Source organism: Pseudomonas sp. WS 5410, from assembly GCF_012985645.1.
GTDB classification, from domain to species: domain Bacteria; phylum Pseudomonadota; class Gammaproteobacteria; order Pseudomonadales; family Pseudomonadaceae; genus Aquipseudomonas; species Aquipseudomonas shahriarae.
In genome coordinates this window covers 1-53556 of the sequence record NZ_JAAQWS010000016.1, presented here as the reverse complement: position 1 = coordinate 53556, position 53556 = coordinate 1, and the positions used below count along the sequence as shown (strand labels likewise).

The following is a 53556-nucleotide window of genomic DNA, read 5'->3' as shown; positions in this document are numbered from 1 at the left end:
TGATCGGGCACATCCAGAGCCCGGTGTGGGTCGCGGTGGCGATGGCGCTGATCATCATTGCCACGCTGTCGACCAACACGGCGGCCAATATTGTCTCGCCCACCAACGACTTCCAGAACATCGCGCCCAAGCTGATCAACCGCACCACCGCCGTGATACTCACCGGCCTGGTGGGGCTGGCGTTGATGGCCCACGAACTGCTGAAAAAGCTCGGCCTGATCGTGTCCGATGTCAGCCTGGAAACCGTGTATTCCAATTGGTTGCTGGGTTATTCGAGCCTGTTGGGGCCGATTGCCGGGATCATGGTGGTGGACTATTTCCTGATCCGTCGCCAGCAACTTGACCTGGCGGGGCTGTACCGCGATGACGTGTACCCGGCCTGGAACGTGGCGGGTTTTATCGCTTTCGGTGTGCCGGTGGTGCTGACCTTGCTGTCGTTGGGCAGCGATGCCTTCAGCTGGTTCTACAGCTACGGCTGGTTTACCGGATCGGCATTGGGCGGGGTGTTGTATTACGGGCTGTGCAGCAAGCGCAAAACCAGTCCTATCGCCGCTAAATTTCCGTCGTAAATGCGGTCAATGTGGGAGCTGGCTTGCCTGCGATAGCGGTGGTAACTGACCCGCCGCCATCCCAGGCAAGCCAGCCCCCACGGATATCGCGCCGACTCAAACAATAATATTGCCTGAGGAGATCCCCATGAACGCTGCCATCGACGTTCTGCAACCCACCCATCAGCACATCAACCGCGACCGCCTGTGGCAGTCGTTGATGGACCTCGCCAAGCTTGGCGCTACCCCCAAAGGCGGTGTGTGTCGCCTGGCCCTGACCGACCTTGATCGTCAGGCCCGGGATCTGTTTGTGCAGTGGTGCGAGGCGGCGGGGTGCACTGTGACCGTCGATGGGGTGGGCAATATCTTTGCTCGCCGCCCGGGGCGCAACCCGGCGCTGGCGCCGGTGATGACCGGCAGCCATATCGACACCCAACCCACTGGCGGCAAGTTCGATGGCTGCTTCGGTGTACTGGCGGGTGTGGAGGTGTTGCGCACGCTCAATGACCTGAAGATCGAAACCGAGGCGCCGCTGGAGGTGGTGGTGTGGACCAACGAAGAAGGCTCGCGCTTCCCACCGTGCATGATGGGCTCCGGGGTGTTCGCCGAGAAATTCACCCTGGCAGACACCCTGGCCAAGACCGACGCCGAGGGCGTCACGGTGGGCGATGCACTGAATGCGATTGGCTATGCGGGCACCCGGCCGGTCAGCGGGCATAAGGTGGGGGCCTATTTCGAAGCCCATATCGAACAGGGGCCGATCCTGGAAGACGAACGCAAAACCATCGGCGTGGTGCTGGGGGCGCTTGGCCAGAAATGGTTCGACCTGACCCTGCGCGGCGTTGAGGCTCATGCCGGGCCGACGCCGATGCATCTGCGCAAGGACGCTCTGGTCGGCGCTTCGGCAGTGGTGGCTGCGGTCAACGCCGCAGCCCTCGGCCATCAGCCCCATGCCTGTGGCACCGTGGGTTGCCTGCAAGCCTACCCGGGCTCGCGCAATGTGATCCCCGGCGAAGTGCGCATGACCCTCGACTTCCGCCACCTGGAACCGGGGAGCCTGGATTCGATGATTGCCCAGGTGCGCCAGGTGATCGACGACACCTGCGCCAAGCACGGCCTGACCTTCGAAATGGTGCCCACCGCCGATTTCCCACCGCTGTATTTCGATAAGGGCTGTGTCGATGCAGTGCGTGAGGCGGCCAATGGCCTGGGGTTGTCGAACATGGATATCGTCAGTGGCGCCGGGCACGACGCGATCTTCGTCGCTGAACTGGGGCCGGCGGGGATGATATTTGTGCCGTGTGAAGGCGGGATCAGCCATAACGAGATCGAAAATGCGGCACCGGATGACCTGGCGGCGGGGTGCGCGGTGTTACTGCGGGCGATGCTGGCAGCGTCAGTTGCGGTCGCTCGCAAACAGCTGGCCTAGATCTGTAGGGGCCGGCTGCCTGCCGGCTCCTGGCTGGGCTCAGGCGTGATGCGCGACTGGCTTGTGGCTCTTGGCGTGTGCAGCGGGTTTGGGTTGTGGATGATGGTGCCGGCGGGTCACGCGCAAGACCCCCCACAACATGGCGCCGGCGACGGCCAGCCAGCTAAGCACCAGCATGAAAATCGTGGTTGTCAGGCTCATAAGTGCCTCCTTTTGCCCTGTGCAGGGCACTCACTGTCTTTGCAATGGACAGTCTAGCTGCCTCCCGGTTGCGTGCTATTGACCAATGGTCGTGTACATCCAACTTGTTTGCTCTATGCCGGGCTTTTTACTGTGGCCCAAGGCTATACCCGCGTCCCCGGGCGCCCTATGATCAACGCCCCAGCCCGCTGATGATCAAGAGAGTGAAGAAGTTGCGTTTACGGTCGAACCTCAAAACATCCTTGTTGGTGGCTGCCTGCGTCCTCGGCTTGGCCGCGTGTGCGGGGCATCCCACTCCCTCGAACCTCCGCGGTTTGCCCGAGCGCGTAGAGCTCAACGGGGTGCCGGCGTTTCGCGGTGACACCTATCAGGGTGGTCCGGCCGCTTTGGCTAGCATGCTGTCGCAACAAGGCATTGTGATTACACCGGGGTTGCTGGATAAGCCATTGCACTTGCCGGGCGGTGAAGCCGACCTTGAGCGCAATATGCAGGTACTGGCGCGTGAGTACGGGATGCTGGTGTATCCGCTGGACCCCAAGCTGACCGCGCTGTTGGCGCAGGTGGCGGCGGGCTACCCGGTGATGGTGCGGATTACCGAGGGCTCGACGCTATGGGCCGAGCCGCGTTATGCGGTGCTGGTGGGGTTTAATCAGCAAAACAGTACGGTGGTGTTGCGAGTTGCCAGGGACCGGAGGCGCCCAGTGGCGTTCAGCGACTTCGAGTCCGCCTGGAAAAGCGCCGGCCAGTGGGCGGTGCTGGTCCAGCGGCCAAGCCAGTTGCCGGCCAACCTGGATGCGGGTAGGTGGCAGCAGGCCGCCAACGCCACGGCCCAGGCCGGCCAGGAACAGGCGGCCGCCCAGGCACTCAAGGTGATGGCCGAAAGGCCGAAGCAGCCATAATGCAAACGGCGCCCGAGGGCGCCGTTTTTTGTGCCTGTCAACCGTGCCTCAGTGGGACTGGGCGACCCCGGTCTGGCGGGCCTTGAGGTTCTTGTCGGCCTTGTATTGCAGGGCTACGTCCGGCACCGAGCCGCTCTTGCCGGTTTCAATCCACTTGCGAATGCGGCTGGCATCGGCAAAGTGTGTGAACTTGCCGAAGGCATCGAGGATCACCAGCGACACCGGGCGATTGCCCATGCTGGTCACCAGCACCAGGCAGTGGCCGGCCTGGTTGGTGAAGCCGGTCTTGGTCAGCTTGATATCCCAGTTGGCACGGTTGACCAGGTGATCGGTGTTGGAAAAGCCCAGGGTGTAGTTGGGCTTGCGGAACGACACGGTCTTTTCCTTAGTGGTGCTCAATTGCGTGAGCATCGGGTACTTGCGCGCGGCCTGCACCAGCTTGCTCAAGTCGCGGGCGGTAGACACGTTATGGATCGACAGACCGGTCGGCTCGACATAGCGCGTGCTGTTCATGCCCAGGGCCTTGGCCTTGGCGTTCATCGCGGCAATAAACGCGGCATAGCCGCCCGGATAGTGATGGGCCAGGCTGGCGGCGGCGCGGTTTTCCGAGGACATCAGGGTAATCAGCAACATCTCCTTGCGCGGCATCTCGCTGTTGAGCTTGACCCGCGAGAACACCCCTTTCATTTCCGGGGTGTCGCTGATGTTGATGGAGATGTACTCGTCCATATTCTGCTTGGCGTCCAGCACCACCATGCCGGTCATCAATTTGGTGACGGAAGCAATCGGCACCACTACGTCGGGGTTGCTGGCGTAGATCACCTTGTTGGTTTGCAGGTCCACCAACATCGCGCTGCCCGAAGCGATGTGCAGTTGCGAGGTGTCCCGTGGGGCCAGGGTGGTTTCGCTGGCGTTGGCGACGGTGCCGGCGAATGCGAAGAACAGGCTGACAAGAGAAAGACGAATATTCACGCGGATGAACTCGCTAAAAGGTAGAAAAATACCGGGTGTGACCGGCTATATGAAAAATGACGTTACATATTATTAGTATGGATCAGAAACTGATAGAGAGCCTTTACATAAAGGCTATAAGCCGATGATTGGTTAGGGTTGTACCAATTTTGTACCAATCATGGATTGTTCAAGCTTTCCAACTTCTGACCAGTCGGTAGTTGACGACAACCATTTGGCATAGGTTGTCAGAAGCACTTGGACACTGTGTCCAAGCTGGTCCGCGATGAATGCCGGGTTCATGCCGGCCATTAGGCACATAGTGGCATATGTGTGGCGGCAGTTGTACTGAGGCCGTGGGGCTATTTCCAGGGCTTCCAGAGCCTTGACGAACTGGTCACCTGACCGGTTTGCCCATCGGATAAACTCCGAGCCTCCCGATGGTGGAAACACGTACGGCGACTCCTTGCTCACTCTTCGCCGCTGCGTCGCCCTGGATTCCGCAATCTGCCGGGCCTGCTCAAGTGCCTTCAGGGCACGACTGTTGAGCATCACCGTTCTTGCGTACTTGGTCTTAGTGCGCTCTTCTACCTCCCCATCAACAACGATTCGGCAAACGTGCGCTACGCGCTTTTGTTGGTCGACCTCTTCCCAGCGCAGCGCCGCTAACTCCCCAGTCCTCATCCCACTGTAAAAGGCGAATTCAAAGTAGGCTGCATAGATCCGTGCCGCTGGCTTTTGAAAGTTCGCATACATCCATTCAATGATTGCGTCCGCTTCCTCGCTTGAAAACGGCTCTACCTGTTTCCGCACCTTCTTGGGCAGTTTTATGGGCGTGGCCGGGTTCCGATCTATCAACTCGTCCTGGACAGCAGCTTTTAGCAGGGATGTTACGCGGGAGATTGCCTCACGCTTGACTGACGGGGACTCCCACACCGTCCGGCTGATTACTTTGCGCAGGACCATTGGCGTGATTGCGTTGATAGGGAGCTGGCCCAGCCAAGGCATCCAGTAGGCGTTGATCGTTGCCAAGTAGTTTCTACGTGTCCCAGGTACGATCTCCAGACTATTGATCCATGCTTGGGCGTATTCGCCGAAGGTCATCACCAGCGACATCGGGGTGTAGCTGGAGTTTGGGAACAGTTCAGCATATCGCTGATCATCCAAAACCCCATGTTTCGCCAGGCTGATTACTTGATCACGTAGATCGGCTGCCGCCTTGATGCCTTTTGGTGTTTGGGGATGTGCGAGAGTCTCGCAGCGCCGCTCCCCTCGCCAAGTAAAGCGAATTCGGACTGACTGGCCGGCAAACTCAACTCCTGCGGGCAGGCCCATTGGCTTTCTAGCCATGTCTCATATCTCCTGATGCTGTAAAAAATCCTGCCATCTATCTTGTTCCAGACACCTTCTGGGATTGCCCCACGGTCGCGCTTTCCCTCCAGCGCCCGCTTGGTGGTACCGATGATCTCGGCCATTCGCGCCTCTGGCACTTTGTCGAGTTGAAACGTTTCCGGTCTTTCCTGGGCCTCTGCCATTAATGCCTCCCGCCGCCCGCTGTAGGCCGCGCTGTCTTGATGATGTGGATGATGAAACCGAAGGTGAGCAGCGCCCAGGCAACTGAGCCGGCGAATGCTGCGATCAGGGTCTGGTCGGTACCGGTGGAGAGCAGCTCCGGCACCTGCCAGAAAAACCAGAAGGTGGACCCCGCCACGTACAGCACGATGGCCGTGATGAGCAGGGTAAGTTTCGTTGCGTACATGGGGTGTCCTTGCCGCGCTGGGCAGCAGAAGTTGATAGCGAAGTGCCTCGATGGCGAAGGGTGCGAAAAAGAGCTACAAATACTGTTCAACTTGCTCATGTGTCAGGGAGGGCGCGTGTCACACAATCTCGATGTTCCAGTCGTTCACACCTATCGGGGGCATACGTTGTTTCTCAAGTTCGAATGGAGGCGACCAAACGATGATGTACCCGCATTTGCGAGAATCATTGAGCCGGCATCCGTTGAAGGATTGGGCGAAGTTGCCGCCGAGCTGACGGGCCCATGGCCTGACTATCCGGCGGCGCTGGGTGACGCAATGGCCGCTGCGGAGCGATGGATCGACAGCCAGTTATCGTGAGTTCGCTCACCGGCAGGCATGTAGGGGGGTAGGGTTATTACTGGATGAGTTCGGCTGGAACCGTCACGACCATGCCAAGCTTGTCAGCGACGATGGCGCGACAGATCGCAACCAGTGGCGCTTCAGCCCGCATCCAGTCTGTTGGCTCGTTCGGTCGATTCGGGTGAGCTACCCAGCCACCACGCACCGGGCCAAATCCGATTTTGTGCTTCTCAAGCAAAGGGCCTGCCTGACTCCAGTCGGTAGACGGCGAGTACTTGAGGCTGATTCCGCCAAGCGTTTTACCGGTGATGACGCATTGCTGGAACAACTCAGCCCAGTAGCCCTTTTCATTAGTGGCTCCTGCCACCGCCCAATCCAGAGCCGCCCCGGTCAGATCTTGCGTTTTCACTGCGGTCGTACTCATGGCCTCGGCCCCTTGTAGATGAAGACGTAGGCGAACCAGAGGGGGGGCGATCATGGCGTCACCCGGCTGAACTCGACCACCCATACCCACGGGTTGGCGTCCCAGTTGCCGCCGGTGGAATCCCACAGCTCCTTCCAAGCCGCCGGGTACCAGTCTCGGTAATTCGGTGAAACGTCATCGCTTGCCAGCTCCGGCGGACACTGCAGGCCTTCCGCCCGTATATCGGCGCGGCTGATGTCCTGCAACCGCTCGACGCGAACTTTGGTGATCTCCAGCAGGATGCGGCTGGCCCAGCGCGGCATATGGATCGACGGCTTCCAGGTTGGCTGCTCCTGCTCGTACGGGGTCAGCCCGTCGGCGGCGTAGACCAGTGTCCCGTCTTCGATCGCTTCACCGAAATCCAGGTCATCCGGCTTTAGGTAGGGGCCGCGCATGACTTCAAAGTGATCGCAGTACCAGGTCTCGCGCACCCACAGCCGGTCGCCGGGCTGGCCGTATGGGCAGAAGTAGGAGGGGCCGAAGTACTGCGGCAGCTCGCGATAGAGTTTCCGGCATTCACTCGCACTCAGCGAGCCCTCAAGGTCTTCCGGGTTGAACCCTACGCGGACCGCCCGCCGGGTGACCGTCTTCCGGCCTTCCAGGATGGCGCGCACCATCGGCGCCGAGAACAGGATGGGGCGTTCTTTGATTGTGGTCATGGCTCTATTCCGTCCCTGCGAGATATGCCGGCTCAGTGGCGGCGGCCAGCCATTCGCGCAAAGTGCCGACGATCTTCGTGCGGTCATCCTCATCGCACCACGGCTTGTCTAGCCATTCATCACTGACCTGCTCAACATCCCAGTCGTCGTAGGCGCCTGGCTCTTCGCCGTTCATTTCCTCGAGCACGCGACGTGCGCCTGCCTCATCTACAGCCGCAACCCAATCGCAGTCGCCGACCATGAAGGCGAGCAATGGAGGTGGTGCAGGTTGGCCGCCGTTCAATTCGAATACTTCTTTTCCATTTTCCACGGGCATGACTTCGTCCTTGCCGCTATAGCGGCTGACTTTGAAGGGGGAGGGGTTACATCAAATCAGTTGTGCCAGTGCCAGCAGGCACCAGCAGTAGGCGGGGAGTTGGGTTTCATGGTTGCTTCCACTCTTCATAGCCTTCGCCATATTCAAAGGCGTAAGTTGCTGGCCATGCGCCGCGAGTTCCCTCATCCACAAACACGTAGCGCATGTCGAATTCGCCGGAGCGATCAGGGACAGATTTGCACCACTTGTGCACGGCGCCGCCAAGATTCCAGCCTTCGTAATCTTTTACGGCCTCAACCATGAACTCGCGCAGGTCGTGGTGACCGCGACTCATCACAATGTAGGTGTCGCTGCCAACGCTATTTACTTCGAGAGGATATTTAAGCATCGCCACCACCCTCTGCTGGCTTGAGTGCGGCCTTGAATTCCTTGGCAGCCGTCAGCTTGCGAGCGAAGTCAAGAAGGTCTTCGGACCACTTACGGCCCACGCCGTCATCGAAAGCAAACAGCATCCCGGCCAGAGCAGTCTCCAGCACATCCGCCCGCTCATCCGCTGCGGTCAGCAGGGCTTGCAGGGCGTCAGCGCGGCGCCACAGGTTGAAGTCTGGGACCGGCTTGCCGGCCATGCGGTGTTCAATCATGGCCCAGACAAGGTGGTACTCCGGCCAGTCGTGCTCGACCACCACGCACTCGCGGCGAGGCAGGTGGGATCGCAGCGAGAACATCGGATCAACCAAGGCGCTGCGATACGCCACAGGAACCTTTTTCAGGTCGCTGCGCTTGATGATGATGTAGCGGTCTTCGCGCTTGAACTCGCTCATACAGCCTCCCTCGTTACCAGATCATGGGCATTCACAACCGTCATGCCGAGGTGCTGGGCAATCAGGACTTCGAGCTGGGCGCCCTTCGATTCTTGCCAGCCGGGCAGGGTGGCCACGGTGTCGCAGTCCATCAGGGCGGCAATGTCGCGGCGCATGCAGTCGTTCCAGGTGCCGCCGTCTGGGTTCAGTTCGGCGGGGTTGGTGACGGTGTGGCCGCCGGCGCGCAGGTTGGTGGTCATGGCGTGGAAGGCGGCGAAGTTGAGGCCGGGCAGGCCGGTCATGGGGCCGCTGAGGTAAATCCGTTTCACGGGGAATCCTTGCCGGGCCATGCCCGGGCGGTGTGGTGCTACGATGGCCCCTTCCTCTAAATGGGCAGGACCATGACCAAGCACGATATTTACGATGAGATCGAAGGCTTTCAGGTTTGGAACTACATGGAGTGCGACAAGGACGAGGAAGGCCGGGAGACCTGGCGTATCAACGTCGAGATAAAGCGCGGTGGTGAGGTGGTGGAGCCGGTTGTTGCAGGTGACCGAACCTATGTTGACCGTGGCCTGGCGCAGGTTGCTGGGCGCGAGGTTGGCGCCAGGTTGATTGCCGGCCGGGCTTAAAGCTGCTGTAGCAGGCGCCGGCCGATCCAGCGAACCACGGTGACGGCCTTGCTGTTGCCGATCGCCTTGTAGCGGGGCCCGTCCGGGCACAAACCCAAAACTCTCCCGCGCCAAGGGATGCGCGTGTAGTCGTCGGGGAAGCCCTGAAGGCGTTCGCACTCCCTCGGCGTGAGGCGGCGCACTGAGCTGGTAAAGGACACTACGTTGGGGCCCAGGGCTGAATCAGTGTTGTCGACCTGCTTCCCGTAGTTGCAGGTCAGCGTCTGGGCCACTTCTCGACATGCAACAATCGGCTGGCCGCGCCCGGTACCGTCCTCGCTACCGTCGAATCCTTCGGCTTTCAGCGTGTGGGTGATGTCCCCGGTGATGCACACGGCGACCTGGCCGCCGGCGTTGGCGTGGCTGCCTGAGTGATTCATTGCGCGCAGCGTAGGTGCGATTGCTCCGGCGTCGGCGCCGTGATCCTTGCAGGAGAAGGCCAATACCGCGTTCTCCTGCCCGTTGTTCCGGCCCAGTGCGTGCGCTTGGCCGATGCTTACACAAGGATCTTGCGTGCCGTGTACTACAAAGGCTTCGCTTTCGAAGTCCATCCTTCCGCTGGCGCTGGCGCATGCATTACGTGCTGGAGCAACTTCAATCGGGCCAGTGGTGTTGTTTCCTCCAAACACTAGGAGGGATTCCCTAGCCTCATGGTCGCCATATGGGTTGGTAGTTAGTGGCGCTGTTACGTGAGGGATGTCGTCGGCGCTATATCCGCCATTCTTTCGAGCGCCACCCGCAATGGTCCCGGCAACGTCTTGCCCCTCGCCTCGGCGCGGCGGAGAATCCCGGCGCACGCCTTCGCGCTCAAAAAGTACCTCGGTGGGATCGAACCCGTCTCGAGCACTTGCGACAACGAACACACGACGGCGTCGTTGGGCCAGGCCGAAATATTGGGCGTCCAGGACCCGCCACGCGATTGTTCTTTTGGGTCCATACACACAACCAGCGTCCTGCCATTTCTTCCCTGGAGGCTGCAGCTCGCAGTCTTCCCCAGCAAGCGCGCCAAGAAAGCATCCGAAGGCGTTCCCTTTGTCGCTGAGGACGCCGGGGACGTTCTCCCAGACGATAACGCTGGCGGGCTTTCGCTGGCCGTCGCGAACATAGTCAACTGCATCTGCAAGCTCCACGTATTTGATGGTGAGGGCGCCGCGCGGGTCGGTAAGGCCTTCGCGCATACCGGCGACCGAGAAGGCCTGGCATGGTGTTCCGCCGACCAGCACGTCCGGCGCCGGGATCTTGCCGGCCAGCACCAGGGCGGCCAGCTTGGTCATGTCGCCGTGATTCGGCACGTCGGGGTAGTGGTGGGCCAGGACCGCCGAGGGGAACGGCTCAATCTCGGCGAACCAGGCGGCGCGCATGCCCAGCGGGTGCCACGCTTGTGTTGCAGCCTCGATGCCGGAGCAAACCGAGCCGTAGGTGATGGTCATGGCAGTTCTCGATGTTTGGGTGAGTTAGGCGGCCTGGTCCTGCGACTTTGCCGGCCACTCCGAAAACCCCACGCGGGGTGCCTTTGTTTTGGCGTTGATGATCGGCTTTCCTTTGGCGTCCACCAGCACGGCCTTGGCCCTGATCTGCATGTCACGGCATCTCAGCGTCTTGCGGGCCAGCTCAATGAACTGCTCGGCGTACTGCGGCGCGTCGAAGAGCGGTGAGAGTTGGCGAACCGTACCCCCCCCCATAATCTTCTCGGTGCGCTTTGCGACCAGCTCCAGCCACTCAGCTTCCGGTATCGGCTCGACGCCGCCAGGCGCCTTGGCATTCTTGCGGGTGCCAGCCGTCTTCTTGCGGGCCTCTGTCTTGGCGACATCGAGGGTCATTCCAAACACTGCAAAGGTGCTCATGGGTTATCTCCAAGCGTGCGCCTGCCTCGCCGGCTGGCGTGATTCGTTGATATGGGGTATTACGGGTGACCGGCATGGAGCCGGATCAGGCGGTGAGGCGTTCGCCAATCACCGTCGTGGTGAACTGAATTGTGTACTCAGTGACAAGCTCGAACTCGCCGCCGCAGGTGTCGCAGGTCATTTTCTTGTCGCCGTAATCTTCAGACTCGATGTGGATGACCGTGGCGCAATGCGGGCATTTGCATTCATCCTGGCTGCGATAGTCCCACTCGTCGTATTCGCTCTCGGCTACCTTGGCCAGCGCCGCGGCTTTCGCAACGGCGTCTTCTGCGTCCTGGCAAGGTTTGCAGGTGAAGCCTTCAGGATGGCCCCACGGTGTTTCCGTGAGCTTCGAGCGGTGGGTGCTGCACAAGCGGCAAACGTTGTGCTTATCGCACACCACGTAGCTGTACTTCTCACCGGTTCCGTTGCACTTGGCGCAACCAGAAACCCAGTACCAGGCGCCTTCGATTCGCTCGGCGTACAGGCCATTTTCCGGGGGGCGCAGGCTGACTTCAGGCAGGTCAGTAGTGGTGCGGTGAAATCGGTGATGATCCGCCCCGTTCCACACGTTGAGACTGCCGTTGCGCTGGCGCTGGGTCCACTCACCCGGTATCTCCGTGATCAGGATCTTGGTGTTTTTGTCCATGGATTATCTCCAGTCAGGCGTCGCCCTCCTACGAGAGCGAGCCGCGGAAGTTTGCGTCGTCAGGCGGCGGCGCGCTTGAGCTGCTCGGTTAGCTGAGTAGGCAGGCCGCGCAATGTCAGCGTGCCTCCGGCCGGGTCAAACTCGATCTTGTCGCCCAGCAGGTGCGCCTCGAAGCTGATCGACAGCCCTTCGGCCCGGCCTGTGAATCGCCTGAATTTGTTGAGGGTCTTCTTGTCCGGCGGCAGGGTCTCAGAAAGCCCGTAGTCCTTCGCCTTGATGAAGTCGTAGAAGTTCTTCGGGCGGTCCTCGTCGATCAACTCTGACAGCTCGCCAAGGGTGATCGGCTCCCCTAGCTTGGCCTGGGCCATGGAGTAGCTGACCAGCGTGTGTGTCTTCTCGCGCGCCGACTCTTCTGGCAGATCCTCGCTTTCAACAAAGTCGCTGAATGCCTTGAGCAGGGTCCGGGTTTCGCTTGGGCCGTCGATCCCTTCCTGGCAGCCGATGAAGTCGCGGAAGTACTCGTTGATCCTGCGACCCTGCTTGCCCTTGATATAGGAGATGTACTGCTTCGACTGCGGGTTGCTCTTCCATTCGCTGAGGTTGATGCGCGCGGCCAGGCGGATGTGATCCAAGTCCAGGCGCTTGATCGTCAGAAGGCTGAGTTCCTCGGTCATGGTCACAGCTTCGGTTTCCTGCACCAGGGCGATGACGAGGTATTCGGTCAGGCCTTGCTGATAGTGGCAGAAGAGGGCGTGCCCGCCGGTGGTGAGGTTCGACTCTTCCATCAGCCTGACCAGGTGCTCGACAGCGATGGTGCTGAACTTGAGGAAGTCACCGACTCCAGCCAGGTACTTGCCGAGCCAGCCGCTTAGTGGGAAGGCGCCTGATTCAGCATGGAAGAAGCCCCAGCCCTTGCCGGCGGTACCGTTGTAGCTTTCGTTGAACTGGTGCATCAGATCATCGCGGGCCTGGCTTTCGACTTGCTCGGCGCCGCCAAGGAACAGAACGGCCGGGGTGCCGTCTGGCTTCTTGTCGATCTTGTGGATTGCGCTGTGAAGTACGGGCATTGCGTTTACCTCAGGTAGGCGCCGCCCTCCGGTTACCGGATGCAGCGAGTAGGGTGAAAAAGAATGAAGCGTCAGTCTGATGGCACTATGATTTGCTACCACTTATGCAAGGAGCGCTTTAGATGCGCCTACTACTACTGATTTCAGCGATAGCCCTGGCCGTCTCCGGCTGTGCCGGCCCAGGTGTAGTTCCGATGGGGCGTGACACTTACATGATTGCGAAGGACGGTAGCTTCTCAACCTTCGGCGGTGCGGCTGTAAAAGCTGAGCTATATCAAGAGGCCGATGCCTTCTGTGGCAAGAAAGGAAAGCAATTGATGCCGGTTAAAGAGGCGTCCAGAGATTCGGGATACGGGCGCTACGCCAATGCTGAGCTGCAGTTCCGATGCCTTGATGCAAATGACCCCGAAATGCGCCGCCCGACCATGGAGTCGGAGCCAACGATGAAAATTAAGGTCGAGTAGCTCCATGCCGCCCGCGCTCAAAGAGTAGGACGGGCTATCAGTCGTTCTCGCCTTCGTCTTCGGCGTTCATTTGAAGTGATTCGGCAAATCCTGCTTGCCGTAATTTGCGCGCTACGTTTTCAGTTATCTCGTAACCGTGGCGCTTAATTTTGAAGAGGGCTTCGGATTTCTTGGGGCCCAGAGAGTGGGCGTGTGCGATCAGTCGCCAGATGGTTGACCGGTCTTTCTTCTCGCCCAGTTCGGCGGTTAGCGCTGCAAGTCGATCACGCATTCCCTGGCGAAAGTAGTGCCGGATGGTGGCGGATGGCCCTTTGACTCTCGGCGGCGCCAGCGGCAGATCCTCGGCCCGGCCATTCAGCACCAGCAGTTGCACCGCCTCGCTGACTTCATCGACCTTATGCCAGAGCATCAACTCGTCGAGCATCTGCCGGGTGCCGTGCGGGACCGTGTGCCGCAATTCCTGCTCGCCCAGCTCCTGCCGCTTCTCGGCAAGCTTTGCCGTGCGCTCCTTTTGTTCGGCTGCCATGGCCTGCCTCTTCTATTCCGCTGGCCGGCAATGCGAGCCAGGTTTGACGTTTGCGTTGCTGGATGCGGGTTATGCGGCGAATGCTCAGGCTCCCAGGCGGTGGGCTTGCGCCCGCGCCTTGTCTGCGACCTCGTCGACCATGCGATTGAGTTCCAGGTTGAACTGGACCAGCTCCTTGTGCAGGTTTGCGATGTAGTTCTCGTCGCGGTAAATCGTCTCGATATAGAGCTGACACACCTCATCCTGACGGGAATCGAACGAAATGAAGTCCCACCACTTGCGACCCGTAACGAACATGCATCCCTGAATCTGAGGGATGTGTTCTTCGGGCATGCCTTCGAGCCAGGTCCTGATGTGAATTGCTTCGTTGAAAGGGCACTTTGATTCAGTGCCGCCGTCATCGTTGATCAGGCCGTCTGGAGAGCAGCCAAGCCAGTCGTACCTGGGGTGGACGATGAATTCGGAGGGGAGGACGATGTTGCCGGTCAGCATCTCGTAGGCGTCCTGGGCCTTTTGCTCTTCAGCGTGCCCCCATTTCAGGGAGGCGCTGCTGACGTTGTGTTTGGACTTCTTTGCCAGCCGCTCGAAGCACAGTTCGCGCATGTAGGAGGTGCGCGCGCCCATCGGCTCGCGCTTCCCATGTTTGTCAGGCTTTCCCCAGGCCAACACGTCTTTAAAGCGGCTGGCTGTCACTCGGCCAGATCGGTCTGCATGCCACTTGTCCGTGCCCTGAAGCTCAGTTCTCACTACGCGGCCTTCTCTGTATGGGGGTGGTCTGCGTTGGAGCCGCTCATGTCGGTGAAGTCAGCATCAACGGTCGCCGCCATGCTCTTGAGTGCTTCGTGGCATTCAAGACCGATTGCCGCACGCTGCTTCGGCTTGAGGCCCGCCCAAGCTGCTGCGTAGGCTTCGATGTCCTGGCGCTTCGCGACGACTAGAAGGTCAGCAAATACTCCGTCGATTTCAGGCGACGGAGATTTAGGCCCGAACGACACTCCCGCCGCGGCAGCGGTGTTCGCAGTCTGTTTGGCGGGGGTGATGTCGATCTCGCCGCCGTACGAATCCTCGAATTCGTCAGGGGTGTAAACACCAAGGATCACGTCAGGGCAGAAGAGTCGCGCCCATTTTTTGGTGACCAGGTATGCGATTTGCTGCTTCGGGTCTTCCGCCCAGAGCGTAGAGTTGCGTGTTCGAACCTGGGTCAGCAACAGCTCAAGAGTGCGCGGTTCGTCTTCGCCTTTGAAGGTTGCCCAGACCTTGATCCCGAGGCCTTTTTCGTCGTCAAAGCTCCAGGCTGGGACACGATACTTTTTGGGCTCGCCTGTATCCTCGTCCTTCTTCGTTTTGCTGGTGACTTCGCGCATCTTCCCGATGACGTTCTCCCAGGATCCGAACCACTCAAAGTTCAGGCGCCCCTTTACCGGCGCCTTGGCGGTGATCACTGCGTTGACGAGCTGGGCCTCATAGCTCAAAGCGCCACCGTTGACGATAAAGGTCTTCTGCGCCACCGCGAATGGGTTCATCTGCCATTGCATTGCTTGTAGCACTACCGCCATACAGTCAGCCTGGTTGCCCTTGAGGTGCTTAGGGACTGTCGTAACGCCCTTCGACATCATCATCGCGAGATCGCTCATCGACTTCATGGTGCCCGGGTCGAGGATGAGTGCTGCCGCGTTATGCGATGGGTCGTGATAGGTGGCGAGGCCGGTTTGTGCTTGGGTTTCTGTGTCGGTCATAGCGCTCTCCGTAACCAGCATGGGTTGTGCTGGCCGTCAGATGGAAAGGGTGGTTAGAAGCTGAGGGCACGCAGCCAAGTGCGAGCGGTGTCGATGTCAACGTCGAAGCCCAGGGCGACCACTTCGACAATGTCTTCAGCCGGGGGTGTAGTCGGGTCTACGTCGATGGAAGTCATGGAGTCGGCGACTACTGCAACAGGCGCAGTTTCAACTTCCTTTTCGATTGGAGCGGCAGCGACAGCCGCTACTGGAGCAGGCGCGGCAGCCTGGGCGCGCAGACGGACCAGCTCTTCCTGGTCGCGCTGATACTGTGCCTCGCGCTCGCGCTGCTGGCGTTGTTGCTCTTCCTGCTGCTCACGCTGCTGACGTTGCTGAGCCTCCATGTCACGGCGCTGCTGGTCCAACTCATCCTGTTGCTGCTTCAAGCGCTTGCGGTCTTCTTCTGCGCGTTGTTTGCGCAGCTCTTCAGCCTCGGCGTCGGCGATTCGCTGCTTCTCGCGCAGCTCATCAAGCTCCTTTTGCTGGGCCAGTAGCTTTTCGGCGGCCGCTTCGCGCTCCAGGGCAGACTTGTGCAGCACTTCCAGCTGATCAATCGCGTTGTCGCGAGCGATGGTGGCTTCAGCTTCAAACTCGCCATACTCCTCGGGCAGGATCACCGCTTCCTTGACGCCCTGCAGGATGTTAGAAACGTCGGCTGCGCTTTGGCTTGCATAGGCGGCAGCGACAGCGCTGAAGCGGTTGATTTTTGCCCGGATGGCTTCGATGCGCTCTTGTTCAAGGCGCTCCTTCTCAGCCTTCGCATCGGCGATACGCTTTTCTTCGGCTTTGATGGCTTCATCAACTGGCTCTTCCAGGACCAAAACTCGAGCCTTCAATGCCTCGCCAAAATCCTTGACCTGATTAACTCGGGCCTGCGCTTCTTTCACCTTCTGCTGGTATGGCACCAGTGCTGTCTTGGTGGTGTTCGCCAGGGCATAGCGTACGTCGCGGATGTCTACGCGAACCTCTTTGGCATTTGCCAAACCTTCGCTCGTCGAGCAATCAACGACCAGCTTCGCGTAGGTGGTCTCCAGGCGAACGATCTGCTCTTCATGCGGTTGATATTCCACAATGTCGGTGATCGATACGGCAGGCGTTACAGACTTGTTCACTTCTTGGGCCTCAGATGTTTCGAGCGATTCTTGTGCAAGTGCTTGATTGGTATTTTTGGACATGACGATTCCTCGCCGCGCCAGGCGCAGCATTGAAAGTGGTGTGGGTCAGCAGAGTTATGCGGCGGAAACGGTAGAGGCGTTGTGTTTGGCGTAGATCTGGTCAATTTGCGCCTGGTAATGACGGTGCTCAGCTTCGTCGATGGCTCTCAGCATAAAAGCCAGGGTTATGCATGACCGCGCCGCGGCGCTGGCATTTTCCTTACCCAGATCCCGGATCAGGTTTTCTATCTCGGCCTCTATCCAGCCCACGGCTATCTGATGGTCTCGCTGGGCGATGTTCATTCAGCACCCCTTACTGGCGGGCAGATCAGTTCCATCTGCCCCATAGCAACGCTGATACGCTGCTTTAGGCTGGCACGCTCTTTGAGGCGACGCGCCTCACGCTCTGCCAGGTCATCTGCCGTGTACTCGTGGAACAGATCGATATGCTGAGTCTTCCCGAAGTTCGGCAAGTCCCAGCGCCTGTCGGATTCGCGGGCCTGGGCACTATCCGCATAGCTGGTTGGCATGGCGAGACTCCAGGGACCGGGAAAGGGCACAGGCTTCATTGTGGTCTTGGCGGAACCCCTTCACCTTTCCGGTGGAGGCTTCGACTACGTGAAAGAACTCGTGGCCCGCTGGAACTACACGGTAGCGGGGGGAGCTCTTTGGCGTGCTGGAGCCGACCATGCCGAGACAATAGGCTATGGAGATATTGCGGCGTTGGTTCATTGCAAGTGCTACATCGCAGTGAGCTTGGTGACTTTGGATCATGATCGCCTCCAGTTTGGCGGGTTGTTCACCTGTATTCGTCAACACTCATTCCTCCCGCTGGTTGCCGATGGGCGCGGGGGAGGAGTGCTGACGGGTAGAGGCGGTGAAGGTTGGGAGCCGCTTACGGCGGCGAGTCGTTGATACCGGTGGGGTGCTGCTTAGAAATCGGTCGTGACGTTGATGCTTGCCAGCTTTTGCCCTTCGCCAGCAGCGGTGATTTCCAGCCGTGCCTTGTGATTTGAGTCTCGGCTCATTTTGGCGAAAAACATGTCCGCCGAATCGGGCTCAAAGATTCGAATGCCTTGGCCTTTCTCTAAAACATCTGAATCCTCGCAAAGCACCAGCAGGTGCAGTTCCGGATCAAGCTTTTGCAATTGCGCGATCATGTCCTTAACTTTCATATTTGAGTCCTTAAATGGTTAGGGGGGCACCCGACATAACTGTAGCTGGGTCACAACCCAACCTGCATCGGAGATCGCTCGAATCTGACTGACGAGTAAACCGTCTTCGCCGCGTTGTTCGTCGCTTTGGCTCGGGTAAAGGTGGCCACCCTGCTATCTCGGGGCAGTCAGCCGAGCGATCTCCGATGCAGCCTAGTTCTGGGGAGTACCAGGGCCTCGGGCAGTTAACGACAGGCTGTCGTGGCGCTGGTTGTTCAAATAATCGCTGTCAGCGTTTTTGATCCATCAGGGTTCTGGCTGGTGATGTGCATTGCCAGCGATTGCGGGGCCCCACGCCGGATAGTTACGGCACACTTGCTGTAGCGTTCATCAAAAACCTGATCGCCATCGGGGAGGTGGGACGTGCAGGTCAGGTTGGAGCAGTCTTCGCCGTCCGGGCCTTCGCCATCGTGAGCGATATTGAAGCTGGCAATCATCGCAATACCCTGGGCCTTGCAAATTTCGATAATTTGCAGCATCAGGGGACTGATCTGGCTGTCGTAAATCTCTTCTTTGTTCATGGTCATGCTCCGGTTGTTTTCCCAATGCACCCGAGTAACCAGGTGCATCAGTGAAAACTTCCACCGTGACCCGCTACTGGCGTCGGTCACAGGCTTGAATCGAACTACCGAGAAATCCTCGGTTGTTACTATGTCTTGCTGACCGATGCGACGGCATGCCGGGCGCATCAGTAAAGTGTTCGTCTCGCCACGCATATCTGGATCATTCGCCAGTTCGGTATCCCTCGATCCGCCGCAGGTTCTTCCTGCGTTTCCTTCCAGCACCTAAGTCACTCCCCAGGCGGTAGGTCAGATCAGATCGCCGGTCCCCAGTAGAGGCGTAGCGGCTAAATAGTTAGGTTTTGCCAGAGCCTTTGCATCGACCCTCCCTGTCCTTGCCGGACAGGCGGCCCGCAACATCTCAGTTGCGGAAACCTTCTAGGTTGTTAAAGAGCGGTGCGCAGTGCCTGTGTATCGCTGCGATGGGGTTAATTTAGCCGCAAGCTAAAATATCGTCAATAGCTCCAAGCTAAATATTTAGCGATGGGCGAAATTATCGCGATCCGCCAGGTTTCTCCGAGCCGATGGCTGAGATCCACAAACGCTTTACGCGCCCATTAGCAGTGAGCTATGATTTTTCAATTAGCTGTATGGATATACAGCTTTTAATTGGGGGGGAATTTTATGGCGAAGAAGCAGGTGACATCGGCAGCACGACAGGAAATGAGCGGCATGGAGCGGCTGGGGCTGAGGGTTTCATCAATGATCAATCACCCCGTGGCACAGGCGCAGCGCTGGGTGACGATCCATCGCCTGGACACAGACGGTGATCGGGAATGGGATGAGGTGCTGGGCGTGATCGCCGATACGGACGAGCTTGAGCTGACGCTCAATGACGACGGCAGCGTGACAGTTAGGTGGGAGCAGCAAGAAGTCGAAGTGGCGGGCAGGGGAGAGGTTGAGTTTGAGCAGGAAGAAGAGGCGGCGCCTTTCTGATAGGTATGAAAAAGCCCGCTCACTGGCGGGCTGCGGGGTCAGGTCGGGGAGGGCAGATGCAAGAAGCCCGGCGCGGGGCCGTCTGGGAAGTGGCTGTCAGAGGGAAGTTGCGATCGCCCGGGCTAGTTGGGTGTCTGACATCAGCGGCGGTGCGCCGTTGGAGCGGTAGTACCTCGAGGCTTGTTCAAACTGGGCGCCGCGAATCTCGCCGTCCGAACCAATGAACGCCAGAGCGTCAGTCTTGGCTGACTTGAAAATCTCAGGCGGCTCGGTCGTGAGGGATGTGGTCGCCCCAATTAAAATGGTTGGCGCGGAAATTGTGAGAAATATCGCGGCAGCGATAGGGTTGGCGCCATCACCTGATACGGCCTGCGTGCTGACCGATGCCAGTAGGGCTATCGCCAGTGTCTTCCATGACTCCATGCTTCATTGCTTCCATTGCGATCTAAGGGCGCCACAATAGCAGGGTAGAGGCTCGCCAGAAACAAGAAGCCCGGCGCTGGGCCGGGCTCGATGTAACCGCGTCAGAAACTAACGATGCTTGTTCTTGTGTTTATGCTTGTTGTTGCCTTTGTGCTTCTTACCATCCGACCGATGATTGCTCTCATCGTCCGCCAGGTTGTTTCCGATCGCACCACCCGCGGCGCCGCCGAGACCTGCACCGATAGTCGAGCCAGTTGTGCCCCCCAGGCGATTACCAATGAGTGAGCCACCGGCCGAGCCGATACCGCCACCTAATGCAGCTTCGGCTCTATTGCCTTTTTGAGCACCTACAGCACTACCGGCAGCACCACCTACGCCTGCGCCTACCGCTGCGCCTGTCGAGCCCCCGAGCTGCTGGCCTACGATGTTGCCTAGAGCACCACCAACGCCGCCTCCAAGAGCGGCTGTGCCATCTCCGGCTGCCATCGCTCCTTGCGAAATGAGGACACCCAAAGCTAGGGCGGGCAGTGTAATTTTCATTTTGTGAACCTCTATGGGTTGTCAGCAGGCGCTCACGGTTTAAAGCACGCCTAGCATTAGGACTAGGGTGAAAGTTTGAAGTTCTCTACGGGCGGTGCCTGCAGGCGAATGGTTGTAACAAGATATGCCCTGATGGCTTTGTTTGCTGAGGCCGATCTTGAGCGGGTGCTAGGAATTGGGATGATCAGAGCAGCCCCAGTGTGAAAGGGCAGAAATAAGAAGCCCGGCGCTGGGCCGGGCTTTGAGATCATGTGAGTTCGGCCTATTTGTCCCAGCCGGTTTTGAAGTCGAGTGCTCGCATCATACCGAAGACATCACAGCACTGCGCACCCAGCCCTTTGCAGACGTCGGGAACCTTTCTATTTTGCCGCTGAGCTGAAGGCTTAGACGTCTCAAGAGAGACCACGCATCGTTCCACAGGGCTTGATAGTGCGTAGGAAATTAAAAACGGATCACGCCCAATGTAGGCGAGTTCGTTCTCATTCAGATCGACTGCATATCCGTTAAAAGTAACGTGAGCAACAGCGGCTGGGTCTGCATCTTCTTGAAGTATGAGACTATCTTTAACTTCTGGCTTTTTGAGCCACCCAGTTAAAGCGTCCTCCTTACCTGCCAAAATCTCTTCATAGATTTCAATTGGCATCTTAATGCGGCCATTTTGGCTCTGATGTAGAAGCCATGACCATAGTTCTGGCACCATTGTTTGTGGGTAGTAAACACCATTAGAAGTAATCAGCGTGTTTGCGTCCAGCAGATAAAGCTTCCTATCAAGCGCCATTATAATGTGCCAACCAAGTTATAGACATTGGCGGGCTTTACGCCCAATACTCTTCCGGCTTTTGTCGCCGTTAATGCACCTTCACGCATGGTTCGCTGAACCAAATTTACAATGGCTCCGCCTAGCTTATGCCTTTTAACAACGTAGTAGCTTGGTCCGCTAGAGCCGTCCCGTCCTTCTTTTGCTGCCGCTTTCTGGGCTACCCACAATTCTCTGAATTTCTGAGAAAGAGTATTCCAAGTATCTTGTTGAATTGCTCCAGACGTGAAGAGTCGATAAGCCACCAAAGAGCTGCTGACATTTATACTTTTTGCAAAGCCAGCAATTTTTTGCGTAAGCACATCGATATTTTCTGCGTGCCAGTTTTGTTTGATTAAGTCGTCTGTTGGAAGCAACAGCAGGCTTGCTATATCGTTGCAATACCGCTCAATTTTCTGTTCTGCACGACTGCCACTTAAGCCAGTAACGCCGATCAGTATATGCGCAAATTCATGAAGGAGTGTAAAGGACCTAGCAGGCGGCGCATCTTGATCATTAATCACGATAAATGGGGCAATCTTGTCGGATAACGCAAACCCCCTGAAGGCTTCGACAGGTATATTTGTGTGATGACTTCCAAGATTTCCAATAAGCAGAACGAATGTTCCCATCTCTTCAATTAGCTTTCGAAGATAAGAGAAAGCTTCTTCGGATTTTCCGTAGCGCCGGAACTCGTTGATATCGAATCCGATCAGCTTCCCGAGGTAGTCAGAAATGGAAGCGGGCTCCAAATCAACTTTAACGCTGCCCACGTAATCGCGAGGGAAGGCCTCCTCAACATCTTGTAGGACATTCTTTACGAGATCTTGCCGCACATAAATGTCACGCACTAGTGCATCGAGAGGCCCCTTACTTTCGATGCGCAGCTCTTCGGGAAGCGTGCGGAAATCCTCGCCTCTCTCTGCTCGAGCTGGCGGGGAAGGAAGATAAAAAACGAGAAGCGGGCGGCGATACGCTCCTGCCATCTTCACAATAAGTGCTCTGGAGGCCTCTTTTTCGCCGTCTTCATAACGCCGGAGCATTTCAGGGCCGGAAACCTTGCTGCCGCCAATAGCTAGAGCTTTGGCAGCCTTTTCTCTGCTAAGACCAGCAGTCTCTCGTGCCCATACAAGCACTTCTGGGTTAATTCCCGGCATACATCACCGCTTCAGCTCCGTCTTCATTTGCGCAATCATCCATTATCACAGTAGCGGGTTTTGCAGGATACTGAACTTCTCTACCGTCCATCGCAAGTGCGGCGTCACTACGTGATGCTACTCAGCCTTCCCGCGCACGATCCTTCCCGCCTTCACCTCATCTGCATAACCCGCCAGCTTGTCCTCAGCCTCCTGAAGACTCAGCGCAATCTTCATCAGATCGTTGGCACCTTGCTCATCTCCGGCAGCCAGAAGGCGTTTGGCAAAGACAAACAGATCGACGCCTGACCATTTGGGCAGGGCCGCAGCCTCGTTCAGGTCGCGGCGCAGCTGCTGGCTGGGTTTGGTCAGAGCCATGGACTTATACCGGCTGTCCGTTCCACACGTAGAGCACCCTGGCAAGGATATGAGTGTCATCAACACGAATATCCTCGGGATCATGGTGCTTGTTGTCCGAGATCATCTTGAATCGATCCTTGCCTTTCTTCTGCAGGCGTTTCACGTACAGCATCTCGTCGTGGGAGAAGAGGTAGATACCGTCGCCCGTGAACTCCCGGATCGTGATATCGACCAGCAATGGGTCGCGATCCTTGATCGTCGGGGCCATCGACTGGCCCCACCCGGTGATCATCTTGAGGTGGAAGTGCTCTTTGAAGGTGACACCCAGGTCGCGCAGATGCTTGGGGCTGACCCGTATATCCTGGAGCATTTCCGGGTATTCGTGCGGGATCTGTCCGCCGCCCATCGCTGCGCGCACGTCGTAGTGCGCAATCCACACCTCGTCACCAACCTGGCCGGGGCGAGAGAAGTCGACGGTTATGACGTTACTCGACTCGTCAGCGGCCGCAATAATCCTGTCACGAGCGGTGTTCGATAACCCTTTGACCTTCGAAAGCATCTGCTTTATCTGGTCCGCCGCTGTCTGTGCGGATGTCTCGCCTGCGTGATCGCTGGAAGTCAGCTCGTCAGCTGGAGTTATCGACTCGCCTGGCGATACGGAGTCAAACCAACCTCTGGGCAGCCCCTCGATCGCCTCGATTCTCCGCGCTACGTCGTCTCCCAAATTCTTCGCCGTCTTGTCCGACAAAATCTGACTCAGGTGCGCAGGCGCCATTCCCCAGCGCTCGGCGCACGCGCCTTTTCGCTGGTTTCCTATGAGGCTGATCAGTTGCTGTTTACGAATCGCATAAATATCCATGCGGGCAAGAATGCCAGCGTTTAGCTCAATGCTAAATGTGCTCACAGCTAAATATTCCTTGCTACGATATTAGCCATAAGCTAAATTTCTCCTATGTTTAAGGAGAGATCCCATGAATGACCATCTGCGTGACTGGCTCGCCAGCGCTTCAAACGAACGGCGCCAGTCAGTGGCTGCCGCTGCCAAGACGACGGTAGGGCACCTGTGGCAGCTGGCAGGCGGTCACCGAAAAGCCTCGGCCGACCTGGCAGAGCGCCTTCAGGACGCATCAGGTGGAGAGATCACCATCGCAGGTTTGCGACCGGATCTTCTCGACCTAGCGCACAAAGTCCTACGCGGCGCCGCCTGACATCCCTGTTCGCCGCTCCATTGAAGCCAGATTAGAAGAGAGCAATCCCCATGCAAACGTCCAGTTCCAGACACACCGTACAAACCCGTGATCAGGTGCTGGTCGCCCACGCTGCAAACCAGATCGCACGCACCAGCTTGAGCCAGGACGACTTCGCCCAGGCGTTGAGCCGCGAGCTGCATCTGTCGTGCCCGGAGAAGGCTATCGCCAAAGAGGTGCCGGACTTAGCCGCGCTTACCTTGCAGAACGACGTGTCCGACTTTGTGAAGGCGACCGGGCGCTGGCTCAAGCGTGTTCAGCGCTGGCTGTCCGGCGATCAGGAAATGCCGTCCTGGCTGGAAGAGTCGTGGGTGAACGCTCTTGAGCCTGAATTCCGCGACCACTGCTTGAACGAACTGGCGAGCCGCCACGGCTTGACTGGCGCCCGCCAGATGACCAGCGACCAATGCGCCAACAAGAGCTTCGGCGCGCTGATCCGTGCCCTCGGTGATGTGATCGACACGGGCAGCGAGGTGTTTGACGACCAGGTGATGTGCGAGCAGGACCTGCCGCGCTTGCCGGCTTTCGTTAAACAGTGCCGTCAGGTTGAGGCGAAAGCGGGGGAGTTGGGGCGAAAGGCTGAGCAGTTGATCAAGGGTGCGCGGCCAAGTCTGAAATCCATCGCTTGAAATTTTTTTGGTTTGCGCGGGTTTTTATGCCGCGATTTGGGGGCTCGGTGCCTGCACTAGTAAAAGAAGCCCCCGAAAACTCCAGGCACAAAAAAGCCACCGGACGAGGGTGGCTGATTCGATAACACTTTGTGAGGCCGATTATATGCAAACCCAGTCACATATCAATACCCCTACAAATCTCGCGCCACGTTTTCCGCAATCTGAAAACGTGGCGCGCAATTACTCGGTGATTCCGTTCGACTTTGACGGCGCCGCGATCCGGGTCATCACCGACAAGGCTGGAGATCCTTGGTTCGTTGCCCGCGATGTTGCCGATGCCCTGGGCTACTCCAAGCCTGAGAACGCAGTGGCCCGTCACTGCAGGGCTGCGACCACTACCCCGAAACAGGGTGGTGGTTTCATGACCATTATCCCGGAGCGCGACCTGTACCGACTGGTGATGAAGTCCAAGCTGCCGGCCGCCGAGAAATTCGAAGAGTGGGTGGTGGGCCAGGTACTGCCGAGCATCCGCAAGACGGGCACCTTTTCCACTCAAGGCCCGAACAACTCCAAGATCGTCGGCGAGCTGGCCATTCTGGAGTGCTTCGACCGCCTGCTGAAGCCCGCACCGTCCAGCAAGATGCTGATGCTGGCCAAGATCGCCGCCAACAACGGTCTGGATGCGAAATTCCTCCCAGGCTACGCCGTCGACGCCGCGCCAGACGCTGCTGGCGGGTCTTCGATGCCAACGAAGGCAATCACCGCCCTGATCAAAGAACACGCAATCGCCAGCACGGCCCGCGCCTTCAACCTTGCACTGGAGGCCCACGGCCTCCTCAGGGTCATGCAGCGCAAGAACTCTAAGCAAGAAACAGTTGAGTTCTGGTCGATCACCGAGAAGGGCATGGCCTACGGCAAAAATCTCACCAGCCCTCAATGCCCCCGCGAAACGCAGCCTCACTGGTACGTGGATCGCTTTCTTGAATTGGCCGCAAAGGTCGGGAAGGCCTGACATGCAATTCACCGTCACGATTAACCAGGTGAAGGCGCTGGAGTGGGGGCTGAACTCTCAGCAGGCCTTGCTGTTCGCCTTCGTCTACGGATGCCCTAGCTGGGCCAAGCCAATCAAAACCGATGACGGGATCTTCTTCGCGCTGAGCAAGGCCAAGATCACTGAGGAGCTGCCGCTACTCACTGATAAGCCTGACACCGCTTACCGCATGCTGAAGGCCCTGGAAGAAGCCGGATTGATTGAGCTCTCCAGTACTTCGAATATCACACTTTTCAGGCTGACCGAGAAGGCCATTGAGTGGAACCAGAAGCTCGACGGGTCGGAAAAATATCCGACCCCACCAAATAACAAGGGTCGGAAAAATATCCGATCTACCTCGGATAAATCTCCGAGCAAGGTCGGAAATAAATCCGGGCAAGGGTCGGAAAAATCTCCGACAAATCAGGATACCAATCATCAGGATACAGATCAGGACACCAGTCAGGACTTGCAGGACGCCACCGGCAAGCCGGCTCAGTCCCGCGGCTTGGTTCTCGTGGTTGATCGTATCGACGCCCCGCGGGTTGAGATCCCTATCGACATGCCCGGCCCCAAAGACCAGACCTGCAAAACGTTCAAGGTCTGGGCGAACTACGCAATGGCCTACCGCAAACGCTACCTCGGCGCATGGCCTGTTTGGAATGCCAAGGTTGGTGGTCAGCTCGGCCAATTGGTCGACCGCCTCGGCGCTGATATCGCTCACCACGTCGCCGCGCATTACCTGAAAACTAACGATGCCGCCGTTTTGCGCAAGTGCCACAGCCTCAACGAGCTGCTGGCCAACGCCGAGAGCTACCACACGCAATGGGTGACCGGGCAGCGCATCAACGGCACAACTGCCCGCCAGATGGAGCGCACCGAGGCGAATCTCACCGCAGCTGAGCAGGCCGCCCAGTTGGTTCTGGCCAAGCGCCAAGCAGGTGACCGCAATGAATACCTCTGAAATGAATGACCTGCAGGTCGCCGGGCTGGCTGCTGCCATCTGCGCCACCGCTGAAGCCATGGGCCAGGAAATGAACCCTGGCACAGCCGCGATGATGGCCGAAGACCTCTGCGCGTACCCGGTGCCCGTCGTCAAATCCGCGTTGAAGTCCTGCCGCTTTGAGGTGAAGGGCAAGTTGGCTATGGCAGATATCTTACAGCGAGTTCAGTCCTTCGACGGTCGTCCTGGAAAGGATGAGGCCTGGTCGATCGGGCTGCTCTCCGGAGATGAAATCGAGACCGTGGTGATGACCGCTGAAATCCAGCAGGCCATGACCGCCGCCGCTCCGATCCTTCGCCTGGGCGACAAGGTCGGCGCGCGCATGGCATTCATGGGGGCTTACGAGCGCCTGGTGGCTACAGCTCGGGCAGAGGCTACGCCTATTATCTGGAGCGTTTCGCTCGGGTTTGATCCCGCGCGGCGCGTAACGGCCATCGAGTCGGCGGTTCGCATGCAGTTGATCACCTATGAAGCTGGCAACCAGTACCTGTCTGATCTGCGTATTGCGCCAATCACTGCCGACGGCCAAGCAATCGCCGGATTGATCACGGGCTCAGCCGTAGTGCCATCACCACACCTCAGGGAAAAGCTCGCTGAGGTTCGTCAAATTGTCACAGCATCCAAGGCTCGGCAGGAGCGCGAACGTCTTAAGAAGGCCCAGTTCGATCGGGTCGACACATATCTGCGTAAGCGCAAAGCCCGTGCGGCTATCGCGGCAGTACAGCGCATGGGGGCCATCTGATGAATGAATCTCGACAAGCCCGAATCCTTGCCGGCCAGTCCTCTATCGCCCAGAAGGTTTTTGGCTGCGTCCCGATCCAAACGAGCTGGAGTAACCACGAAATCCACGTCGCTGCTTCGGCTGCCCAGGTAACGAGCGCATCGCCCTATGCCATACGCCGCGCACTCGGCGAGCTCAAGGACTCTGGCCTGATTCGTGAGCCGGTCGGCGGTAAGTTTCAGCGTGACGCAGTAACCCCAAAACCAAAAAAGGAGCAAGCCGTGACCCAGGCAGCCAAAACGACCGCAGTCCCGATCAAAAAGTCCGAAGGTGCCCTGGATGTCCTCGCCAGCCTTTCCGGTGAGGTTGTGACCCTGGCTGATGACTTCAGCAAGCGCATGAAGTTTTTGGCTGGCCGCATCGAAGAGGTGGCGTTGTCTGTGGAGGCCGAGCGAGAAGGAAATGCCGAAGCCCTGGGCAAGCTCAAGCAGTTGCAATCACTACTGAAAGGGATTTCGGAATGAGTATCGACAAGGAAAAATTAAAGGTGTTGCTCTGGGCTGAAGCTGCGTCATATCGAGCCGACTGCACAGACTGGAAGCGCAACACCGTGGCTCTGGATGAATTCCTGGGCGAGAAGACCGTGGTGGAGGTAGCGCTTGAGCTGCTGGCCGAGAATGAGTTGGCCCGGATGCGGAACAAGGAACTTGATCTGCTGTTTGGCCGCTACATCCTCGCTATGCGCTCCGCTCTCATTGAGGAAGAGCATGGCAAAGGCCCGGCTGCAGCAATGCAGTGGATCTACAACTCGCTGGCTGGTCCGGGTGAACTGCCTCCAGAGGAAGAGTCTGATAGCCAGGCCTACTTCTACCGGGAAATTGTCGCTGTGGATCGCGGAATGGCCGAGGTAATGGCGTTCCACGAATCCCGCCGCGCCGCCATGGGCAAGGGAGAGCAATCCAATGGCTGAGCTCGCCCTTATCCGTACCGTCCAAGGCCTTGTGCCGGCGACCGAGGCCGATCGCGAATTAACCCAGAAATGGAAGCTGGGCCAGGTGGTCCACGGCAAGTTCACAAAAATGCGCAACGCAAAGTTCCACGGCAAATTCTTCTCGATGCTGGATTTGGCGTGGGAGTACTGGGAGCCGGTCGGTGGCTTGGTTCCGCGTCAGGAGTTGCGCGGTATTCAGGGGCTGGCCAAGTTCTTCGAGGCGCAGAGCGGTAAGCCAGGGCAGTTGTCGCATGCAGTTGATGCGTACATCGCCGGTCTGGAGTTGGCCAGGGCCGAGCGCTTTCCGGCGGTGGACAAGTCCCGGGAGGCATTCCGTGAATGGGTGACGATCGAGGCCGGTCACTTCCACCTGGTGCGAACTCCCGACGGCGTGCGCAAGGAGGCCAAGTCAATTAGCTGGGCCTCCATGGATGACACGGCCTTCGAGCCGCTTTATCGCGACGTGTTCAACGCCTGCTGGCGCCTGGTCCTGTCTGCCCACTTTGAATCGGAAGAGGCGGCATTGAGTGCTGCTGACCAAATCGGGAGTTACGGATGAAGCGCACTCCACTACAACGCAAAACCCCGCTCACGTCCGGTGGCCCACGCCGCAAGCGCTGCCCAGAGTGCCGAGTGATGTTCACGCCTGCCCGCGGCTCGCAGGCGGTGTGCGGCGAGATCGAGTGCGCCATCGCTTACGGTAAGTCGGAGAAGGGGCAGGCGAGCGCCAAGAAGGCCCTGGCGGATGTCGGTCGCCGCGAGATCAAGGTGCGCAAAGAGGCGCTGAAGACCCGGGCGGACCACATGAAGGACGCAGAGAAGGCCGTGCGCGACTACCGGCGCACCTACGAGTTGAGCATTGGTAGCGGCTGCATCAGTTGCGGCGAGTCGCAGGAATCAATCCTCAACGCCCAGGGTTGGAAGACCGGCGGTGCTTTCGATGCAGGCCACTTCCTCGGTAAGGGCGCCCGGCCAGAGTTAAGGCTGGTGCCCAGCAATATCTGGCTCCAGTGCAAGAGCTGTAACGCAGGGTCGTCCAAGTTCGCCCGCAAAGGCGAGACGGTTTCCCAGGGCTTCCGTACTGGGCTGATCGCCCGCATCGGTCTGGAGGCTGTTGAGGCGCTGGAGGCCGACCACACGCCACGCAGGGAAACAGTAGAGCAATTGAAAGCCATCACCGCCGAATACCGTGCAAAGACAAGAGAACTGAAGAGGGCTGCAGCATGACCTATCGCAACGTTGTTCCAGCAGTGGTGCGGGCGCTCGCGGCCGAGACCATCAGTTCCGCCGGCGGCTGCGACTTTGAGCCGAGGGTGCAGTGTGCCAAGCAGAAGGGGGAGATCGTCGGCAAGGAGGCGGCGTTTCTCCAGGACTGCTGGGTGTTCGGTCGGCTGCACAAGGCGTTGACCCCGGCGCACTGGCGAGCACTTGTGGCGAAGTACTCGACGCACCAGGAGCGCAAGCACGGCGCCATTTTAGAATTGCTCAATTCGGTGAAGACACCTGCGCCGAAACGCTTCCGGGAATGCGCCGTGCTGACCTGGGCCATTCCGCAGGTTGCTGGTGCCGAGGGCAAGCGTTCCGCCGCAGTGCTGCCGGCAGCCTGGTACGACATCAACAACTGGGACAATGACGGCAAGCCGGAATCGACCCGGTACCGGTGGCGTTCGTCGATCCGCAAGGCGCTGGATGACCAGGTGAATGAGGCTCTCACTGCCGCTCAGGAACTGCTTGATGCGGAAGGCTTAATCGAAAGTTGTGCGGCATAGCAAAAAGCCATTGCAATGAGTGAGAAAGTGAGAGAGTATTTACCCATCCTGTCGATCTTGCGCGTTGAGGTTGCACAGTAAAGCCCGGCATGAAGTCGGGCTTTTTCATGTGAGGCAAAGGACGATGCGAACTCTCTTACTTCTCGGAATGTTGCTCTCGCCATTGGCATTCGCCGACCTAACCGAGCCCTCGCATGACTGCAACCAGCCAGACGTGCCGTACGAGTTTCAAGACCAGTACGAGCGTGACCAATTTCAGGCTGATGTTGAGGAATACGAAACGTGCATAACTGACTTCGTGGAGGAGCAGCAGGACGCAATTCGGAAGCATAAGTCGGCGGCCGATGACGCCATTGAAGAGTGGAACTCGTTCGCTCGATCGACATAATCGCTACTTATTTTTCTAAGCCTCGCCAAGTGCGGGGCTTTTTATTGCTCGCCGAAAAGACAATGCAAAAGGAATTTGCAAATGTTGAAAGAATTCAGGTGCGGTAACTGCAAAAGACTTCTCGCCCGTACGGGTGGGTTTACAGAGCTCCAGATCAAATGTTCCCGATGCGGGACGTTGAATCATGTGAAGGCCGCGAGCCTCGAGCAATCGCCTTTGAGCGACATGAAAGCGGAATCCTCCGCGAACAATCATTCAATTCAAAGGTGAAAAATATGAACGCAGTAAAAGTTGGTAAACACTTCGGCAATCTGTTTCCGAAGGGTGTTGTACAGATCGTCTCGCCAGCCGAAAACGTGAACGGTCTGACCATCCAGACAGCCTCCATAGACCCAACCAGCGGGTACGTCAATCTGTACGCCTCGGAGACAGCGCCTAGCATTACCGGTGACGCCAGTACTCGCATGATTTTCAATGGCAATGGCCCGGCTGTTGCGAACAGCCATTCCCAAGTTCTCCTTCCGGCTCCACTTTTCGTACCTGCTGGTATGGGGCTATGGGTGACCGCTGGCTCCTGGATCCCAGGTATTACCGCTACTGGATCTCTGGCTATCACCTGGGACCTGGTTGCATAAAGGCTATTTGTAGCCACTGACCCGGCCATGTGCCGGGTCTTCTATCTAGTGATTTTTATCTTTGGGTTTCGCCCAGACCGGCAAAAGCCTTTTTGATCATGCCTACGGAGTCGAGCGCATGGAGTATCTACAGCGCCTGCTCGACAAGATCGACAGGTTCGAATTGCTTATCGCGGGCCTTGTTGGAGCTGTGATCGCCAGTTGGTGGCACAAGGACGACTTGAACGACTGGCGTGCCTGGATGATCTTCCTCATCACCGGCATGGCCTGCTCAATCTACCTCACGAGCATGGTTAGCACCTATCTGGGTGTGACCGAGCCGAAGATCGTCGCCGGCATCGGCTTCCTGCTGGGTGCATTCGGCGGCTCGCTCCTGGCGGCCATCAATCGAGCCATTAAATCCGCTGATCTCTGGGCGCTCATTCGCCAGCGGTTCGGGGGAGGCAATCCACCATGAATCTAGAACTGATCAACTCCATCGCCTGCGGCCTAATCGCGCTGTGGGCAGCCTGGTGCGTACTGAGCGGGAAGGTGCGGGACGGCATCCTCGGGAAGCTGATTTACTCGACGATCGCCATAACCGGTTTCGTTTTGATGGTGCGCAGCCAGAACATCTTCTTCGGCCCGACTACCGCCGGCCTGACGCTGCATGTCGCCTTGGCTCTGGCCGGTGCACGGCACATCTTCATGGTCACGTACTGGCGGCGGGTGAAGGTCTGGCTATGCCGGACGCTGAACTGCGAGCACTGCATGCACTGTGACAAGGTGCCTGGTGGGATTGAGCGCCGGAAATCGTAGCCCGCGACACGTTTCGCGAATAGGGAAATCGTGCCGCGAGGCTATGGATGCAATATCAGAGTTGTAATGCTTTGCAGGTTGGGGAGTTAAGGACGGACTCTAGCTTTTCAGTTCGAGCTTCACTTGATAGGGAGTCTAGCTTCCACTCAGATTCGATTACGCGCCTTAGCTCAGTGGTCTTCGAAGGCGAAATATCAAAGTGCTCATTCGTGGCGATTATCTTTGAGTGCGCCTGTATCAAATTCCAGGATAGGTCGCGTTTCAATAATTCTGCAGATATCGAGCATTGAACGATCGATTTGTACTGGTTGCTTTCCTCCGAACAACCTGCGAGCACCAAAACGCCGATAAAGGTAACTACGAGTTTTTTCACAAAATCACCTGAAGATAGTGGGCTGACAGTGATAGCGGCAATCGGCCATCAATTCAAGCGAAAGAGTTGACTCATGACAACCAAGCAACCCGACTGGGAGGCGATCGAACGCGCCTACCGGGCCGGTTCGCTTTCCATCAGAACTATCGCTGAGCGCCAAGGCGTGAGCGACACGGCAATTCGGAAGAAAGCCAAGGTTCAAGGATGGGCGAGAGACCTTTCTGAGCAAGTGCGCAAAGAGGTTCGCAGCAAGCTGGTTCGCGGCGAGGTTCGCAACGACCAAGGCGCGAACTGCGAACTTGACGCCGAGATCATCGAAGAGGCCGCAGAAGAAGGCGCTCGGGTGGTTCGCAGTCATCGCCGAGACATTCGCAAAGCCACGAACCTCGCGAACCTGCTGATGGATGACTTGCTCAACACCATCCAGCGCCGCGAAGAGATCGAAGACGCGATCATCGACGAGACTGACGAGGACAATAACGGTATGCGCCGGGCCTCGATGCTCGCTGCTGTTGCGCTGCCCAGCAACTCCAAAACCTTGTTTCAGCTTTCCTCTGCAATGAAGAACCTGCAAGTCCTTGAGCGTCAGGCATTCAGCCTGGACGAGAAGGAGAAGACGGACGACGCCGACGAGATCTCGAAGATGATGGACGAATTATCACAGGACGCCTGATATGAAACCCGAGCACATGAAACTGCTTCGGGACCGATTCTGGCGACTGAACAACCTTTACTTCATCACTGACAAGCAGGGGAAGAAGGTTCGCTTCCGCATGACGCAGGAGCAGATCGATTACTTCCAGGGGATGCATACCCGGAACATCATCCTGAAAGCTCGTCAGCTTGGCTTCACGACTCTGGTGTGCATCGTCCAGCTGGATGCGGCGCTGTTCGAGGCTGCGAAGTGCGCCTTGATCGCTCACACACTGAACGACGCGAAGCGCCTTTTCCGGGAGAAGGTCAAGTACGCCTACGACAACCTGCCGAAAGAGCTCCGTGCTGCCAACCCAGCACGAAATGACGCCGCGGGCGAGCTGGTGTTCAGTAAGGGCGGCTCGCTTTACGTTTCCACCTCGTTCCGTGGCGGTACGCTGCGCTACCTGCACGTATCCGAGTTCGGGAAGATCTGCGCCAAGTTCCCGCACAAGGCGCGCGAGATCGTCACCGGTGCTTTTGAGGCTGTCGCTGCTGAGTGTTTCGTCACCATCGAGTCGACGGCTGAGGGTCGGGCTGGGTATTTCTTCGCTTACAGCCAGTCAGCAGAGCGACAACAGCTTTCCGGTGTGCCGCTAGGCCTGCTCGACTGGAAGTTCTTTTTCTTCAGTTGGTGGAACAACAAGGCCTACAGCTTGGATTCCACCGACGTGGTGCTGCCGCAGCGTCTGACCGACTACTTCAGCGAGCTGCACGCCAAGCACGGGATCGTCACCAATGACGGCCAGCGCGCCTGGTATGCAGCCAAGGAGAAGACGCTCGGCGACGACATGAAGAGGGAGTACCCGTCGATCCCTGCCGAAGCCTTCCAGCAGTCGGTCGAGGGCGCCTATTACGCCCAGCAACTGACCAAGCTCTATGCCCAGCAGCGCATAGGTGTAATTCCGAATAACAGCCACTTGCCGGTGATGACCTTCTGGGACATCGGCGTCGGCGACTCCACGGCCATCTGGTTCGTGCGCCAGGTCGGTGAAGAGTTTCACGTCATCGATTACTACGAGAACAGCGGCGAAGGCCTGCGGCACTACATGAAGGTTCTCAAGGACAAGGGTTACACCTACTCCGAGCACTGGGGGCCGCACGACATCGACAACCGGGAGTTTGGCAGTGATGCCAAGACCCGTCGGGAGTTGGCCCAGGAGGGCTACGAGATCGACGGGCAGATTTACAGCATGACTTTCGACGTGGTTCCGAAAATTGGCATCAGCGACGGCATTGAGGCTGTGCGGGAGATTCTTCCGCTCTGTGTGTTCGATGAGTCGAAGTGCGAAGAGGGCATTAACTGCATCGAAAACTACCGCAAAGAGTGGGACGACAAGCGCGGTTGCTGGAAAGACAGACCACTTCACGACTGGACCTCACACGGTTCCGACGGATTCCGGTACTTCGCCGTGGCGAAGAGCGCTAGGAAGCCGGCCACATCTATCAAAATGGGATACGCCCGATGAGCAATGACGTCTCCTTCAAACGGGCGGAATACACGGCAGTGCTCGACCGTTGGGCGACTGTGCGCGACGTCTGTGCTGGCCAGCACCGGGTTGTCGACCGGCTGCCCTACATCAACGCTCACGACAAGTCGCCTGAAAACGTAGACCGGAACAAGGCCTATCGCGAACGTGCGGTATTTAAGAACGCCACTGGGCACACCCGTAACGGGCTGCTCGGCCTGGCGTTCCACAAAGACCCAACGTTGACGGTGTCGAAGAAGCTGGAGTACCTGCAGGACAACGCCAATGGCTCGGGTGTGAGCATCTACCAGCACTCGCAGGGCACCCTAGAGAAGGTGCTCGAGGCCGGGCGGCACGGCTTGTACGTCGACTATCACCAGGATAATGGTGTCGGCGGGCACTCGGTGATCCTTTCCTACTGCGCTGAAGACATCATCAACTGGCGCACGGGCATGGTGAATGGTCACAGCGTGCTGACTCTGGTGGTGCTGCGCGAGTCGCCCGAGATACCTGAAGGCTTTGGGTTCAAGACGGTTGAGCAGTACCGGGAACTGGCGCTGGAAGATGACGGTTTCGTTTGTCGCGTTTGGCGCCGGTCTGGGCCTAAAGGTGGCGGGCCACTGGCGGTCACCGAAGAATTCAGGCCGGAAGGAGTGACCGGACGTCTCAAGGAGATCCCGTTCACCTTCGTCGGCGCACAGAACAACGACCCAAGCATCGACGAGTCGCCGCTCTACGACATCGCCATGATCAACCTGGGCCACTACCGGAACAGCGCCGATTATGAAGACAGCGTCTTCTGGTGCGGCCAGGCCCAGCCATGGATTTCTGGCCTGACCGAGCAGTGGGTAAAGCTGCTCGAGGCAAAGGGTGTCTACGTCGGATCGCGCGCGCCTATGCTTCTGCCTGCTGGTGGTGCATTTGGCTACGCGCAGCCCGCTCCGAACACCCTGGTCAAAGAGGCCATGGCCGACAAGAACCAGATGATGATCGAACTGGGCGCCCGGATGGTGGTTGCGTCACTTGCTACCAAGACCGCTACGGAGTCCCGCGGCGATCAGTCAGCCTCAACATCGGTGCTGGCCGGGTGCGTGGCTAACGTCAGTGAGGCATACACCCGGGCAATCATGTGGTGCTGCGCCTACATGGGGGTGGCCGACAAGAATGTCGCCTACCAGGTCAATCAAGAGTTCGTCGAGCTGACGGCCGATCCGCAGATGATCACGGCCTTGGTGGGCTTGTGGCAGAACGGTGGCTTCGCGAAAGCGGATCTTCGAGCATATCTGCGCAAGCTTGGGCTGATTGCACCAGAGCGCACCGACCAACAGATCGACGGCGAACTTGAAGAGCAGGGCGACGGCCTGGGCCTGGACGACGAGGACAAAGTAGATGGTGGTGAACCAAGCGATACTTGATGCGACCATCCGGCACGCAGTGTTCCTCGAAAAGCTCAAGGCGGGCGAGGTGGGCAAGTTCGCTCCCTTCCTCAAGGAGATTGACCGGTCTATCCGTGATCGGCTGACCCAGTCGGACCTGACCGAGTACAACGTCAAGCGCCTGGAAGCGCTGCTGAAAGAGGTCGACAGTCTGCTACTGGGCATCTTCGACCGTTTCAGCGCGCAACTGAACCTCGACCTGGTGGACATCGCCAACTACGAAGCGCAGTTCGAGGCGACGAGCTTGGCCCGATCAGCGCCGGTTGGCGTGTCGCTCGAAGTCGTGGCCCCGACGGCCGCTGCAATCCGCACCGCAGTGCTGACGAACCCGCTCAGCGTGCGCGGTACCGGTAGCGGGAAGCTGCTGAAGGCCTTCATCAAGGGGTGGACTGGCGCCGAACGTGAGCGCGTAACAGGCACGATCCGGCAAGGCTTCTTCGAAGGGCAGACGAACTTCCAGATCATCCGCAACATTCGCGGCACCAAGGCGGCAGGCTACAAGGACGGTATTCTTGCCACCACCAACCGCAATGCCAGCACCGTCGTGCACACCGCCATTCAGCATGTGTCATCCCAGGCAAGGATGGAGGTGGCCAAGGCCAACACGGATATCGTCGAAGAGATCCAGATGGTGGCCACGCTGGACAGCAAGACCAGCCAGCTATGTCGCTCGATGGACAAACGCCGGTTTCCAGTCGATTCAGGCCCACGGCCGCCGTTTCACCCGAATTGCCGTACGACGTTCGTTCTGCTAACCAAACTTAGCGAGATGTTCGCCAAGGGAGCTACCCGCGCTTCGGTGGGTGCCAATGGCGGCCAGCAGGTCAGTGCAAGCCTGGATTACTACCACTGGCTCCAGCAGCAGCCAGCTTCGTTCCAGGACGTTGCTATCGGCCCAGTCCGGGCCAAGCTGTTCCGGGAGGGCGGGCTGACCGTAGAGCGCTTCGCCGAGCTGCAGCTTGATCGCAACTTCGCACCGCTGACGCTGGCGCAGATGAAAGGGCTGGAGCCCCTGGCCTTCGAGCTAGCAGGGATCTGATATAGGATGATCGCTCTTATCAAGGAGCCATCATGGAGCAAGCGATTCAGGGACAAATAGAGCAGGCACTGAAAGGGCTCTTCGAGGCCGTTTCTATGCTCCAGAAAGCCTACCCCGGAAAACCATTCACGCCGGATGGCCGCCTGGTCGGCGATATTGGAGAGGTGGTTGCGAGCCTCGCTTATGGCTTGACCCTCAATGAAGGCCTCACCAGACATCATGATGCGGTAACGGATGATGGCCGTAACGTGCAGATCAAAACAACATTCGGAACCAGCCTCACATTCCCCGTGCATCATGTGCCGGACTATTACTTGGGCATTCGAATGAATAGAGACGGCACGTTCTAGGAAATCTACAACGGACCAGGTCACCTGATTCAAGCGCAGCTCGCTGCTCGAAAAGCTACCAAGACAGGCCTTCATGGAGCGTTGATGCCGATGTTGAAGCGTATCAATCAAAGTGTTCCTGAGTCAGAGCGAATACCCAGACGCTAAATTCCATATAAAGCCCGGCCATGAGCCGGGTTTTTTTATGCCTGCAAAGCGGGCGACCAAACCCAAGGGGTGCATCAACGTGGCAGAAGAAAACGAAATCGACCTGGAAAACCCGGCAATCAAGGCCGCTATCGCGACTGCCGTTGAAGCATCTGTTTCCGGTTTGAAAACCAAGAACTCGGAACTGCTGGGCAAGCTGAAGGAAACCTCCGGCAAGCTGACCCAGTTCGAAACCCAGTTTGAAGGTATCGACATCGACGCAGTCAAAGGCCTGCTCAGTCGTGCCGGCCAGGATGAAGAAACCAAGCTGCTGACCGAGGGTAAGGTGGACGAGGTCTTCAACCGCCGCACAGAGCGCCTGCGCGGTGACTACGACAAGCAGTTGAAGGCCATCAGCGAGCGCGCCGAGAAGGCCGAATCCTTCGCCGCCAAGTTCCAGGGCAAAGTCCTGGGCGACTCGGTACGCGGCGCAGCACTGAAAGCCGGCGCTCTACCTGAAGCAACCGACGACATCATCCTGCGCGCCAAAGGCGTCTTCACCCTTAACGAAGATGGCGATGCGGTCGCCGTTGATGAATCCGGCCAGGTCATCCTCGGTAAAGACGGCAAGACCCCTCTGACTCCGCTCGAATGGGCGGAATCTCTGCGTGAAAGCGCACCTCACCTGTGGCCAAGGGCTTCAGGGACATTTGCCCCGGGCGGGGGTGGCGGCAAGGCTGCATTCAAGCGCTCCGAAATGACCTCCGAGCAGAAGCGCGACTTCCAGCGCAAGCACGGCCAAACCGCATATCTGCAATTGCCCAAGTAAGGGGATTTACCCATGGCTACAACCGTTAACAGCGACCTGATCATCTACAACGATGAGGCGCAGACCGCATACCTGGAGCGAGTCCAGGACAACCTGGATGTGTTCAACGCATCGTCCAACGGCGCGATCGTTCTCGACAACGAGCTGATCCAGGGCGACTTCCGCAAGCGTGCCTTTTACAAACTCGGCGGCGGTCTGGAGCACCGCGATGTCAACTCCGACGGCAAGGTCACCGCCAAGAAAATCGGCGCTGGCGAGGCTGTAGGTGTCAAGGCACCATGGAAATACGGCCCGTACCAGACCACCGAAGAGGCGTTTAAGCGCCGCGGCCGGGCAGTGGAAGAGTTCTCCCAAATCATCGGCGCCGATGTTGCCGATGCTACCATCGAAGGCTTCATCGAATACGCCACCGGCGCACTTAAGGCCGCCATCGGCTCGAACGCTGCCATGGTGGTGTCGGCCAACATCGAAACCGACGGCAAGAAGACCCTGACCCGTGGCATGCGTAAATTCGGTGACAAGTTCGGCCGGATCGCGCTGTGGGTCATGCACTCGTCTGCCTACTTCGACATCGTTGATGAAGCGATTGCGAACAAGGTCTACGAAGAAGCCGGCGTCGTGATCTACGGCGGCCTGCCTGGCACCCTGGGCAAGCCAGTACTGGTGACCGACAAGGCTCCAGTGGATGCCATCTTCGGCTTGCTGCCGAACGCCGTGGTCATCACCGAGTCTCAGGCCCCCGGCTTCCGCTCGTACGACGTCAACGACGAGGAGAACCTGGCTATCGGCTACCGCGCCGAAGGTACCGTCAACATCGACGTGCTGGGCTATAGCTGGAAGGAGTCCACCGGTGGCACCAACCCAGCACTGGCGGCCGTTGGCTCTGCTGCGAACTGGGTCAAGCACTCCGACAGCAACAAGGTCACCGCAGGCGTGATGATCAATCTCACCACCACGCCACCAGTCGGCGGCTGATAACCACCCCAGGAAGCGGCCAGCGATGGCCGCTACGGAGATTCCGATGAAACTCGTTTATACAAACCAGCTTGACGGCTTTGAGCCTGGCAAGCGTTACCGCGTCCCGGGTCTATTCCGCAGCATTGAGCGTGATGCAACGACAGTGACCGTGGTAGGTGACTATCCTGAAATCGTCACGGCCTACGAAGACGCGGGTGTCGACGTTGAGGTGGTCGAGTTGCCGGCGCCTGTTGTTGTCGGCACGCAGGCGATCGCATCGGGCGAACTGTCCAAGCTGCTTGCCGATCTGCAAGACGAGAGTGACGCAATGGTTCTGCTGGTCGATGGCCTGGAGGCTGGTGAAATCCATCGTCCAGAGTTCGGCGAGCTGGCGTTGCGCTTGTTTGAAGTGCTGGGCCCCATCCATGCCTCAGTTGGCGAGCTGACTGCCGAGCGTGACAGTCTGCTACAGACAGTCGACGGGCTTCGCGATGAGGTTGAAGCTCTGAAGAGAGCCGCCATCACGCCGCCGACTGGTGAGGCCGATGAAATCGCCGCGCTGAAAGCAAAGCTCGATGAGGCCAAGGTTCCGTACCGGGCCAACGCTTCGAAAGAATCCTTGGAAAAGCTCGTCGCTGATCTGCCTAAGGCCTGATACTGCTGGCTGCCGGTGGCCCGGCGGCCAATCTTCAAACCATTCCAGCGAGTTGACGCATGACACTTATCATCGAGGACGGCACCGGCAAGCCTGACGCGGAAAGCTACGCGAGCGCCGAGGACCTGGCCATGTATGCCGTGAAGTTCGGCACGGTCATTCCTGAGGGTGCTCCAGCGCAGGAAGCGTTGCTGCGCCGGGCCGCCTTGGCTATGGATGGCATGACCTGGAAAGGCCGCAAGACCAGCAGCGAGCAGGGCCTGGCCTGGCCGCGGCGGGAGGTGCTGCTGGATCAAGAGATCAAGCCGAACAACTACCTGCCAGCGCGCATCCAGTACGGGCAGATGGCCCTGGCCGCCGAAATCCATCAGGACGATATCGACCCGGTGGAGAAGCGCAAGGGTGCGGTTCTGCTTGATCGTGTTGAAGGGGCGGTGACCCGGCAGTACGCGGCGATCCCCAGCACCAGCAACCGGCTACTGCCAGCGGCGCCGGATCGGCCCAGCGCTACGCAGTTTGCTGATTACCTACAAAAGCGCGGGCTGTTCGCCGTTCGCGCATAGCCACAACGGAGACCACCATGGCCACCTTCTACGACGAAATGGCCGTGATGGCTCTGGAGATGATCACAGAGTTCGGCCAACCCGTGACCATCAGCAAGACAGAGCAGGGAGAGTACGACCCAGAGCAGGGCGGCGAAGTACCAGGAGCAACCGTCGAGCAGATCGCCCAGGGCATCCTCCTTGACTTCACCGGCCTCGAATTTCAAAACAACAGCCTCATCCGGCAGGGCGACAAGAAGCTCAAGATCGCCGCGAAGGGCTTGGCCTGGGTGCCCGGCCTGCTCGACAAGGTGATCGCCCAAGGCCGCATCTGGTCAATTGTCCCTCCGCTGAAAGAGGTCAACCCCGCCGGCACTCCGATCCTGTATGAACTGCAGGTACGATCGTGACGAACAAGTACGCGAGCATGAACGGCAGCTTTGCCGAGAATATCCGGGACTTCGCAGAGCGCGCCCAGGCAGGTATCGACGCGACCATCCGCGAGATCGTGATCGAGATCGGCAGCAGCGTTATTCGCATGTCGCCGGTGGGCAATCCAGAGATTTGGGCTGCGAACGTCGTTCACCGACAGGCGAACAAGCGGGCCGCCGATGACTACGACTTCAAGGTCGCGGTCCGCAATACGATCATCAACCTCAACGAGTCGAATTTCACGAAGGCCGGCAAGCTGCGGCGCGGCGTGAAATATGCCAAACCCCTGACAAAGACCGAGCGCGACCAGAACTTCAATGTGAACGGCTTGGTCGCCGGCAGGGACTACGTCGGTGGGCGGTTCCGCGGGAACTGGCAGTTTTCCATTGGCGCGCCGGCGGAAGGCACCCTTGACCAGGTCGATCCTGTTGGCGGTGTGACGCTGGCTAAGCTGCGATTACAGGTCCAGGCGCTGACCGCTGGTGAGACGGCCTACATCGTGAACAATCTTCCGTACGGCATCCCGCTGGAGTATGGGCATTCGACCCAGGCACCCGGCGGCATGGTCCGAATCACTCTGGCCCGCTTCCAGCAGATCGTCGACGAAGCCACAAGGAACAACCAGGTATGAGCCACGCCATCATTGCGTCCATTTACGAGGCCAAGCTGATTGCCTGGAGCAAGGCCCGGGCGGAGCCGATCAAGGTTGTGTTCGAGAACATCCAGTATGAGCGGGCAGACGGCGAGACTTATCTACGGGGGTTCATGCTCCCAGGCGATACAGCCAGCAGCACGCTTGCCGGAGACCACCGCGCATTCATCGGCGTCTACCAGGTCAGCATTGTGGCTCCGGCCAATACCGGCAAAACAAAGACGAGACCACTTGTGGCTGAGCTGACTGCACTATTCCCGCTATATGCGCGAGACACCAAGGCCGGCGTTACGGTGGTAACCATGTCGCCTGTCGACCTTGGCCCAGGCATCACAGACCCGCCGACATACACCGTGCCGGTGTCGTTCGAGTACCGAGCCGACACCGCCTGATTCCGCCCATTGGGCAAACCAAGAACCCGCCATTGAGCGGGTTTTGTCATTTCTGATAAGAGGAAACACCCATGGCCGGCATCCAAATGCCCAACGGCGCCACCCTTGAGATCGCGTCTATCTACGGCACGGCGATCCCATTCACCGCCCTGACGAACGCCAATCCAGCCGTCGCGACAGCTGCGGCGCATGGCCTGGCCGAGGGCGACATCATTGCCGTCAATTCTGGCTGGACGCGCCTCGACGGTCGCGGTGTACGAGTTGGGGAGATCGCCAGTGGCACGTTTGCCCTGGAAGGTGTGAACACCACCAGCGTTCAGCAATACCCGGCCGGCTCCGGCATCGGTTCTGTCCGCGAGGTAACAGCCTTCACCGAGATCTCTCAGATCACGGAGATGAACTCCAGTGGTGGTGATCAGCAGTTCCTGACCTTTGGCTTTCTGGCTGACGATGACGATCGCCAGATGCCGACTACCAAGAACCCCATCACGTTGACCTTCACCGTGGCTGATGATCCGTCCAAGCCATATGTGGCCGTCTGTGAGGCGGCGGACGATGATAAGCAGGCTCGCTTGCTTCGCCTGAACCTGCCGGGCGGTAGCAGCATTATCTACAACGGTTACGTGTCGATCACGTCGACCCCTGCCATGTCCCGCAACAACCTGATGACCCGTGTTATCAGCCTTGCGCTGACCGGCCGCCCAACCCGCTACGCGGCCACGGTGTAACCCATGGCCAAGTTCAAATTGATCCAGAAGCCGACCTTCAAGGCTCCGGTGATGATCCAGCGCGCGGGCTACAACGCCGAAAAGGTCGAGTTCGAATTCAAGTACCTGGACCGAACCGCGCTGGCCGAGCTGTATACCGGCTGGAACGAGCGGCACGACGAGCTGAGCAAGCAGGTCGGGGACATGGACCTAAAAGCTTTCACTGCCGCCCAGATCGCCCTGCAAGCCGACCAGCTATTGGATGTGGTGGTGGGCTGGGATATTGAGGAGGAATTCACGCCTGAAAACGTGCGCATCCTCGTCAACTCGATTAACTCGGCACCAAAGGCTGTTCTGAATGCCTACGCAGAAGCCTTCAGTGAAGCCCGCCTGGGAAACTCCTAAGCGCCTCCCGCGCTCTTTATGAGCCAGGGCCCTCAGATGCAGACCTGATGGCCTTCGGCTTGTCCCGCCAAGACATCCCCGACAAGGAAGTCGGCATCTGGCCGGACAACTGGGACGCCTTCAAGGTCTTCGAGGCCATGAGCACCCAATGGCGCACAGGCGCGTGCGGCGCGACAGGCATGGACTACAGCGTTCTCTCCGGTGTGATTCGGATGTGTGGCGTACCAATCAGCCAGCGACAAACCATTTTCAGCGACTTCCGGCGGATGGAGGCTGAAGCCCTGGAGGTGATGGCGGAACAGAGGGAGAGCGCCAGGGGCGGGTAAAGCGTCGGTGTACTGCTATAGAAGACTAGCAGCCTAGGGATGAGCCCCCCATGCGGGGCTTTCGTGTTGCTCACTCGTTGATGATAAAGTTCCGCGATAACTCAACGAGGGAACGACATGAAATTATTCGTAGGTGCTCTGGCGTTAACGTTGCTGGCTGGTTGTGCTACATCGCCAGTACCTTCTGACAAGGCGCGTTCAGCACCATCTGAAAGGGTGAGCGGTTACCAGAAGCCAGTACCTGGTGGCAGCTCGCTGATTGTGACGAGAGACACTGGGTTTCAAGGTGGCGGATGTTTTGCAACGATTTTCCTAAATGGTGCACCCGTGGCGAAGCTGGACACTGGCGAGAAGGCTGTCTTCCAGGTGCCTTCAGGCGAGTGGTTGCTAGGTGCCGCGCTGGACGGTTCAGCGCTTTGCGCAGCTAACCCCGAACGAATGGAAACGTCAGTAGTTTTGAAGCAGGGCCAGCAAAAGAAATTCAGGGTTTTTATTCCTGCTGGTGGTGGGTCGATAGCCGTACAGCCGAGCAGCTTCTAAGTATTTAAGGAGAAGTTGATATGTCACAGGTGGTCGTTTTGGGCTGGCTTATTGTTGCCGGACTCACAGCCGTGGCGGCGAACGCGAAGAACAGATCTGCGTTCGAAGGCTTTTTGGTGGGGATTTTCTTTCCTGTTCTCGGACTGGTCATTTACCTAATAATCAAACCAAACCCACAAAAAACTTCAACTATTAAAGAAGGTCTTCTCGTCAACTCTAGCGGCGAGAGAGCCTGCCCTAGCTGCTCAGAACTTGTAAAAATGCAGGCGTCTAAGTGCAAGCACTGCGGAAGTGGTATCACGCCAATTACTGACGCTGAAGCAAGCTCTGCGCACGAGGCTGTGTACGGCCCCATGAGAAGCCACCGAACGATTCTAGTTTTGTTGCTAGGAATAGCTGTTGCGGTTTTCGGCTACTTTAGCCAGCACTAAATATATTTCCATAAGCCCGCCTAGAGCGGGTTTTTTTACGCCTGGAGAAAGCATGGCTACCAACTTCACGTCCTTGGGCATTGCCGTAAACTCATCGGAGGCGGTGAACGCTGCCGGCGACTTGGACAAGTTGGTCGACTCGGCAGAAGGCGCGGAGAAGGCGATTGTCGATCTGGGAAAAGCCGGCGATGGCCTGGCCAGCACCGGAAAGAAGATCACTCAAGCTGAAAGTGAGGTGGCACAGGGCGTCGACAAGTCTACTGCCGCGATAGATCGCAGGTCCGGTGCAAGTCGCAAAGCCGCCGACAGTGCGGTAGCTGAGATCAATGTCATCAGCCAGCTAGACAAGGCGATGAGCGGCAATATCACCAGCATGGAGTCGCTGATCCAGGCTGAGGGATTGCTCGAGCGTGCCAAGAAAGGTGGACTGGTAACGATAGAGGACCAGGTCAAGTATCAGGATCAGTTGGGGAAGGCCCACGACAGGCTTGAAAAGGCTGAAGCCAAAGAACTGGCGCAGAAGCAGCGCCTGATAGAGGTTGAGGGCCGACGGATCGAAGCGCTGAAGCGCACCGTGAATGGAATCGACCCCTTAACCTCCAAGCTGGCGAAGCTTGAAGAGCGTGAGCGAGCACTCAACGAGCTTCATAAGCTAGGCGAGACTGACGCCAACCGCTACAACGAAGCTTTGGCAAAAATCGGCAAGGATCGTGCAGGGCTGACAGCTACGGAAACCGCGTTCGACAAGTTGAAGCTTGGCACTCGCCAGGCACAAGAGAACGTGATGCAGCTCGCCAACGCCCTGCAATCGGGCGATCTGGGGAGTGGTGCGCGGGCCATTGCGCAATTGGGTGCGGGTGCCGGCGAATCAGCTCGAAGTCTGGCGGGGATGATAATTCCAGCCGGCCTACTGGTGACCGTTCTTGGGTCGCTTGGATACGCCTATTTCGATGCAATGAAGCAGGCTCGCGAGTTCAATGCTGCTATCAATGGCGGCACCAACGGCGCCGGTCAGACAATCGCCAGCCTGAAGGATATGGCCGAAGGTGCCGGGCGCATCACTGGAAATCTATCTGGCGCGCGCGAAGCGGTTGTGTCGCTTGCGTCGGGGGCCGCCACAAGCGGCACGCAGATGCGCAATCTGGCTGAGGCTGCGACAGCGATCAGCGAGATCACGGGGCAGGGTGCCGGAGAGCTCGCAAAGTCATTCGCCACTGCTGGGGATACAGCTACGGAGGCTGCGGGCAAAATCAGCAGCCAGTATGGGCTGCTGACCCTCGAGCAGTACCAGGTGATCAAGGGGATTGATGACCAGGGCGATCATCAGCGCGCGCTTGATGTCCTGAGTGGCAATTTGAATGAGGCGGCGTTAGAGCGACTCAAGGCCTATCGCGGGTCTCTATCCGATATTGAGCGAGACTGGGACGACGTCGGGGAAGCTACGAAACGCGCTTACTCATATATTAGGTCGGAAGCTTTCCCAGACCTCGCAAAGCAGATCGAGATTACCCAGCGCGTGCTGGATACCCGCAAGGGTGGCGGATTCGCCGGCGCAGTCTCCAGCGGGCTGAGCTCGCTCAATACTGCGCTAGGCTTGGGTACCGGCGAGCATGACGACTCTACTGAGGCGCTGGAGAAGAAGCTCGCGAACCTCAAAGCCAGGCAAGCAGCCAACGCCAATCTGGCAATCATCACTGGCGAGAACACCGACGCAAACCAGAAAGCTATTAAGATCCAAAAAGAATTGGATGCGCAGCTCGATGAGATTAACCCTCTAAATAAGCGCACAGCAGGGCTGGACAAGCTCAACGATAAATTCAGAACGCTTTACGAGAATGCTGAGAGGACCGGCCAAAAGTCTAAGCTTCTGGAGGGTGTCGATTTTGACGGTAAAAAGTTCTCAGGGGGTGCTTACGATACCTTGGTTAAAGGGCTTAACGATAAAAACAAAGGCCCGAAGGCCGGCTCAGCTCAAGTCGATCTGACCGGTTTCAATAACGCTAAAAACAACCTGTCCGACATCGTCACGGACTACCGAAACGCCCAAAAGGAACTGGAGGCCCAGCAGAAGGCCGGCGTGGTGTCGCTGTCGGACTACGCAAAGCAGCGATCGGCCCTGATCAATCAGGAAAAGGACGATGTGACGGCCGCGTACCAGGCTGAGATCGATGCCCTGGAAGCGGCCAAGGCCAAGAAAGGCACAACGGCGGCGCAGAGCATCCAGCTTGACCAGAAGATTGCCGATGCACGTCAGGGGGTGGTCAAGGCTCAAAAGGATGCCGATAGTCAGCTGACGGTCATCGCTACCAACGAGAAGGGCCGCCTGGAGCAACTGACGGCCGCCTCGGAGGCCTACGTCAATCAGCTGGAGCGACAGCGCGCCGCGCTGGAAGCGGCCGGCTCCCGTGCAGCAAACGGGCTGGGCCTAGGCGACCGGCAAGCAGCACTGCAAGCGAGCCTCGACGCAACCACGGACAAGTCCAACGACGAGCGTGCCAAGCTGCTGGATCGCCGTAAGACAGCGCCTGACAAGTACAGCCAGGAAGACTACATGCGCGACCTGGCAAGCCTTGAAGATGCGGAAAGGAAGTACCGCGACACCGTGGTCGACAACTACGACAAGATGTCGGAGGCGCAGGGTGACTGGCGTAGCGGAGCCTCTTCGGCTTTCCAGAACTACCTGCAGTCTGCCAACGATGTGGCGGGACAGACCAAGAGCCTGTTTACCAATGCCTTTTCCGGCATGGAAGACGCGGTCGCGAATTTTGCTATCACCGGCAAACTTTCGTTCTCGGACTTCACCAAGTCGATCATCGCCGACATGGCCCGTATCGCCACTCGGCAAGCAGCGTCTGGCCTGCTGTCCAGTATTGCCGGCAGCGCAATAGGGGCCTGGTTTGGCGGCGGCGCTGGGGCAGGCGCGACCAGCTTCGGTGCCGACATGGGCGGCGCTATTACCGCCAACGCCAAGGGCGGTGTGTACGACTCGCCGAGCCTTTCCAGCTTCAGCAACCAGGTGCATGACAAGCCGCAGATGTTCGCCTTCGCAAAGGGCGCGGGCATCTTCGCCGAGGCCGGGCCGGAGGCAATCATGCCGCTGACCAGGACGGCCGGCGGCGAACTTGGTGTCCGTGCGCTGGGCGGCGGTGGTGGCGGGGGAGGCGGTGGCAACACCTACAACTTCCCCGTATCGGTTTCCGTGCAAACGACCGGCGACGGCGGCAACGCAAGGCAGGAAGACACCACTCAACTGGGCAAGGGCATTCAGCAGGCAGCGAAGACCGAGGCGGAAACCGCAATTGCCAAGGGCCTTCAGCCTGGCGGCTCAATCTGGCGAGTCATCAACGGGAGGTAACCATGGCGATTGAAACGTTCACCTGGCCCACCCAGCACGGGGAGGTGCCGACATTTGAATATAGGATCAGGGAATCGCGATTTGGCGGGGGCTATAAGCAAGTTGTCGGCGACGGTCCGAACAATAAAGAAGATACGTACCCAATCACCCACACCTGCAACACCGCCACGGCTCTGGCCATGATGGCCTTCTTCGATCGTCACAAAGGCGCCAAGGCCTTCCTCTGGACCACTCCACTGGGCCAGCTTGGCCTTTTCACCTGCAAGAACCCAACCCCTACGCCAATGGGCGGGGGCGTATTCAAAGTGACGGCGACGTTCGAGCGCGCTTTCCACCCGTAAAGGTCAATCCATGTCGCTGATCAATGCTATCCAGACTCTTGAGCCTGGCAACGAAGTCATGCTGTTTGAGCTGGACGGCAGCGATTATGGCGCCGATGTCCTGCGCTTCCACGGCCATGCGATACCGCACACGCCTGCCGAACTGATCGCCGCCGGCGTCGACGCCGACCAGTTACCGGCCAAATCGATCTGGTGGAAGGGTGAAGAGTACGGCGCCTGGCCCATGCAGTACGAGGGCAGCGAGGCGAATGGTGACGGCACCGCGGTACGGCCGAAGCTGTCGGTCGGCAACGTCAATGGGCGGATCACCGCGCTCTGCTTGGCCTTCGAGGATTTGCTCGAGTTCAAGCTGACCATTCGCAATACGCTGGCCGAGTTTCTCGACGCCGTGAACTTCGAAGGCGGCAACCCCACGGCGGATCCCACCCAGGAATCGATCGAGGTCTGGTATGTCGACCAGAAAACCAACGAGGACGGCGAGTCGGTCAGTTGGGACTTGGCCAGCCCGGGCGATGTCGGCGGCGAGACGATCGGTCGCCAGATGACGACATTATGTCACTGGTGCCTAACGGGGGGTTACAGAGGCCCCAACTGTGGCTACACCGGCCCCTACGTCACCAAAGACGGTGTTGTCACGGATGACCCCGAACTCGACGAGTGCGACGGCACGCTAGGCAAAGGGTGCGACCCGCGCTTTGGCGTAGGCAATCCCGCGTCCTTCGGTGGATTCCCTGCTGTCTCACTTATCGCCCGGAGTTGACGAATGCGCAAACACATAATTGCGGCCATCCAGGCGCATGCGGCCGCCGAGTACCCGAAAGAATGCTGCGGGCTGGTGCTGGTCGTGGGTCGGGCTCAGAAGTACTTTCCGTGCCGGAATATCGCCACGGAGCCGAACGAAGAGTTCCGGCTTGACCCAGAGGATTACGCCGCGGCGGAAGACCTTGGTCAGGTTATTGGCATCGTGCATTCACACCCGGACGCCACCAGCCGACCATCATCGCGTGACTTGGCGATGTGCGAGGCCACGGCGTTGCCCTGGCACATTCTGTCTTGGCCTGAAGGAGACCTCAGGACGATCACGCCCTCTGGCGCCGTGCCGCTGCTCAAGCGACCATTTGTTCATGGTGTGTGGGACTGTTGGGCTGTATGCGAAGAGTGGTACCAGCGCGAGTGGGGCCTTAAGTTCGAGACCTTCAAGCGGGCTGATGGCTGGTGGGAGAGCGCGGACAGCGCCAGCTTGTACGAGGCGAACTACGCCGCCGCCGGCTTCGAGCAAGTGGACACCCCGCAGCGCGGCGACATGCTTGTGATGGAGGTAGGCCGCACGGCGCACCCAAACCATGCAGGTATCTATCTGGGCACTGACCCATCGCTGCCAGGCGAAGATTCAGGCGTGCTCGGCCCTGGGCCCTTCGTCCTGCACCACCTCTATGGCCGGCCATCAGAGGTGATTGTCTACGGCGGGCCATGGCTTCAGCGCACACGCTTAATTCTTCGACACAAGGAGGCACGATGAGCGCCATCGTTTATTCGCCAATGACCACCATCAAACTGTCCGGCTCGCTGGCTCAGAAGTTCGGCAGGCTGCACCGGCGCCAGGTTGGCCCAGGAGATACGTGGGAAGTTTTCCGGGCGCTTAAGGCCACCATTGACGGATTCGAGGCCGAGATTCGCCGCCTTGACCGCCTGGGTCTTCGCTTCGCCATCTTCCGCAACCGTAAAAACGTCGGGCCCGACGAGTTCGGCATGGGCGGGGCCAGGGAGATAAGGATTGTCCCAGTCGTAGAAGGTCGCAAGCGGGGCGGCATTTTGCAGATTGTGCTGGGCGTCGTGCTGATTGCGGCCAGCTACTTCGGCGCGCCGACGGCGCCCGCCGGTATCGCGTTGCTCGCCGGGGGGGTGATTCAGATGCTCAGCCCGCAGGCATCAGGCCTAAAGCAGAGCGCAGCGCCTGAAAACATGCCCAGCTACGCATTCGGCAGCGCGAAAAACACCACGGCCAGTGGCAACCCCGTCCCCATCTGCATCGGTGAGCGCCGGTGGGGCGGTGCAATCATTTCGGCCTCTATCTACGCCGAAGACAAGACATAACCTCGACACGTCGAGCAAGCCGCCCAAGAGGCGGTTTTTTATTGCCTGGAGGAAAGCATGGGCGCAGCACAGAATCTGGATATTCACGGTGCCAAAGGTGGGGAGAGCAAGCCAAAGGCGCCGGTAGAGGCACCCGATAGCCTGCGCTCCACCAACGTGGCCAAGATCCTCATCGCAGTGGGCGAGGGTGAGTTCGATGGTGTGCCCACCGCACGCGACATTTTTCTCGATAACACCCCGATCCAGGACGCCAGCGGAAACTATAACTTCAGCAATGTGAAGTGGGACTGGCGACCAGGCTCGGTTGAGCAGACTTACATCCCAGGTATTCCGTCAGTCGACAACGAGACCTCCCTGAATATCGAGCTGCGCAGTGGCACGCCGTGGGTGCAGTCGTTTACTAACCTTCAGCTCTCTGCGGCGCGTATTCGCCTGGCCACACCGCGACTGGCGAGCCAGGATGGCGCAAACAACATCAACGGCTATCGCGTCGAGTATGCGGTCGACGTGGCAACTGATGGCGGCGCCTACCAGCAGGTTCTGTTAGGTGCCATGGACGGTAAGACGACCACGCGCTACGAGCGCTCATTACGCGTCGACCTGCCGCCGGCTGCCAGCGGCTGGCTGATCCGTGTTCGCCGAATCACCCCCAACTCGCAGAGCACTGACAAAGTTGCCGACAGCCTGTTCATCGCCGGCTACACCCAGGTGATCGACGCAAAGCTGCGCTACCCGAACACCGCGCTATTGTTCGTCGAGTTCGACGCCGAGCAGTTCACCAACATCCCGGCCGTCACCGTGAAATGCAAAGCGCGCCGTTGGCAGGTTCCGAGCAACTATGACCCGGTGGCGCGGACATATACCGGTGCCTGGGATGGCACAATGAAAGAGGCGTGGACCAATAACCCGGCTTGGGTCACCTACGGCATCTGCACCCAGGATCGTTTCGGACTGGGTCGCCGAATCAAGCCGTGGATGGTGGACAAGTGGGAGCTATACCGCATCTCACAATATTGCGATCAGTTGGTGTCCGATGGTGCCGGCGGCGTTGAGCCGCGCTTCTTGTGTGACATGAACCTGCAGGGAAAGGCCGATGCATGGTCATTGCTGCGGGACATTGCCGGCATCTATCGCGGCATGACGTACTGGGCTCAGGGCCAACTGGTGATGCAGGCTGACATGCCTCGGGCACAGGACATGGACTACGTCTTCACCCGGTCGAATGTCATCGACGGCAAGATCTCCTATGGCAGCGCATCGGCGAAGACTCGCTTTACGCGCTGCCTTGTCAGCTACGACAACCCGCTGAACAACTACGACACCGATGTCACGGTCTATTCCGACTTGCCGCTGCAGCGCCGCCTGGGCGACAAGCCGACGGAGATCAGTGCCATCGGCTGCACTCGGGCATCTGAGGCCCAGCGCCGCGCTAAGTGGCTGGTGCTGAGCAACAACCAGGACCGCACCATCAGCTTCAGGACCGGCATGGAAGGCCGTATTCCGCTGCCTGGGTTCATTATCCCCGTGGCCGACTCGCTGTTGGCGGGCCGGGAGATAGGCGGGCGCATTGCAGCCGCGGCGGGGAAGGTCGTCACCTTGGACCGCGATACCCTGGCCAAGGCCGGTGACCGGCTGGTGATTAACCTTCCCGGCGGGCGGGCGGAAGGGCGCACAGTGGAAAGCGTGAGCGGCCGCAACGTAACTGTGACTGTTGCCTACAGCGAGGCGCCGGCCGCGCAGCTTCAGTGGGCAATCGACGCCGATGATCTGGCTATTCCTCTGTATAGGGTTATGAGGACCGCCCGGACCCCGGAGGGCGACTACGACATCAGTGCACTGCAGTACGAGCCGAGCAAGTTTCCAAGTATCGACACTGGCGCACGCCTTGAAGAACGCCCAATCAGTGTTGTGCCGATCACAGTGGTGCCGGCACCTGCGAGCGTCGACATCACGTCGAACCTCGCGATCGACCAAGGCCTGGCAATCAGCACCATGAACATCTCCTGGCCATCCGTACCTGGTGCGGTCGCTTATGACGTGGAGTGGCGCAAGGACAGCGGCAACTGGATCAAGCTGCAGCGCACTGGCTCGACGAGCGTGGACGTTACTGGCATCTACTCGGGCGCCTATCTGGCCCGGGTGCGTTCAGTGAGCGCCTTCGAGATCTCTTCGATTTGGAAGAGCTCAAACCTGACCAACCTGGAGGGGAAGGTCGGTCTGCCGCCGGCGGTGGCGTTTCTGACCACCACTAGCGAACTGTTCGGGATCGGCATCAAGTGGGGTTTCCTACCAGGTGCAGAAGACACCCAGCGTACCGAGGTCTGGTATGGCCCTGCGAACGACTTGGGGGCGTCGACCAAGCTGGCCGACCTGGCTTACCCGCAGGCTGACTACCGCATGCAATCGCTGCTGGCTGGTGCAACCCTGTTCTTCTGGGCGCGCCTGGTGGATCGCACTGGCAACGTGGGGCCTTTCTATCCGATCGGTAATGGCGTGATGGGCCAGGCCAGCTCTGATGCTGGGCCGATTCTTGAGCAGATCAAAGGGAAAGTTGACGAGAGCGCTATCAGCAAAGAGCTCAACGACCGAATCGACTTGATCGACGGTAGTGGCCCCGGATCCGTCAACGCCAGGATCGATCAGGCTGTTCAAGACTTCGCCGACGCTCTGGCATACGACCCTGAGAAACCCTACGTTAAAGGCGATATGGTCCGCCAAGGACAGCGGATTTATCAGGCAGAAGGGCCGGTAGCTGTGGGGATCGCTCCTCCGGCAGCCCCGTGGAAGGACATCGGTTCAACTCTCGAAGAGGCCAATGCGCTTGCGGGCGAGGTCCACCAGAACACCCTGGATATCGCCGAGGTCGATGGCAAGCTGGTTGCAACATCTGAAAAGGTTGATGGGGTTTACGCTCAGGTCAATCCAACCTATGCAGGCGACACGACCACCAACGCCGGCGACAACACTGTCAGCGCGGGCGTGTGGTCCGTATGGTCTGCGATTGCCGAGGGTGATTACGCTCAAAGCAAGCGCACTGACTTGGTTGAAGCCTCGGTAAATGCCAACACCGCCGCGATATCAACCGAGACCACGGCGCGAGTCTCTGCCGACACTGCCCTGGCTCAGCAAATCACTACTCTTGGCGCGCAAGTTGGAGGCAACTCTACCGCTATACAAACGGAAACGGCCGCTCGGGTAGCGGCAGATGGGGTGCTTGGCCAGCAGATTACGACCGTAGAAACCAATCTCAATGGGGCCAACCTGTCGATCGCACAGAACGCCCAAGCTATTCAGGACGTCGACGGAAAGGTTTCTGCTACATGGTCGGTGCGCCTGCAGTACACCTCGGCTACAGGTGAATATAAATATGCTGGTGTGGGGCTCGGCCTAGAAGACGGCCCTGGCGGCTTGCAGTCCAAGTTCATTATTGATGCGGATATGTTCGCCCTTGGGCAGGGCGGCACGATTCCTTTTGCCGTAACGGACGGCCAGACGTTTATTAAAGCCGCGTTTATCCAAGATGGCACCATCACCAATGCCAAGATCGGCAACTACATCCAATCGAACAACTATGTCGCTGGTACCAGTGGCTGGAAGCTGTTCTTCGATGGGACGTTTGAGATTAATGGCGCATTCGGTGGGCAGGCCAGGCAGGTGATTAATAACCGAGGTGGCAAGGTCTATGACGAAAATGGTGTTA

General features: G+C 58.5%; 73 protein-coding genes (1 of these 73 only partly in view). 44 read left to right on the top strand and 29 right to left on the bottom strand.

The window, feature by feature from the left end:
* Both HBO24_RS21680 and HBO24_RS21675 read left to right on the top strand, forming a co-directional pair.
* Window positions 1-569, top strand: partial view of an NCS1 family nucleobase:cation symporter-1 gene (locus HBO24_RS21680; protein WP_057441488.1) — the end only. The gene continues 919 nt to the left of window position 1, outside the view; 569 of the gene's 1488 nt are visible here — the last part of the coding sequence; the start codon falls outside the window, past its left edge; its stop codon occupies window positions 567-569.
* Between the two features lie 127 nt (window positions 570-696).
* Window positions 697-1977: a Zn-dependent hydrolase gene (locus tag HBO24_RS21675; RefSeq protein ID WP_115128512.1), complete on the top strand. Its 1281-nt coding sequence runs from the start codon at window positions 697-699 to the stop codon at window positions 1975-1977.
* Between the two features lie 39 nt (window positions 1978-2016).
* On the opposite strand, the gene HBO24_RS21670 is transcribed toward HBO24_RS21675, so the two are convergent.
* On the bottom strand, window positions 2017-2178 hold the full coding sequence (locus HBO24_RS21670) for a hypothetical protein (protein ID WP_170045434.1): 162 nt from the start codon (window positions 2176-2178) through the stop codon (window positions 2017-2019).
* 212 nt (window positions 2179-2390) lie between these two features.
* Here HBO24_RS21670 and HBO24_RS21665 point away from each other — a divergent pair, with 212 nt between their 5' ends.
* Window positions 2391-3077: a peptidase C39 family protein gene (locus HBO24_RS21665; RefSeq protein WP_057441587.1), complete on the top strand. Its 687-nt coding sequence runs from the start codon at window positions 2391-2393 to the stop codon at window positions 3075-3077.
* 48 nt (window positions 3078-3125) lie between these two features.
* Here the strand turns inward: HBO24_RS21665 and pbpG are convergent, their stop codons facing one another.
* From pbpG to HBO24_RS21650, 3 genes are all read right to left on the bottom strand, one after another.
* Entirely contained in the window at window positions 3126-4049 is a 924-nt protein-coding gene (gene pbpG / locus HBO24_RS21660) for a D-alanyl-D-alanine endopeptidase (protein WP_057441495.1), read from the bottom strand.
* Between the two features lie 132 nt (window positions 4050-4181).
* A complete protein-coding gene (locus HBO24_RS21655) occupies window positions 4182-5378 on the bottom strand; it encodes a site-specific integrase (protein WP_170060296.1) in 1197 nt (398 codons plus the stop codon).
* 184 nt (window positions 5379-5562) lie between these two features.
* Window positions 5563-5787, bottom strand: coding sequence for a hypothetical protein (locus HBO24_RS21650; RefSeq protein ID WP_170060295.1), 225 nt, complete (start codon window positions 5785-5787; stop codon window positions 5563-5565).
* Between the two features lie 115 nt (window positions 5788-5902).
* Between HBO24_RS21650 and HBO24_RS21645 the strand changes: the two genes are divergently transcribed.
* Window positions 5903-6145, top strand: a complete 243-nt coding sequence (locus tag HBO24_RS21645) for a hypothetical protein (RefSeq protein WP_170060294.1) — start codon at window positions 5903-5905, stop codon at window positions 6143-6145.
* A gap of 37 nt (window positions 6146-6182) precedes the next feature.
* Here HBO24_RS21645 and HBO24_RS21640 read toward each other — a convergent pair whose 3' ends face one another.
* The 6 genes from HBO24_RS21640 to HBO24_RS21615 form a co-directional block, all read right to left on the bottom strand.
* Entirely contained in the window at window positions 6183-6551 is a 369-nt protein-coding gene (locus tag HBO24_RS21640) for a phage protein NinX family protein (RefSeq protein ID WP_170060293.1), read from the bottom strand.
* Between the two features lie 50 nt (window positions 6552-6601).
* Window positions 6602-7249 (bottom strand): hypothetical protein, encoded by a 648-nt coding sequence (locus tag HBO24_RS21635; RefSeq protein WP_170060292.1) that lies wholly within the window; start codon window positions 7247-7249, stop codon window positions 6602-6604.
* 4 nt (window positions 7250-7253) lie between these two features.
* Window positions 7254-7565 (bottom strand): hypothetical protein, encoded by a 312-nt coding sequence (locus tag HBO24_RS21630; RefSeq protein WP_170060291.1) that lies wholly within the window; start codon window positions 7563-7565, stop codon window positions 7254-7256.
* Between the two features lie 106 nt (window positions 7566-7671).
* Window positions 7672-7953: a hypothetical protein gene (locus tag HBO24_RS21625; RefSeq protein ID WP_178124597.1), complete on the bottom strand. Its 282-nt coding sequence runs from the start codon at window positions 7951-7953 to the stop codon at window positions 7672-7674.
* Entirely contained in the window at window positions 7946-8386 is a 441-nt protein-coding gene (locus tag HBO24_RS21620; protein ID WP_170060289.1) for a hypothetical protein, read from the bottom strand. The genes HBO24_RS21625 and HBO24_RS21620 overlap by 8 nt, the downstream gene beginning before the upstream one ends.
* Complete coding sequence (locus HBO24_RS21615) at window positions 8383-8694, bottom strand: DUF4406 domain-containing protein (protein WP_170060288.1); 312 nt, start codon at window positions 8692-8694, stop codon at window positions 8383-8385. The genes HBO24_RS21620 and HBO24_RS21615 overlap by 4 nt, the downstream gene beginning before the upstream one ends.
* A 72-nt stretch (window positions 8695-8766) precedes the next feature.
* Between HBO24_RS21615 and HBO24_RS21610 the strand changes: the two genes are divergently transcribed.
* Window positions 8767-8997 (top strand): hypothetical protein, encoded by a 231-nt coding sequence (locus HBO24_RS21610; RefSeq protein ID WP_170060287.1) that lies wholly within the window; start codon window positions 8767-8769, stop codon window positions 8995-8997.
* Here HBO24_RS21610 and HBO24_RS21605 read toward each other — a convergent pair.
* From HBO24_RS21605 to yejK, 4 genes are all read right to left on the bottom strand, one after another.
* On the bottom strand, window positions 8994-10466 hold the full coding sequence (locus HBO24_RS21605; RefSeq protein WP_170060286.1) for a DNA cytosine methyltransferase: 1473 nt from the start codon (window positions 10464-10466) through the stop codon (window positions 8994-8996). The genes HBO24_RS21610 and HBO24_RS21605 overlap by 4 nt on opposite strands.
* 24 nt (window positions 10467-10490) lie before the next feature.
* Entirely contained in the window at window positions 10491-10880 is a 390-nt protein-coding gene (locus tag HBO24_RS21600) for a hypothetical protein (RefSeq protein WP_170060245.1), read from the bottom strand.
* An 85-nt stretch (window positions 10881-10965) separates the two neighbouring features.
* Complete coding sequence (locus HBO24_RS21595) at window positions 10966-11568, bottom strand: hypothetical protein (protein ID WP_170060285.1); 603 nt, start codon at window positions 11566-11568, stop codon at window positions 10966-10968.
* 59 nt (window positions 11569-11627) lie between these two features.
* Window positions 11628-12635, bottom strand: coding sequence for a nucleoid-associated protein YejK (gene yejK, locus HBO24_RS21590; protein WP_170060284.1), 1008 nt, complete (start codon window positions 12633-12635; stop codon window positions 11628-11630).
* A 122-nt stretch (window positions 12636-12757) separates the two neighbouring features.
* Here yejK and HBO24_RS21585 point away from each other — a divergent pair, with 122 nt between their 5' ends.
* Window positions 12758-13099, top strand: a complete 342-nt coding sequence (locus HBO24_RS21585) for a hypothetical protein (RefSeq protein ID WP_170060283.1) — start codon at window positions 12758-12760, stop codon at window positions 13097-13099.
* A 37-nt stretch (window positions 13100-13136) separates the two neighbouring features.
* Here the strand turns inward: HBO24_RS21585 and HBO24_RS21580 are convergent, their stop codons facing one another.
* The 9 genes from HBO24_RS21580 to HBO24_RS29660 all read right to left on the bottom strand — a co-directional run bounded on the left by HBO24_RS21580 (window position 13137) and on the right by HBO24_RS29660 (window position 18553).
* Window positions 13137-13625, bottom strand: coding sequence for a hypothetical protein (locus HBO24_RS21580; RefSeq protein WP_170060282.1), 489 nt, complete (start codon window positions 13623-13625; stop codon window positions 13137-13139).
* 84 nt (window positions 13626-13709) lie between these two features.
* Complete coding sequence (locus tag HBO24_RS21575; protein ID WP_170060281.1) at window positions 13710-14372, bottom strand: YqaJ viral recombinase family protein; 663 nt, start codon at window positions 14370-14372, stop codon at window positions 13710-13712.
* The gene (locus tag HBO24_RS21570) at window positions 14372-15361 is read right to left on the bottom strand and encodes a RecT family recombinase (RefSeq protein ID WP_170060280.1); all 990 of its coding nucleotides are present in this window, start codon (window positions 15359-15361) and stop codon (window positions 14372-14374) included. The genes HBO24_RS21575 and HBO24_RS21570 overlap by 1 nt, the downstream gene beginning before the upstream one ends.
* Window positions 15362-15414: 53 nt before the next feature.
* A complete protein-coding gene (locus tag HBO24_RS21565; RefSeq protein WP_170060279.1) occupies window positions 15415-16575 on the bottom strand; it encodes a hypothetical protein in 1161 nt (386 codons plus the stop codon).
* 54 nt (window positions 16576-16629) lie between these two features.
* Window positions 16630-16857, bottom strand: a complete 228-nt coding sequence (locus tag HBO24_RS21560; protein ID WP_120731824.1) for a hypothetical protein — start codon at window positions 16855-16857, stop codon at window positions 16630-16632.
* On the bottom strand, window positions 16854-17084 hold the full coding sequence (locus tag HBO24_RS21555; RefSeq protein ID WP_170060278.1) for a hypothetical protein: 231 nt from the start codon (window positions 17082-17084) through the stop codon (window positions 16854-16856). Before HBO24_RS21555 ends, HBO24_RS21560 begins: the two co-directional genes overlap by 4 nt.
* The gene (locus HBO24_RS29665) at window positions 17062-17286 is read right to left on the bottom strand and encodes a hypothetical protein (protein ID WP_262381547.1); all 225 of its coding nucleotides are present in this window, start codon (window positions 17284-17286) and stop codon (window positions 17062-17064) included. Before HBO24_RS29665 ends, HBO24_RS21555 begins: the two co-directional genes overlap by 23 nt.
* Before the next feature lie 200 nt (window positions 17287-17486).
* A complete protein-coding gene (locus HBO24_RS21550) occupies window positions 17487-17729 on the bottom strand; it encodes a hypothetical protein (protein ID WP_099491211.1) in 243 nt (80 codons plus the stop codon).
* A 254-nt stretch (window positions 17730-17983) separates the two neighbouring features.
* Window positions 17984-18553, bottom strand: coding sequence for a hypothetical protein (locus HBO24_RS29660; RefSeq protein WP_262381545.1), 570 nt, complete (start codon window positions 18551-18553; stop codon window positions 17984-17986).
* A gap of 399 nt (window positions 18554-18952) precedes the next feature.
* On the opposite strand from HBO24_RS29660, the gene HBO24_RS21540 reads away from it, so the two are divergent.
* On the top strand, window positions 18953-19264 hold the full coding sequence (locus tag HBO24_RS21540) for a DUF1654 domain-containing protein (protein WP_170060277.1): 312 nt from the start codon (window positions 18953-18955) through the stop codon (window positions 19262-19264).
* 96 nt (window positions 19265-19360) lie between these two features.
* Here HBO24_RS21540 and HBO24_RS21535 read toward each other — a convergent pair whose 3' ends face one another.
* From HBO24_RS21535 to HBO24_RS21510, 6 genes are all read right to left on the bottom strand, one after another.
* Window positions 19361-19687, bottom strand: a complete 327-nt coding sequence (locus HBO24_RS21535) for a DUF2388 domain-containing protein (RefSeq protein WP_170060276.1) — start codon at window positions 19685-19687, stop codon at window positions 19361-19363.
* A gap of 108 nt (window positions 19688-19795) precedes the next feature.
* A complete protein-coding gene (locus tag HBO24_RS21530) occupies window positions 19796-20227 on the bottom strand; it encodes a hypothetical protein (RefSeq protein ID WP_170060275.1) in 432 nt (143 codons plus the stop codon).
* Window positions 20228-20489: 262 nt separating this feature from the next.
* Window positions 20490-21005: a DUF4411 family protein gene (locus tag HBO24_RS21525; RefSeq protein WP_170060274.1), complete on the bottom strand. Its 516-nt coding sequence runs from the start codon at window positions 21003-21005 to the stop codon at window positions 20490-20492.
* On the bottom strand, window positions 21005-22180 hold the full coding sequence (locus tag HBO24_RS21520) for an XRE family transcriptional regulator (protein ID WP_170060273.1): 1176 nt from the start codon (window positions 22178-22180) through the stop codon (window positions 21005-21007). The genes HBO24_RS21525 and HBO24_RS21520 overlap by 1 nt, the downstream gene beginning before the upstream one ends.
* Before the next feature lie 117 nt (window positions 22181-22297).
* Window positions 22298-22537, bottom strand: a complete 240-nt coding sequence (locus tag HBO24_RS21515; protein WP_170060272.1) for a hypothetical protein — start codon at window positions 22535-22537, stop codon at window positions 22298-22300.
* Between the two features lie 4 nt (window positions 22538-22541).
* Window positions 22542-23378 (bottom strand): S24 family peptidase, encoded by an 837-nt coding sequence (locus HBO24_RS21510; protein WP_170060324.1) that lies wholly within the window; start codon window positions 23376-23378, stop codon window positions 22542-22544.
* Between the two features lie 112 nt (window positions 23379-23490).
* Here HBO24_RS21510 and HBO24_RS21505 point away from each other — a divergent pair, with 112 nt between their 5' ends.
* From HBO24_RS21505 to HBO24_RS21325, 37 genes are all read left to right on the top strand, one after another.
* Window positions 23491-23727 (top strand): hypothetical protein, encoded by a 237-nt coding sequence (locus HBO24_RS21505; RefSeq protein WP_017479602.1) that lies wholly within the window; start codon window positions 23491-23493, stop codon window positions 23725-23727.
* 50 nt (window positions 23728-23777) lie between these two features.
* On the top strand, window positions 23778-24395 hold the full coding sequence (locus HBO24_RS21500) for a hypothetical protein (protein WP_170060271.1): 618 nt from the start codon (window positions 23778-23780) through the stop codon (window positions 24393-24395).
* Window positions 24396-24540: 145 nt separating this feature from the next.
* Window positions 24541-25389 carry a BRO family protein gene (locus tag HBO24_RS21495; protein ID WP_170060322.1) on the top strand — a complete coding sequence of 283 codons (849 nt, stop codon included), beginning with the start codon at window positions 24541-24543 and terminating at the stop codon, window positions 25387-25389.
* Window position 25390: 1 nt separating this feature from the next.
* Window positions 25391-26371, top strand: a complete 981-nt coding sequence (locus HBO24_RS21490) for a phage replication protein (RefSeq protein WP_170060270.1) — start codon at window positions 25391-25393, stop codon at window positions 26369-26371.
* On the top strand, window positions 26358-27152 hold the full coding sequence (locus HBO24_RS21485) for a hypothetical protein (protein ID WP_262381544.1): 795 nt from the start codon (window positions 26358-26360) through the stop codon (window positions 27150-27152). Before HBO24_RS21490 ends, HBO24_RS21485 begins: the two co-directional genes overlap by 14 nt.
* On the top strand, window positions 27152-27655 hold the full coding sequence (locus HBO24_RS21480; RefSeq protein ID WP_170060269.1) for a hypothetical protein: 504 nt from the start codon (window positions 27152-27154) through the stop codon (window positions 27653-27655). The genes HBO24_RS21485 and HBO24_RS21480 overlap by 1 nt, the downstream gene beginning before the upstream one ends.
* Window positions 27652-28101, top strand: coding sequence for a hypothetical protein (locus HBO24_RS21475; protein WP_170060268.1), 450 nt, complete (start codon window positions 27652-27654; stop codon window positions 28099-28101). Before HBO24_RS21480 ends, HBO24_RS21475 begins: the two co-directional genes overlap by 4 nt.
* Window positions 28094-28681: a DUF1367 family protein gene (locus HBO24_RS21470; RefSeq protein ID WP_170060267.1), complete on the top strand. Its 588-nt coding sequence runs from the start codon at window positions 28094-28096 to the stop codon at window positions 28679-28681. The genes HBO24_RS21475 and HBO24_RS21470 overlap by 8 nt, the downstream gene beginning before the upstream one ends.
* The gene (locus HBO24_RS21465) at window positions 28678-29349 is read left to right on the top strand and encodes a recombination protein NinG (protein ID WP_170060266.1); all 672 of its coding nucleotides are present in this window, start codon (window positions 28678-28680) and stop codon (window positions 29347-29349) included. Before HBO24_RS21470 ends, HBO24_RS21465 begins: the two co-directional genes overlap by 4 nt.
* Window positions 29346-29891 (top strand): hypothetical protein, encoded by a 546-nt coding sequence (locus HBO24_RS21460; RefSeq protein WP_170060265.1) that lies wholly within the window; start codon window positions 29346-29348, stop codon window positions 29889-29891. The genes HBO24_RS21465 and HBO24_RS21460 overlap by 4 nt, the downstream gene beginning before the upstream one ends.
* Before the next feature lie 463 nt (window positions 29892-30354).
* A complete protein-coding gene (locus tag HBO24_RS21455; RefSeq protein ID WP_170045126.1) occupies window positions 30355-30549 on the top strand; it encodes a Com family DNA-binding transcriptional regulator in 195 nt (64 codons plus the stop codon).
* Between the two features lie 5 nt (window positions 30550-30554).
* Window positions 30555-30914 (top strand): hypothetical protein, encoded by a 360-nt coding sequence (locus HBO24_RS21450; protein ID WP_170045127.1) that lies wholly within the window; start codon window positions 30555-30557, stop codon window positions 30912-30914.
* Window positions 30915-31032: 118 nt separating this feature from the next.
* Window positions 31033-31371, top strand: a complete 339-nt coding sequence (locus HBO24_RS21445; RefSeq protein WP_003218335.1) for a hypothetical protein — start codon at window positions 31033-31035, stop codon at window positions 31369-31371.
* Window positions 31368-31712, top strand: a complete 345-nt coding sequence (locus tag HBO24_RS21440) for a hypothetical protein (RefSeq protein WP_170045128.1) — start codon at window positions 31368-31370, stop codon at window positions 31710-31712. The genes HBO24_RS21445 and HBO24_RS21440 overlap by 4 nt, the downstream gene beginning before the upstream one ends.
* A 446-nt stretch (window positions 31713-32158) precedes the next feature.
* Entirely contained in the window at window positions 32159-32758 is a 600-nt protein-coding gene (locus HBO24_RS21435; protein WP_170060264.1) for a hypothetical protein, read from the top strand.
* A 1-nt stretch (window position 32759) separates the two neighbouring features.
* Window positions 32760-34247, top strand: coding sequence for a terminase (locus HBO24_RS21430; RefSeq protein ID WP_170060263.1), 1488 nt, complete (start codon window positions 32760-32762; stop codon window positions 34245-34247).
* A complete protein-coding gene (locus HBO24_RS21425) occupies window positions 34244-35662 on the top strand; it encodes a DUF4055 domain-containing protein (RefSeq protein ID WP_170060262.1) in 1419 nt (472 codons plus the stop codon). The genes HBO24_RS21430 and HBO24_RS21425 overlap by 4 nt, the downstream gene beginning before the upstream one ends.
* Window positions 35637-36722, top strand: a complete 1086-nt coding sequence (locus tag HBO24_RS21420) for a minor capsid protein (protein WP_170060261.1) — start codon at window positions 35637-35639, stop codon at window positions 36720-36722. The genes HBO24_RS21425 and HBO24_RS21420 overlap by 26 nt, the downstream gene beginning before the upstream one ends.
* A gap of 32 nt (window positions 36723-36754) precedes the next feature.
* Window positions 36755-37072, top strand: a complete 318-nt coding sequence (locus tag HBO24_RS21415) for a hypothetical protein (protein ID WP_262381543.1) — start codon at window positions 36755-36757, stop codon at window positions 37070-37072.
* 226 nt (window positions 37073-37298) lie between these two features.
* Window positions 37299-38027 carry a hypothetical protein gene (locus HBO24_RS21410; RefSeq protein ID WP_169998781.1) on the top strand — a complete coding sequence of 243 codons (729 nt, stop codon included), beginning with the start codon at window positions 37299-37301 and terminating at the stop codon, window positions 38025-38027.
* 12 nt (window positions 38028-38039) lie between these two features.
* Window positions 38040-39002 (top strand): major capsid protein, encoded by a 963-nt coding sequence (locus HBO24_RS21405; RefSeq protein ID WP_170060260.1) that lies wholly within the window; start codon window positions 38040-38042, stop codon window positions 39000-39002.
* 46 nt (window positions 39003-39048) lie between these two features.
* Window positions 39049-39639 (top strand): hypothetical protein, encoded by a 591-nt coding sequence (locus HBO24_RS21400; RefSeq protein WP_170060259.1) that lies wholly within the window; start codon window positions 39049-39051, stop codon window positions 39637-39639.
* A 59-nt stretch (window positions 39640-39698) separates the two neighbouring features.
* Entirely contained in the window at window positions 39699-40202 is a 504-nt protein-coding gene (locus HBO24_RS21395; protein WP_170060258.1) for a DnaT-like ssDNA-binding protein, read from the top strand.
* Between the two features lie 17 nt (window positions 40203-40219).
* Window positions 40220-40591: a hypothetical protein gene (locus HBO24_RS21390; RefSeq protein WP_170060257.1), complete on the top strand. Its 372-nt coding sequence runs from the start codon at window positions 40220-40222 to the stop codon at window positions 40589-40591.
* A 17-nt stretch (window positions 40592-40608) separates the two neighbouring features.
* Window positions 40609-41244 carry a hypothetical protein gene (locus tag HBO24_RS21385; protein WP_170060321.1) on the top strand — a complete coding sequence of 212 codons (636 nt, stop codon included), beginning with the start codon at window positions 40609-40611 and terminating at the stop codon, window positions 41242-41244.
* Window positions 41241-41657: a phage tail terminator-like protein gene (locus HBO24_RS21380; RefSeq protein WP_170060256.1), complete on the top strand. Its 417-nt coding sequence runs from the start codon at window positions 41241-41243 to the stop codon at window positions 41655-41657. The genes HBO24_RS21385 and HBO24_RS21380 overlap by 4 nt, the downstream gene beginning before the upstream one ends.
* Before the next feature lie 71 nt (window positions 41658-41728).
* Complete coding sequence (locus HBO24_RS21375) at window positions 41729-42385, top strand: phage tail protein (protein WP_170060255.1); 657 nt, start codon at window positions 41729-41731, stop codon at window positions 42383-42385.
* 3 nt (window positions 42386-42388) lie between these two features.
* Window positions 42389-42769 (top strand): phage tail assembly chaperone, encoded by a 381-nt coding sequence (locus HBO24_RS21370; protein WP_170060254.1) that lies wholly within the window; start codon window positions 42389-42391, stop codon window positions 42767-42769.
* A 47-nt stretch (window positions 42770-42816) separates the two neighbouring features.
* Window positions 42817-43095, top strand: a complete 279-nt coding sequence (locus HBO24_RS21365; RefSeq protein WP_170060253.1) for a DUF1799 domain-containing protein — start codon at window positions 42817-42819, stop codon at window positions 43093-43095.
* 117 nt (window positions 43096-43212) lie between these two features.
* Complete coding sequence (locus HBO24_RS21360; RefSeq protein ID WP_070996042.1) at window positions 43213-43635, top strand: hypothetical protein; 423 nt, start codon at window positions 43213-43215, stop codon at window positions 43633-43635.
* A gap of 20 nt (window positions 43636-43655) precedes the next feature.
* Window positions 43656-44066 carry a hypothetical protein gene (locus tag HBO24_RS21355; RefSeq protein WP_170060252.1) on the top strand — a complete coding sequence of 137 codons (411 nt, stop codon included), beginning with the start codon at window positions 43656-43658 and terminating at the stop codon, window positions 44064-44066.
* Window positions 44067-44118: 52 nt separating this feature from the next.
* Window positions 44119-47421, top strand: a complete 3303-nt coding sequence (locus tag HBO24_RS21350) for a phage tail tape measure protein (protein WP_170060251.1) — start codon at window positions 44119-44121, stop codon at window positions 47419-47421.
* Between the two features lie 2 nt (window positions 47422-47423).
* Window positions 47424-47762 carry a phage tail protein gene (locus tag HBO24_RS21345; protein WP_170060250.1) on the top strand — a complete coding sequence of 113 codons (339 nt, stop codon included), beginning with the start codon at window positions 47424-47426 and terminating at the stop codon, window positions 47760-47762.
* 10 nt (window positions 47763-47772) lie between these two features.
* The gene (locus HBO24_RS21340) at window positions 47773-48522 is read left to right on the top strand and encodes a phage minor tail protein L (RefSeq protein WP_170060249.1); all 750 of its coding nucleotides are present in this window, start codon (window positions 47773-47775) and stop codon (window positions 48520-48522) included.
* A 3-nt stretch (window positions 48523-48525) separates the two neighbouring features.
* Window positions 48526-49281: a C40 family peptidase gene (locus HBO24_RS21335; RefSeq protein ID WP_170060248.1), complete on the top strand. Its 756-nt coding sequence runs from the start codon at window positions 48526-48528 to the stop codon at window positions 49279-49281.
* Window positions 49278-49856 carry a tail assembly protein gene (locus tag HBO24_RS21330; RefSeq protein WP_170060247.1) on the top strand — a complete coding sequence of 193 codons (579 nt, stop codon included), beginning with the start codon at window positions 49278-49280 and terminating at the stop codon, window positions 49854-49856. Before HBO24_RS21335 ends, HBO24_RS21330 begins: the two co-directional genes overlap by 4 nt.
* A gap of 57 nt (window positions 49857-49913) precedes the next feature.
* Window positions 49914-53556: phage tail protein (locus HBO24_RS21325; protein WP_170060246.1), on the top strand; the 3643-nt coding region annotated here is incomplete at its 3' end.

Coding starts and splice junctions, on each gene's coding strand:
- HBO24_RS21675 (WP_115128512.1), top strand. CDS start 697: ATGAACGCTGCCATCGACGTTCTGCAACCCACCCATCAGCACATCAAC.
- HBO24_RS21670 (WP_170045434.1), bottom strand. CDS start 2,178: ATGAGCCTGACAACCACGATTTTCATGCTGGTGCTTAGCTGGCTGGCC.
- HBO24_RS21655 (WP_170060296.1), bottom strand. CDS start 5,378: ATGGCTAGAAAGCCAATGGGCCTGCCCGCAGGAGTTGAGTTTGCCGGC.
- HBO24_RS21650 (WP_170060295.1), bottom strand. CDS start 5,787: ATGTACGCAACGAAACTTACCCTGCTCATCACGGCCATCGTGCTGTAC.
- HBO24_RS21640 (WP_170060293.1), bottom strand. CDS start 6,551: ATGAGTACGACCGCAGTGAAAACGCAAGATCTGACCGGGGCGGCTCTG.
- HBO24_RS21635 (WP_170060292.1), bottom strand. CDS start 7,249: ATGACCACAATCAAAGAACGCCCCATCCTGTTCTCGGCGCCGATGGTG.
- HBO24_RS21630 (WP_170060291.1), bottom strand. CDS start 7,565: ATGCCCGTGGAAAATGGAAAAGAAGTATTCGAATTGAACGGCGGCCAA.
- HBO24_RS21625 (WP_178124597.1), bottom strand. CDS start 7,953: ATGCTTAAATATCCTCTCGAAGTAAATAGCGTTGGCAGCGACACCTAC.
- HBO24_RS21620 (WP_170060289.1), bottom strand. CDS start 8,386: ATGAGCGAGTTCAAGCGCGAAGACCGCTACATCATCATCAAGCGCAGC.
- HBO24_RS21610 (WP_170060287.1), top strand. CDS start 8,767: ATGACCAAGCACGATATTTACGATGAGATCGAAGGCTTTCAGGTTTGG.
- HBO24_RS21605 (WP_170060286.1), bottom strand. CDS start 10,466: ATGACCATCACCTACGGCTCGGTTTGCTCCGGCATCGAGGCTGCAACA.
- HBO24_RS21600 (WP_170060245.1), bottom strand. CDS start 10,880: ATGAGCACCTTTGCAGTGTTTGGAATGACCCTCGATGTCGCCAAGACA.
- HBO24_RS21595 (WP_170060285.1), bottom strand. CDS start 11,568: ATGGACAAAAACACCAAGATCCTGATCACGGAGATACCGGGTGAGTGG.
- yejK (WP_170060284.1), bottom strand. CDS start 12,635: ATGCCCGTACTTCACAGCGCAATCCACAAGATCGACAAGAAGCCAGAC.
- HBO24_RS21585 (WP_170060283.1), top strand. CDS start 12,758: ATGCGCCTACTACTACTGATTTCAGCGATAGCCCTGGCCGTCTCCGGC.
- HBO24_RS21580 (WP_170060282.1), bottom strand. CDS start 13,625: ATGGCAGCCGAACAAAAGGAGCGCACGGCAAAGCTTGCCGAGAAGCGG.
- HBO24_RS21570 (WP_170060280.1), bottom strand. CDS start 15,361: ATGACCGACACAGAAACCCAAGCACAAACCGGCCTCGCCACCTATCAC.
- HBO24_RS21565 (WP_170060279.1), bottom strand. CDS start 16,575: ATGTCCAAAAATACCAATCAAGCACTTGCACAAGAATCGCTCGAAACA.
- HBO24_RS21560 (WP_120731824.1), bottom strand. CDS start 16,857: ATGAACATCGCCCAGCGAGACCATCAGATAGCCGTGGGCTGGATAGAG.
- HBO24_RS21555 (WP_170060278.1), bottom strand. CDS start 17,084: ATGCCAACCAGCTATGCGGATAGTGCCCAGGCCCGCGAATCCGACAGG.
- HBO24_RS29665 (WP_262381547.1), bottom strand. CDS start 17,286: ATGAACCAACGCCGCAATATCTCCATAGCCTATTGTCTCGGCATGGTC.
- HBO24_RS21550 (WP_099491211.1), bottom strand. CDS start 17,729: ATGAAAGTTAAGGACATGATCGCGCAATTGCAAAAGCTTGATCCGGAA.
- HBO24_RS21540 (WP_170060277.1), top strand. CDS start 18,953: ATGGCGAAGAAGCAGGTGACATCGGCAGCACGACAGGAAATGAGCGGC.
- HBO24_RS21535 (WP_170060276.1), bottom strand. CDS start 19,687: ATGGAGTCATGGAAGACACTGGCGATAGCCCTACTGGCATCGGTCAGC.
- HBO24_RS21530 (WP_170060275.1), bottom strand. CDS start 20,227: ATGAAAATTACACTGCCCGCCCTAGCTTTGGGTGTCCTCATTTCGCAA.
- HBO24_RS21525 (WP_170060274.1), bottom strand. CDS start 21,005: ATGGCGCTTGATAGGAAGCTTTATCTGCTGGACGCAAACACGCTGATT.
- HBO24_RS21520 (WP_170060273.1), bottom strand. CDS start 22,180: ATGCCGGGAATTAACCCAGAAGTGCTTGTATGGGCACGAGAGACTGCT.
- HBO24_RS21515 (WP_170060272.1), bottom strand. CDS start 22,537: ATGGCTCTGACCAAACCCAGCCAGCAGCTGCGCCGCGACCTGAACGAG.
- HBO24_RS21510 (WP_170060324.1), bottom strand. CDS start 23,378: ATGGATATTTATGCGATTCGTAAACAGCAACTGATCAGCCTCATAGGA.
- HBO24_RS21505 (WP_017479602.1), top strand. CDS start 23,491: ATGAATGACCATCTGCGTGACTGGCTCGCCAGCGCTTCAAACGAACGG.
- HBO24_RS21500 (WP_170060271.1), top strand. CDS start 23,778: ATGCAAACGTCCAGTTCCAGACACACCGTACAAACCCGTGATCAGGTG.
- HBO24_RS21495 (WP_170060322.1), top strand. CDS start 24,541: ATGCAAACCCAGTCACATATCAATACCCCTACAAATCTCGCGCCACGT.
- HBO24_RS21490 (WP_170060270.1), top strand. CDS start 25,391: ATGCAATTCACCGTCACGATTAACCAGGTGAAGGCGCTGGAGTGGGGG.
- HBO24_RS21485 (WP_262381544.1), top strand. CDS start 26,358: ATGAATACCTCTGAAATGAATGACCTGCAGGTCGCCGGGCTGGCTGCT.
- HBO24_RS21480 (WP_170060269.1), top strand. CDS start 27,152: ATGAATGAATCTCGACAAGCCCGAATCCTTGCCGGCCAGTCCTCTATC.
- HBO24_RS21475 (WP_170060268.1), top strand. CDS start 27,652: ATGAGTATCGACAAGGAAAAATTAAAGGTGTTGCTCTGGGCTGAAGCT.
- HBO24_RS21470 (WP_170060267.1), top strand. CDS start 28,094: ATGGCTGAGCTCGCCCTTATCCGTACCGTCCAAGGCCTTGTGCCGGCG.
- HBO24_RS21465 (WP_170060266.1), top strand. CDS start 28,678: ATGAAGCGCACTCCACTACAACGCAAAACCCCGCTCACGTCCGGTGGC.
- HBO24_RS21460 (WP_170060265.1), top strand. CDS start 29,346: ATGACCTATCGCAACGTTGTTCCAGCAGTGGTGCGGGCGCTCGCGGCC.
- HBO24_RS21450 (WP_170045127.1), top strand. CDS start 30,555: ATGAACGCAGTAAAAGTTGGTAAACACTTCGGCAATCTGTTTCCGAAG.
- HBO24_RS21445 (WP_003218335.1), top strand. CDS start 31,033: ATGGAGTATCTACAGCGCCTGCTCGACAAGATCGACAGGTTCGAATTG.
- HBO24_RS21440 (WP_170045128.1), top strand. CDS start 31,368: ATGAATCTAGAACTGATCAACTCCATCGCCTGCGGCCTAATCGCGCTG.
- HBO24_RS21435 (WP_170060264.1), top strand. CDS start 32,159: ATGACAACCAAGCAACCCGACTGGGAGGCGATCGAACGCGCCTACCGG.
- HBO24_RS21430 (WP_170060263.1), top strand. CDS start 32,760: ATGAAACCCGAGCACATGAAACTGCTTCGGGACCGATTCTGGCGACTG.
- HBO24_RS21425 (WP_170060262.1), top strand. CDS start 34,244: ATGAGCAATGACGTCTCCTTCAAACGGGCGGAATACACGGCAGTGCTC.
- HBO24_RS21420 (WP_170060261.1), top strand. CDS start 35,637: ATGGTGGTGAACCAAGCGATACTTGATGCGACCATCCGGCACGCAGTG.
- HBO24_RS21415 (WP_262381543.1), top strand. CDS start 36,755: ATGGAGCAAGCGATTCAGGGACAAATAGAGCAGGCACTGAAAGGGCTC.
- HBO24_RS21405 (WP_170060260.1), top strand. CDS start 38,040: ATGGCTACAACCGTTAACAGCGACCTGATCATCTACAACGATGAGGCG.
- HBO24_RS21400 (WP_170060259.1), top strand. CDS start 39,049: ATGAAACTCGTTTATACAAACCAGCTTGACGGCTTTGAGCCTGGCAAG.
- HBO24_RS21395 (WP_170060258.1), top strand. CDS start 39,699: ATGACACTTATCATCGAGGACGGCACCGGCAAGCCTGACGCGGAAAGC.
- HBO24_RS21390 (WP_170060257.1), top strand. CDS start 40,220: ATGGCCACCTTCTACGACGAAATGGCCGTGATGGCTCTGGAGATGATC.
- HBO24_RS21385 (WP_170060321.1), top strand. CDS start 40,609: ATGAACGGCAGCTTTGCCGAGAATATCCGGGACTTCGCAGAGCGCGCC.
- HBO24_RS21380 (WP_170060256.1), top strand. CDS start 41,241: ATGAGCCACGCCATCATTGCGTCCATTTACGAGGCCAAGCTGATTGCC.
- HBO24_RS21375 (WP_170060255.1), top strand. CDS start 41,729: ATGGCCGGCATCCAAATGCCCAACGGCGCCACCCTTGAGATCGCGTCT.
- HBO24_RS21370 (WP_170060254.1), top strand. CDS start 42,389: ATGGCCAAGTTCAAATTGATCCAGAAGCCGACCTTCAAGGCTCCGGTG.
- HBO24_RS21365 (WP_170060253.1), top strand. CDS start 42,817: ATGGCCTTCGGCTTGTCCCGCCAAGACATCCCCGACAAGGAAGTCGGC.
- HBO24_RS21360 (WP_070996042.1), top strand. CDS start 43,213: ATGAAATTATTCGTAGGTGCTCTGGCGTTAACGTTGCTGGCTGGTTGT.
- HBO24_RS21355 (WP_170060252.1), top strand. CDS start 43,656: ATGTCACAGGTGGTCGTTTTGGGCTGGCTTATTGTTGCCGGACTCACA.
- HBO24_RS21350 (WP_170060251.1), top strand. CDS start 44,119: ATGGCTACCAACTTCACGTCCTTGGGCATTGCCGTAAACTCATCGGAG.
- HBO24_RS21345 (WP_170060250.1), top strand. CDS start 47,424: ATGGCGATTGAAACGTTCACCTGGCCCACCCAGCACGGGGAGGTGCCG.
- HBO24_RS21340 (WP_170060249.1), top strand. CDS start 47,773: ATGTCGCTGATCAATGCTATCCAGACTCTTGAGCCTGGCAACGAAGTC.
- HBO24_RS21335 (WP_170060248.1), top strand. CDS start 48,526: ATGCGCAAACACATAATTGCGGCCATCCAGGCGCATGCGGCCGCCGAG.
- HBO24_RS21330 (WP_170060247.1), top strand. CDS start 49,278: ATGAGCGCCATCGTTTATTCGCCAATGACCACCATCAAACTGTCCGGC.